The following is a 55,790-nucleotide window of genomic DNA, read 5'->3' as shown; positions in this document are numbered from 1 at the left end:
AGCCAGGGGTGCAGCGTCGCCCACTCCCGCCGTAGGTCCCTGATCCGCGCTCGCGGCGTGCCGGTCATGACCGACATAGTGTCAGCCGGCTACCGTCGGATCTGTCCCGACGTCGAAGGACGCGAATCAATCTGATCAAGTCCCACGAGGCGATGACCGGAGCAGCTACTTCTTGAGGCCGCCCAGGATAGTGCGGCCGAACGAGGCTGAACGCGTCAAACGCTGCATCGAGTGCCGAACGCGCAGTCCAGACAGAAGCTAGGCGGCGTACTCACGTGCCGCCGAGCGCGCGCGGCAGCCTGGCGGCCGTCGTCAGGGCCCGTTGGCCGCCGGCCGCCGGCCGCTTGACGCGCGGCCGAGATGAGGATGACGCCGTCAAAGCGCCGGATGCCGCTTGCTGGTCACGGCGATAATAGTCGCCATGACCCATTCGGCATGGCCACTGTTCCACCTGCGCATCCGGTGCGGCCCGGCCGAACTCCGGTCGGTCAAGGAGAGCGACCTACCACTGCTCGCGTCGATCCAGCCCGACGACTACGAACACAATCCACGCGCGGAGATGCTGCCCGGCCTGGACCTCGCACAGAATCGCGACCGTCTCGTTTATCAGGACTACTGGCGTGCCATGGGCACGTGGTCCCCCTCGTCGTGGACGCTGCAACTAGCAGTCGAGCACAGCGGCGCCATCGTGGGAGTGCAGTCCTTGGAAGCCGAGGACTTCCCCACGCTACGCACAGTTGACTCCGGCTCCTGGCTCATCGCCTCCGCGCGCGGGCGAGGCGTGGGAGTTGCCATGCGGAAAGCAGTGTTGGGACTGGCGTTCGACCATCTGGAAGCCGTCGCCGCGATCAGCTCAGCGCGTCGCGACAACGCCGCATCACTCGGCGTTTCACGCAGTATCGGCTACACAGACAACGGACTCAGCCTCAATGACTCGGGTAGCGGCGTCGTCGAACTGCAGCACATGAGACTGACGAACCAGCAATGGCGCGCTGCAGGCCACAGCAGCGAGGTGATCGTGAACGGACTTACCCCATGCCTGCCCTGGTTCGGCCGGTAAGTAGTTGCCTGTGGCGCGTCCTCTTCTGCCGCCGAGAACGCGCGCTCGGTCTCGACTTCTAGCCGCACCGAGCCCACCGCCCGTCACTCGTCACCCAGCGCAGTCACTTTCGGTCACATGGCGAGCCGGTCTGCGTGGAGACCGGCCCGTCCCCGGCGACTCGGCCACCTGGGGCGCCGAACACGCGGTCACGGTCACCGACACCCGCCTCTACGGCCAAGCGCAAGCCCAGGCGTGGGACCGGCTGCACCCGCGGCTGACCCACTGCGCCGCGTGGGTCAACCACGGGGGTTTCGGAACGTGTACCCAAACCCAGCAGCTCCGGCCCTGGACGCCCATCGGGCTCCCGCTCCCGCCACGCCCCCCACGACGTGGGACTCATCCTGGTCACCGGCCACGCACACCAGCGACCGGCCCACCACAAGAAAAGGCACCAAGCCCCGCCGGACTGGTCAGACGTCAAGCTCAGTCCCGGCCGGCGGGCTGGCCGCTGCGCCGGCGTGCCTCGGTGACGTCGGCCATCAGGCTGTCCCAGGCCGGGTCGGGGCGGAACGGCCCCAGCGGCAGCCGGCCGCCGACCCGGGCCCAGCAGTACTCCCACCAGGCCGCCACCCGCACCGGCCACAGGCCGACCCGGACCGCCCCGGCCAGGAAGCAGCGGTGCGCGAGCAGGGTAGCGGCGAGCATGTCGTCGTCGAACTCGGCGCCCTCGATGTCGACGGCGCGCCCGAGGGCCCGTACGTCGCGGTGCATCTCCGAGTAGGCGATCAGGTCCGGCACGGCCGGCACCCGTACCTCGGCGCCGGGCACCAGCATGTCTGCGGCGTACGCCGGCATGAAGACCACGTCGTCGACGGTGACGATCAGCGGAAGCTCCTCGTGGCCGCGCCGGATGCCGAGCTGGACGCCCGGGTCGCCGGTGGGCACGACGACCTGCTCGAAGCCGAGCACGTCGCGGACCGCCACGCGGACCGAGTCCCCGATCGCCGGCACGTGGACCGTCACTACGCCGGCATCGGCCGACACCTCCGTGCCCGGCACCTCGCCGAGCAGACCCACGAGCGCTTCACTGTGCATGCGCCCGGTTATACCCGATGGCCGCGACCCGGCTCAGAACTGCTCGAACTTGCTCTCCAGATCCGGGACGGCCACCTCGCCGCGGTGAGTCACCACGGGGGTCATGCTGGGCGTCTTGTTCTCGTTGTAGACCCCGCCGCGCTGGTAGCTGTCGTTCGTCCAGGTCTGGCGGCCCGCCGGCTCCACCGTACCGGACATGATCGGCCGCCCGGGCGACGATCCGGTGACGAAGAAGTCCATCATCTGCCCGAGCTGGGCGGTCTGGGCGGACATCTCCTCCGCGGTGGCGGCCAGCTCCTCGCTCGACGAGGCAGTCTGCTCGGTGACCTTGCCGATCTGGGTCATCGCGACGTTGATCTGGCGTACCCCGGTGGACTGTTCCCCGCTGGCCGCGGCGATCTCCTGGACCGGGTCGGAGGTGCGGATGATGCTGGGGATGATGGTCTCGAGCAGGCCTCCGGCGCGCTCGGCGGTCTGCCTGGTCGTGGATTCGCTGCTCGGCGAGCTGCAAACCGTGATCAAACCGCTGGGCGTGCTGTTCAGCAGGCTCTAGTGCATCAGCGGGTCGACGATCCTCGGCAGTGGCGAGATTGCGCTGATCCTCGACGTCGGCCCGCTGGTCACCGACCATTCGGAACGGGAACATATCCGGCAGGCCCAGCCGGCGGCGTGACCATTTCGGTGCGTTGTAGATCGGCTACCCAAAGTCATATTTTTCGATATTGACAAGTGTACGAGGCCTAGCCTCCGAGTACTACGCACCCGCGCACTTGTCCCGGCCGGGAATCGGACAAAGAATCGCGGTATGACGCTCGGCAAGAAGGATCTGCCTTTCCCGTATAACCAGGACTTTTCCGGCATCGTCACGCGTGTCAAGGGAGTCCGGGAGGCGACCCGCGCCGCGCTGGTCAACTCGCCGAAGGTGGCGTCGTACCTGAAGGCCGGCGCCAATCTTGTCGAGCAGAACCTCGGCGCCTGCGCGGAGCCGCCGGCCGCCGACGGCCGCAAGCAGTACTGGTCGGGCCTGCGGTTTCTCACCGAACGCGCATTGTCGCGCGAGATGGAGAATCTCGAACCGCCGTTCCTGCGCCAGAAGGGCGACGGGCCCTATCGCGCCACCTGGGCCACCCACGACGACTACCTCAACGACCTGCTGACCTTCCTTTTCCACGCCATGAATTACGACCCGCAGTACAACGCGGAGGTCGAGACCCGGGGTTGGCTGGACGACGAGGAGAGCTTCGTCGACGCCATCGACCGGGCCACCTTCCACGAACTGCAGGCGATCTGCCGGATGCCGCTGTTCCGGCTGCAACTGATCATGGTCGCCACCGCCGACCGCAACGACGGCATCCACGAGGCGATCTCCAACAACTACGCCGGTGCCCTCGAGCCGTGGAAGAAGATCTACGAGTCCACGTTCGCCTCCCGCGGCTTCCAGTTGCGCCCCGGGGTGACCCTCGACCAGCTCGCGTACATGCTGGCCGCGGTCACCGAGGGCTTCGCCCTGCACCACCTGGGCGATCCCGGCGCCGGCATCGTCGGCGACGACCCCGACGACAACCTGGTCGGCATGGCCGTCCTCGCCATCCTCGCCGGCTATCTCGAACCGGTCGCTGAACCCACCGGCTCGACGCTTCGTGAACAGTTCCGAAGCGTCTCGAACCGAGCGCGTCCCGCCGACCGCACCATCGAGCACCGCGGGGAATGACATGACGAGCACGACGCAGCAACCGGCCGTCCAGGCCGGCGACCCTCCCTCGTGGTGGGACCGCCGGAGCGACCTGGTCATGCGCCGCCCGTTCAACGAGTTCACCTTCACCCACATGAACTGGCTGATGCCGACCGAACGGGTCGCCCGCGGCCCGGCCGTCCGGCCACTGATCGCCGCGCCCGAGCCCCTCGACCTCACCTACCGCTTCGACGACCGCGACCTGAGTCTCGCCGATCTGCACCGGCGCACCTTCACCACGGCGTTCGTCGTGCTGCACCGCGGCGCGATCGTGCACGAGTGCTATCCGGGGATGTTCGCCGGGCCGCACACCCGGATGCAACTCTTCTCCCTGTCCAAGTCGGTCACCTCCGTCCTCATCGGCATCGCGCTGGCCGAGGGCGCGATCGGCAGCGTCAAGGACCAGGTCACCGACTACCGCCGCGACTTCGCGGGCACGGCCTACGACGGCACCACCCTGGCCGACCTGCTGGACATGACCAGCGGCGTCGGCGACCTGGAAACCTGGGACGGGACGGACAGCGCCATCCGGCGCTTCGAGCGGGCCGTGCTCAGCGGCGGCGACGTCGCGGCCATCATCCGCTCGGTGCCGCGGACCGGCCCGATCGGGGAGCGCTTCAACTACTCCACCTTCGACGCCCAGGTGCTGGGCTGGGTGTTGGAGGCGGCCACCGGACGGTCGCTGGCGGCGTACGCGTCCGAGCGTCTGTGGTCGCGCATCGGCGCCGAGCGCGACGCGTACTACGGGCTGACCCGCTCCCACCCACGGACCGCCATCGGCGCGGGCGCCTTCAACGCCACCGCTCGCGACCTCGCCCGGGTCGGCCGGCTCATGGCCGACGACGGCGTCGCCGGCGGCCACCGGCTACTGAGCGCCGAGTGGGTACGCCGCAGCCGCGGCACCGACCTGCCCCACCTCGCGGTCGGCGCGCTCGGCGCCAGCGGCTACGACCACTACGGGTACGCCAACCAGTGGTGGACCCTCGGCGAGAGCTGCTTCCACGCCTTCACCGGCCTCGGCGTCCACGGCCAGTACCTCTTCGTCGACCCCGCCGCCGACGTCGTCATCGTCAAGTGCAGCGCCTGGGCATGCGAGGACGACGAGGCCCGCGACCGCGAGACCATCACCGCGCTGCGCCGGATCGCCGACCACTTCGCCTGACCCCCGCCGGAAATCCCCTCGCCCCCACCGCACTGTGCCCCCGCCGCGCCGTGCCCGCACCATCCCGTGCCCGCACCGCCCCACGCCCGCGAGAGGAAGAACCCATGAGAACAGCGCTCCGGCGACGACTCGCCGTCCTCGCCGCCGCCGTCCTCGCCGCGGCCGGCGTCCTCGTCGGCACCGGCGGCCCCGCGCACGCCCTGATCTCCCCCGGCACCGTACTCTCCGCCACCACCGCGACCCTGCCGGGCGAGCTGAGCCCGCTGGCCACCGGCAAACGCATCCAGTACGTCACCACCACCGTCGCCGGGCTCACCACCATCGCCACCGGCCTGATCCTCACGCCGAAGAGCGGCAAGAAGAACCGGACGGTCGCGTGGAGCCACGGCACGACCGGCCTCGCCGACAGATGCGCGCCGTCGGCCAGCCAGGCCGTGTTCTGGCCCGAGGCCCGCGCGGCGATCGCCGGGCTGCTCAGGAAGGGCTGGACGGTCGCCGCCCCGGACTACCCCGGCCTGGGCACCCCGGAGGCACACCCGTACCTGGTGGGCAACAGCGAGGGCCGCGCCGTCATCGACAGCGTCAAGGCGGCCCGCCACCTCGACGGCGCGCTGTCCACCCAGTACGCCGTCGACGGCCACTCCCAGGGCGGCCAGGGCGCACTGTTCGCCGGGCAGCTCGCACCCACCTACGACGGCGCGCTGGTGCTCAAGGGCGTGGCCACCATCGCACCGGTGTCGAACCTCGACCAGATCGCCCCGTACATCCCCGGCACGCCCGGCCAGGGCTACCTGGTGATGGCGCTCTACGGCATCAACGCGGTCGAGCCGACCTTCAACCCGGCCACCTACCTGGCACCGCCGGCCCGGCAGCTCACGTCGGTGCTGCAGACCGGCTGCCTCGAGGAGATCCTCGCCGCGTACGCACCCCTCACCCCGGAACAGTTGGTTCCCGGCGGCGTGGTGTCCCCGGCCGTGCTGACCCGGCTCGCCCGGTACGGCAACCCGGCCACCGTGGCTCCGAGCGCGCCGATCCTCATCGTGCAGGGCACCGACGACGACGCGGTCCCGTACGACATCACGGCCGGTTCCCTGCTCGCCCAGCTGTCGGATTACGGCCAGCCGGTCGAGTTCGTACCGCTGCCCGGCGAGACTCACGACGGCGCCGTCCTCGCCTCGGTGGAGACCGTCGCCACCTGGATAGCCACCCGCTTCACCTGAGACGTCCCGATCCGCCCCCTCGGGACGACGGCACCCCACGCGACCACCCCCGCGTGGGGTGCCGTCCCGGACGGACGTTCGCCCGATCGAGTTCGCCGTCCGTGCGTGGCGGCGACCGTCCTGCGAGGATGACCATCGCATCGACGAGCGCGGACGGCGGTGATACGACGTGGTGGAGCGTGGACCGGCCGCACGGGTGGTCGTCATCGTCACCGCCCTGGAGGAGGAGGCGAGCGCCGTCGTCGGGCACCTCGACGGCGTACGGTGGCAGCGCCACCCCACCGGCCAGCGGGTTCGCGTCGGGTCGTTCGGCGGCGCCGTCCTCGAATGGCAGGTGATCGTCACGGAGGTGGGGCGGGGCAACGAGCAAGCCGCCATCGCCACCGAGCGAGCCGTCGAGCAGTTCCAGGCCCAGGTGGCCCTCATTGTGGGCGTCGCCGGTGGACTCAAGGACGTCCGGGTCGGCGACGTGGTGGTCGCCACCGATGTCTTCGGCTACGAGTACGGCCGCGACGAGGACCTGGAGTTCCGCCCGCGCAGCAAGGTCGCCTCGGCGTCCTTCCCCCTGGTGGAGCTCGCCCGCCAGGTGCGGGCCGACCGGACCTGGTGGCGGCGCCTGCCGCGGGAGCTGACGGCCGGCCTCGCCGGGCCACCGGACGTCCGGGTCCTGATCGAGCCGGTCGCCTCCGGCGGCAAGGTCATCGCCGGCTCCGGCGCCCCGTCCGCGGCACTGATCCGCCGGCACTACTCCCAGGCCGTGGCCGTCAACCAGGAGGACCTCGGCGTGGTCCTGGTCGGACTGACCCGGCCCGACCTGCGGGTCGCCATGGTGCGCGGCATCTCCGACCTGCTCGACGGCAAGGCCGCGGCCGACGCCGGCGGAAGCCAACGGATGGCGGCGGAACGCGCCGCCGCCTTCGCGTTCGAGCTGCTCCACCTCGCCGAGCCGGAGGACGTGTCCTCGGGCGACGCCGCCGAGAGCTGGACCGCGGCCGGGCGACGGCGGTTCGAGGCGAGCCTGACCTTCCCGCTGGTACGGGCGCTGCTGGCCGTGCGCAGCCCCGGTTCCTCCGCGATCGCCACCGCCCTCAACTGGGACCAGCTCCTCGTGGCCCACGCGGACCGCGGCGCCCGGCGACGCGCCCGGCATTTCCTCGTCGAGGTGGGCGAGACGGTGATCGCCTACGTGGTGGAGAACCAGCGGCACCTCATCCAGGCCATGCCTCCGGCGCTGCTCGCGAGCGTGGTCGACGGCCTGGCCGGGACGTTGCACCGCGCCGCGCTGACGGCGCTCGGCATCGGCCACCGCGCCGGCGTCCGCGCCGATGCCCTGGCGGTCCACTTCGCCGAGGCGGGTGCCGCCTGGTCGGACCTCGACGAGGGGCCGGCGTACCCGCTGCGCACCCTCGCCGCCGAGCTGGGGGCATACGGCAGCGAAGCGCTGCTCGCGCTCCCTCAGCTCACGATGGAGAACCTGCCGCGGCTGTGGGACGAGGTGCCCCGGCCCGGCGCGGTCCTCGGCGCGGCCCTCGGCCGGTTCCCCGGCCACGGCCGGCCCGGGCGCAGTCCGGCGGACGCCTACACCACCGACTACCTGCGCAACGTCGCGCAGGCGCTCGACGAGATCTCGATGTTCGGCATCGACCTGGCGCCCGAGGTGCGGCGCTACTCGCTCACCACCGGATACGTCTCGTTGCGCGCCCGCGACGGCGCCCCGGGCGACGGCCGGTCCGCGGCGGTCGGGGCCCCGCCCGGCGGCACACCCGTCGAGGTGGCGCTCGCCTCGGCCAACCGGATCCTGCTCACCGGCGAGGCGGGATTCGGCAAGACGACCCTGCTGCAGTGGATCGCGGTGTCGCTGGCTCGCAACAGCATGCCGCCGCCGTTGCAGAAGTGGCACGGCCGGGTCCCGTTCCTCATCCGGCTGCGCGCGTACCGCGAGGTGGCGCTGCCGACGGTGGACGAACTGGCCGCCGAGATCGCCGGGCAGGCGCGGCAGCCGCCGTCGTGGTGCCGCGCCCGGCTCGGCTCCGGCGCCGTCGCCGTGCTCGTCGACGGCCTGGACGAGATGCCCGCCGAGAAGCGCCCCGAGGTACGCCGCTGGCTGGCGGACCTGATCGCGCAGAGCGGGACGTCGGCGGTCTTCGTGGTGGCGTCCCGCCCGATCGCGCTGCGGGACGAGGCGTACCACCTCGCCGGCCTGGAGTTCCACCGCGTCGAGGTCGCCCCGATGGGGGACGCCGAGATGTCCCGGCTGGTGACCGACTGGCACACGGCCACCGCCGAGCGGCTGCCTCCGGCCGAGCGGAGCGCCCACGTCGCCCGAGGCGAGCTGCTGTTCCGGACGCTGACGAACTCCTGGCAGTTGCGGGATCTGGCCAGCAGTCCGCTGCTCTGCGCGGTGCTCTGCGCCCTCAACTACGCCAGCCCGGGCGGGCTGCCGCACCGCCGGGTCGACGTCTACGAGCGGGCGCTGGCGATGATGCTCGGGCGGCGCGACCGTGACCGGGGCGTCGCGCCGCTGCTGACCGACGACGAACAGTGGACGCTGTTGCAGTACATCGCCCAGCGCTTTCTCCACGCGGGCCTGTCGGAGGCGTCCCGGCAGAGCACCGAGCGGATGATCGCCACCGTCGCGCGCTCCCTGCCGAACCTGGCCGGCGATCCCGCGTCCATCCTGGTCGAGCTGCTCGAACGCTCGGGCGTCATCCGGGCTCCCGCCGCGGACACGATCGACTTCGTTCACCGCTCGTTCCTGGAGTACCTGGCCGCCCGGTCGCTGCTGGACGAGGGCCGGATCGAGGACCTTCTCACCCACGTGTGGTCGGTGGACTGGGCGGATGTCATCACCCTCGCGGTCGGCAGCGCGCGCAGCAGCGACGCGCTGCGGCTCATGCGCGGCATCCTGGACCAGGTGGACCGGGAACCGCCCGGCAGCGCCCGCCACCGGCAGGGACGCGACCTGCTCGCCCGGTGCGTCAGCGCCTCCACCCGCGTCGACATCGACGTGCACGAAAAGGTCATGGACCTGCTCGCCGCCCTGATCCCCCCGGCCGACCGGGCCGAGGCCGACGCCGTCGTGGCGCTGGGTCAGGCGGCCCTTCCCCTGCTCAACCGGCACTTGAGTGCGGCGGGAACCTATCCGGCAACGTTCATCGACATCATCGCGAGGATCGGGGGCGACCGTGCCATGGGCATGCTGCGAGAGCACGCCGCGAGGTGCACCGCCGAATCCCATGACGCACTCAGCGACGCCTGGAGTCACTTCGACCCGGCCCGGTACGCCACTCAGGTCCTCGCCGCGATCCCGCAGCAGACAGTGTGGTTCCCCCTCTTCGACGTCAGCAGGCTTCCCTTCACGCCGCTGCTGCCCGAGCGCTTCGAGGTCGACGTCTTCGTCGCCGTGCCGGGCCACACCTTCCCCGCCCTGGCCGCCGGCGCCCGGATCCAGACGATCGAGTTGGTGGCTCGCGATGCCATGGCGATGGACTGGCTGGTGCAGATCCGAGGCCTCACCGAGGCGACGTTCCACCGCCTGAACAGACTCGAGCTGGACCCGAGGACCGGCCGGAACGAGGACTTGCGCGGCCTGATGCTGGTCGACTGCTTCACCGGCGAGGCCTTCCTGGACTGCCGCTCGCTGCTCTGCTTTCCTGCCCTCGAGGAGCTGATCGTCCAGGGACCGGCCCGGATCAGGAACCTGCACTTCCTCGGCCGCCTGCCCGCGCTGCGCGTGCTCCTCATGGACGACGCGTCGGCGGTCGAGATCGGAACGTCCGTGATCGAGAGCGCCAGCCTCAGGGACGTCGCGCTACCACGCCTTCCGGCGCAGGATCTCACGCTGGTGAGCGGCTGCGACAACCTCGCGCTGCTCGACGTCCGGGAGTCCGCGATCACGTCGATGGACGGTGCGGCCGACCTCCCGGAGCTCTATCACCTCCGGGCGACGGACTGCACCTCCCTGGAGGATCTGACCGCCATCGCGGACCTGGGCACGCTGACCGAGCTGGACCTGCGCGGCTGCGGCGCGCTGCCGATCGAGGCACGCGCCCACCTGTACGGCTGGCTGCCCGGCCTCGACCTGGACGAGCGCCTGTCGCTCGCCCCCGACGACGACGTCCTCGGGCTGCGCCCGGCCACCATGGACGACATCGCCGAGGCGGCCGGCGACGCCGTGGACGGCGACATGCGCGATGCACTGTTCGAGGTGTTCGTTCCCGTCGAGGATCAGGACGTGTCTCCGGTGAAACCCCGCGACGGCTGGATAGTGGGCAGTCTGGAGCAGATTCACCTCCCTTCCGAGGAATCGCCGGACGACGAGGACGACTGAGCCGCCGCGTCCCGGATCGCCGCCGCGACCGTCTCGGCCGCCGCCGCCCGTACCAGCTCGAGGTCGAAGCCCTGCGTGACCTCGCCGGTCGCGAGGGCGACCACCGCGTCGCCGTCGAAGTGCGAGTGCGCGGGGTGCAGCGCCCTCGCGAAGCCGGCATGGCCGCTCTGGGCGAGCAGGTAACAGTCGTTCTTGGACAGCCGGGCGTCGGTCAGCACGACCGCCACGGTGGTGTTGGCGAGCCCGACCGGCGCCGCCGTCGCCTCCGGGGCCGTGGCGGCGGCGAAGGCCGGCGAGCCGTCGGCGGCCGAGAGCCCGAACGCGGAACCGTCCGACAGCACCACGGCGTCGACCCGGTCGACCAGGCGGGTCGGCTCGAGCAGCGCGAACTCCCGCGTCGCCGGCGCGCCCCCGCGCACCTCGCCGGAGGCCACCGTGCCCGGCGGCGGGAGGATCACGGTCACCCCGGTGCCGGCACCGGTCCAGTGTCCCGCGTACGCCGACAGCAACTGCGGCCCTGTCATGTCCCGATCACGGGGTGGGGACCCTGTCATGCCCCGATCATGCCGCGGGCTTGCGCGCCACCGCGCCGTACTCGTCGACCTCGCGCAGTTCCTCCGCGGTCGCGCCCGGGGCGGGCCGCCAGCGCGAGCACGGCACCAGGCCCGGCTCGACGACCTCCAGCCCGGCGAGGAAGAGAGAGAGCTGCTCCGGCGTCCGCAGGTGGTACGACAACGGCGCGTTGGCGTTCCACACCGCGATGGCCTCCTCGAAGGCCGGGCCGTCGATCACGTTGGTCCCGTCCGCGGTGACCAGGTAACTGCCCGGCGCGAGGCCCGCGAGCAGCCGCCGGACGATCGCGACCGCCTCGTCGAGGTCGGCCACGTGGCCCAGGATGTTCATGAGGATCAGGCCGACCGGCTGATCGAGGTCGAGGGTGGTCCGACCGGCGAGGTCGAGGACCTCTTCCGGCTCCCGCAGGTCGGCGTCGACGTATTCGGTCGCGCCCTGCGGGGTGCCGGTGAGCAGAGCCCGGGCGTACGCGAGCACCATCGGATCGTTGTCGACGTAGACGATCCGGGCGTCGGGCGCCGCCGCCTGCGCCACCTGGTGGGTGTTGTCGACGGTCGGCAGTCCCGTACCGATGTCGAGCAGCTGCCGGATGCCCCGATCGGCGACCAGGTGGGTCACCGCCCGGGTGAGGAAGGCGCGCGAGCTGCGCGCGACCGCCTCGATGTCCGGGTAGAAGCCGGCGAACTCGTCGCCGACCTGCCGGTCGACCTCGAAGTTGTCCTTGCCGCCGAGCCAGTAGTTCCACACCCGCGCGGAATGGGGCACGGTCTCGTCGATCGGCGTCCGCTCGCTGGCCACGCGCCCACCCTAGGCCATGTCCACGGTCGTCGATACCTGTCGAGGGCGGATTTACTCCTCACGGGACGCGTGCGCGCCACGCCGTCGCGAGGCCTCCTGCTGCTTGGCGGCCTCGTCCTCCGGCCGCCCGGCGTCCTCGCCCGCTTCCTCGGCCGCGTCGCGCGGCTCGGCGTCCGCCAGCGCCACCGCCTCGGCCTCCGCCTCGACCTCCGGCTCGCCGTCCGGCAGCTCGCCGGTCACCTGCGGCTGATCCATCCAGAGGGCGCGGAGCTGGCCCTGCATGAAGGCCGTGAGGCGGGCGCGGTACTCCCGGTCGAAGCGCTCCAGGGCCTCGATCTGCTCCTGCAGGGCCTCGCGCCGGGCGCCGAGGCTGCCCACGACGTCGTCGTAGCGCTGCTGGGCGGCCAGCCGGAGTTGGTCGGCGCCGGCCTGCGCGTCGGCGGTGATGCGTCCGGCCTCGCTGCGGGCCTCGAGAATCACCTTCGCGGCGTTGCGCTGGGCCTCCTCGGCGCGCATCTGCGCCTCGCGGGCGGTCTGCTCCGCAGAGGCGCGCGCGTCGAACAGCACCTGCTCGGCCTCGCGACGCACGGCGTGGGCGTGCATCCCGGCCTCACGGCCGATCTCCTCGGCGGCCGCCAGCGCATCCGTGCGGATCTTGTCCGCGTGCTGCTGGGCCTTGGCGAGGTGCTCCTCGGCGGTGCGTTGCGCCATGGTGAGCACCTGCAGCGCCTGGTTGCCGGTGGCCGGCGGGATCAGCGCCTGCTCAGAGGTGGCAGCTTGCGGGGAAGTCCCGTTGAACATCACTTTCCACGTTCCTTCGTCCGATGGTCCGCCCGAGAACGGCGGGATGCTACCAACGGGAACGGGAGGCCCGCGAGGATCACTGAGTCATGATGTGATGACCGTAAGTAATGATCCACCGATTCACATTGGTTCGGTTGAATGTGAATGGCGCACCGGTTTCGCTCAGCTCCCCGCGGAGCGCCGGGGGTCCGGAGGCGCGCCGCGGCGGACGCGGAACACCGCCGTCTGCGAATTCTGATGATCCTCGGCGGGGCCCAGGGCCGGCTGCTCATACACGGCCACGCGCTCGAGCAGCCCGCTGCCCGAGTGCCCGCGGCCCGGGTCCCCCGCCAGCACGAGCGCACCGCGAGCCGCCTGCCGGGCCAGGAAGTCGAGGACCCGCGCGGCCAGGGCCGGCTCGTACAGCCCGTCGCCGGCGAGGACGACCTCCGCGTCCTCCCCGGCGCCGTCGAGCAGGTCGTGGGACAGGCATGTCATGGCTACGCCGTTGGCCCGGGCGTTCGCCTCGATGGCCACGGCCGCGTACGGGTCGATGTCGTTGGCCAGCACAGACGCGGCACCGGCGTGCGCCGCCGCGATCGCGACGAGGCCGGAGCCGGAGGCGATGTCGAGGACCCGGCGCCCGGCGACGAGGGCGGGATGGTCCAGCACGTAGCGCGCCAACGCCTGACCCCCGGGCCAGGCGGATGCCCAGAACGGGGCCTGCAGCCGGCGCCCCGCGGCCGCCTCCAGCCGGGCCCACAGCAGGGTGGGGTCCTCGGCCAGATAGAGCCGGACCTCGGGCACGAAGGCGACGGGACGCAGATGCAGCGCGTCGACGGCGGGAGGCCCGCTTGTGTCGGTGCCGTCGGTCAGCCAGGGCGTCAACGAGTCGGGTGGCAACTGAGATTGCGCGCGAATATCGATGTCATATCACCGCGAGAAATCTAGCACGGCGGCGAAATGGGAACCGCCACCGAATCGCCGGCGGAATTTCCGGCGGCGGATCAGCGGTACACGGTTCGACGATCAACCGCCGGACGATCCGCTGCAGGCGGCGAGGATGAAACCGCCGCAGAGGCACAGCAGCATGACCAGCGTGACGATGGCCAGCACGATCGTGGCCACCATGCCCGGGTACTTCTGCGGGGGCGGGCCCAGCGCTCCCCCGATGAACACGATCATGGGCGCGCGGTAATCCAGCTCCACGGTCTGCCCCGGATGCACCGTGACGCCCAGGTCCGCGGCGCCGATGCAGGTCGGAAGCAGGTACGGCACGTGCACGTGCACGTGGTGCTGGCCGGGCGCGAGCGGCACGACGATGCGGCCCCAGGCGTTGCCGACCCGGTGGCCGTCGACCTCCACCACGGGCTTGAAGAGCGCGAGCAGGAAGGCGAGCGGGTGATGCCGGAGGGTCAGCGCGAGGGCACCGCCGCCGGAAGGCGGGTAGGCGGGTTGCTGCGGACCCCACGGTGGCTGCTGGTACACGACGTTCCCTCCCGCGGCGATCCGGCCGGCGCAGGATACTGCCTCGGCCGGCGGGACCGGCATCCGGGGCATCACCCGGAGTAGCCACGCCGGATCAGACGTCCAGGACTTCCACGCTCAGCGACGCCACGTCGCCCGCCTCGAGGTGCTCGGCGCGGCGGACGTCGCGCTTGACCGGCAGCACGTAGGCCCCGCGCCCCTTGTCCGGAAAGATCGACGTCGTCCACGTGGTGGCGCCGACCGTCGCCCGGACCCGCAGCGAGCCGAAGCCGCGCCGCCGGCCGGCGGTCAGCTCGCGCAGGACCTCGGACTCCTCGGTGGGCAGGCTGACGAAGGTCCAGGCGTCGGCGCGCCGAGCGTCCCACAGCCACAGCTCGGCCTCGAAGGTCACGATCACCGCCGAAGCATGCCACGAAAGGCGCCGCTGCGAATTCCACGGGGGAAGAACTCGCAACGGCGTACGGCCAATTTATCCGACGGAGACCGTTCTCGTCCAATCGCGAGTGTCCTCCCGTCCTGCCGCGACCGGCGTGGGCCGGGCGCGGGCCGCGACTCAGGGGTGCAGGACGGACAGGACCCGCGCCACGGCGCCGACGCTGTCGCCGTGCGACGTGCGGACGTGGTCCACCCAGGCGCCGAGGTCGAAGCCCGGATAGCCGGCTCGGAACCGGTCGGCGAGCTCGGCCAGGTCGCGCGCGTCGAGATTCAGGTCCGCGGTGAGCAGCGAGTAGGGCCGCACGTTGCCCGCAGCCAGCGCGGGCTTGACGGCCACCAGCTCGTCCACCACCACTCGCATCTGCTCGTCCTCACCCATCTCCGGAGTGTGCGCCCGGTGGGTGGAGACCAGCTCGGGGCCGGCTCGACCCGGTCCCGAACCCCGGTGCCGCCGAGGCGTCAGGCGAGCGCGGCCTCGCAGCGGGTGAGAAGGGACTGCGGGGTTCCGTCGTCGCCGAGCTGGCTCACGGCGGCCGCGTACGGGCGGGGCACCCGGTAGACGAAGCCGTCCGGGATCGCGGTCGGCTCCACCTCCACCAGGCCGAAGGTGGCGAGCTCCTCGGCCAGCTCCTCCGCCCGGTGCTCCTCGACGGCCAGCGCGCCCGCGAGCGCACCCAGCGGCGCCGGGTCCTCCATCCGGGCCAGGCCGCAGAAGGCCGCCCGCAGCTCCTCGCCGAGCAGCCGTAACGTCCGGCGCAGGCTGCGGTGCACGCCCTCCGGGGTCGCGGGCCGGCCGCCGCGGTCCTCGCCGGAGCGGGCCCGCCGGACCTGGCGGGCGATCGGCCAGTGCGGCTTCAGCTCGAGGTGCGCCGCCGCCTCACGCAACGCCATCGGCAGGCCCTCGCAGAGCTCCACGAGGTCGTGCGCCGCCGCCATCTGCCGGTTGACCCGCTCCTCGCCGAGGATGTGGGCGAGCAGCCGGTACGCGTCGGCGCACGCCAGCGGTCCGAGGTGGACGGTCACCGCGACGGCGGGATCGGAGAAGCGGCGCCGGGCGGCGATGAGGGTGCCGCAGGACAGCCCGGTGGGCAGCAGCGCACCGATCTGCTCGGCGCCGGCCACGTCGTCCAGCACGACGAGCACCCGGCGGCCGGCCGACCACCTGCGGAAAAGGCTGGACCGCTCGTCGAGCGGCCCGGGGATCGCGGCGGCCGCGTACCCGGCGGCGCGCAGGAAGCTGCCGAGGACGTCGGCCGGCTCGAGCGGCCGCCCCTCGTCATCGATCATCCGGGCGTACAGCAGGCCGTCGGGATAGCGGCCCCGCAGCTTGTGGGCGACGTGGACGCAGAGGGCGGTCTTGCCCGACCCCGGCGGGCCGGCGACCACCACCACGGGCGCCGCGCCGCGGTCCGCGGCGGCGAGCGGTGCCGACACCTCGGTCACCTGCTGGCGCCGGCCGACGAGCCTGGCCACATCCGGCGGGAGCTGATCCGGCGGCTCGGCGGCACCGCGCACCGTGGTGCCGGCCCGGCAGGCGGGGAAGTCCTCGTCGATGGCAGGGTCGGCGACGAGCACCGCCTGGTGGACCCGCTGCAGCTCCGGCATCGGCTCCAGGCCCAGCTCGTCGGCCAGCACCTCGCGGGCCTGCTGATAGACGCGCAGGGCGTCGAGGCGGCGCCCGGCGCGGTAGAGCGCGAGCATCAGCCGGCTCTGCAGGCTCTCGTCGGTGGGCTGCTGGGCCACCATCGCGGTCAGCTCGCCGATCAGCTCGTGGTGCCGGCGCAGCGCCAGGTCGGCGTCGATGCGCTGCAGAGTGAGCCCGCGCCGCTGCTCCTCCAGCCAGACCGTGGCCGCCCGCAGCAGCGGGCCGGTCGCGACCTCGGCCAGCGCCGGGCCGCGCCACAGGCGCAGGGCCGCCCGCAGGGTGTCCACCGCCGGCTCCAGCGAGCCGGCGTCCAGCTCGGCGCGGGCGCGGTCGGCGAGGCGTACGAAACTCGTCGCGTCCACCGCGTCGGAGGCCAGCATGAGCACGTAGCCGGTGGGCGAGGTGGAGAGCGCGGGCGCGTCGCCGCCCGACCGTGCGGCACGCGTGCCGGAGCCGAGCCGGTAGAGCTTGCGCAACTGGTAGACGTAGGTCTGCAGGGTGGTCGTGGCGCTCGACGGCGGCCGCTCGCCCCAGAGCTCCTCGATGAGCTGCTCCGAGCTGACCACCCGGTCGACGTTGATGGCGAGTAGGGACAGGACCTGGCGCAGCTTGGGAGCGGTGGGTACGACCTCGCGGCCCTCGAGCTCCACATGGAACGGACCGAGCAGGCTCACCCGCACGTCGGCCGCCGTCCCCGGCTCGGCGGGCCCGGCCGCCCGGCCGGCCGCCCGATGGCGAGCTCGACATCCACTTGACACACCAACACCGTTCATCCCCCCGTTGTCGGCACTTCGCGTTTCACCAAAGCGATGATTGCGCCCGCAAATATCGAGGCGGGGTCGCACCATGGCCAATATAGGCTTCCGGAGAGCCGACTGACAGCCCTGAAGCCCGGAGTCGAGAAATCGACAGCACGGCGCGCGGGCTGCCGCCCGGGCAGGGGCCGGCGCTGCATCCAGCAGGCAGGATGCAGTGATCGTCTTCGCTCATACAAAAACTCCGGTCTATTTGCGACCGTCCTGTGCCGGGGTGAAAAAGAATTGTCCACACCCTGAACGAAGCGCGCGCCAACGGCTCATGAATGGCGACCTGAATGGCGAGGCGAGGATCGCGTCAATGACGCCGCCGCGGTTGCGGACACGGCGGCCGCGGACAAAGGCGCAGCCCGGAGCCCTGTACCACAGTTTCTCCGTAGGCGAAAGCGCATCCGGATGATCGATGACGCGGCATACATCCGTGGTCGTACACACCGAACCAGAGTGATGACGTTGTGTACATCTGTAGACGGTTGTGCGGGCACCGGTACGGCAATAGGTTTCGACCGGGGCCCGTCCGGGGCGAATGCCGAAAACGGTGGAAGGCGGGTTGTGCCATGGCAAGGACAGTCGCGGCCGCGGTGCTGGGCATCGTCGCCGGCGTGATCGTGAGCCTGATCGTCTTCGGCGACGACGGGCCGGGCTTCGAGATCAGGCACGTGATCATGGCGCTGGTGGGTCTCGTCGTCGCGGTCGTGGCGCAGCGCGTGCTGCAGACGCGCGGCCCCCGCCGCTGACCCTCCCCTGCGCTCCTTCCTCTCGACTCTCGCCGGCCGGCGTCACCGCGGCGCCGGCCGTCTCTGCGCGAGCGGCGAGTCCGCCGGCTCATGGCCGGTCGACCTCGCCTCGACGGGACTTCGAGCGACCCCGCCCACCATCGGGTACGTCCCCGGACGCCGCCTCCGGCGCCGGTTCCCCGGCCCACCCCGGCCGACCACCGCCGGCGGTGGCCCACCGGCCCCGGCCGGACGGCCCAGCGGCGACGCCGATCAGATCGATCCGGCGGCCGGGACCGGAGAGGGGTGCCGAACGATGGATGCGACAGAGCCACTGCGGCGATGCGGACGCCTGGCCGTCGCCGTGCTCCGGTGGGCGTGGCGGGGCTTCGGGATGTACGGCATGGCCGTCACCGGAGTGCAGCCGTCCTCCGTGGACCGGGCCCGACGGCCCCCCGCGCCCGAACGGCCGCCCGCGGACACGCCCACCGACCGGCCGCAGCAGCCGCTCGCCGGCCCGCCTCCGGGCCACCCGGAGAGGCTGCTCCCCGGCGTGCCCCTGGACCCGATCGAGATCGGCCTCTGGCGGCAACTGCACTGAGGCGTCGAGCCCGGATGGACTCCCCCTCCAGCGGCGGTCCGCACGATGTCCCCGTCGCCGGCGCTCGGGGCGCCCGCACGGACGGAGGCCACCGGATGAAACTGTTCCTGCTCGAGCTCGGCATGATCCGCTACTACAAGGACCGCCCGGTGTGCGGCTACCTCATCCGGTGCGACGACGGCACCGACGTGCTCGTGGACACCGGGCCCCACCGTGACGCCACCCCGGACTCGCCGATCATTGCGCGCACCGACCCCGGCCTGCTGGAGCAACTCGCCGCGGTCGGCGTCCGGCCCGACGACGTCGACATCGTGGTCTGTTCCCACCTCGATCCCGACCACGCCGGCAACCACGACCTGTTTCCGGGCGCCGAGTTCGTCGTGCAGCAGAGCCACCTCGAGCTGGCCCGTTCCGGCACCGAAGCGCGGCTCGAGGCCACCCGGGCACAGTGGGACCTGCCGCACCTCAAGTACCGCACCGTCGACGGCGACACCACGCTGCTGCCCGGTATCGAGCTCATCGAGTCGGGCGGCCACATCACCGGCCACCAGTCGGTGCTCGTGCGGCTGCCGCGGACCGGCGCGGTGCTGCTGGCCGTGGACGCGATCACGCAGGAAGCCGCGATGGACCCGGACAACCGGCCGATGACGCGCTTCGACCTCGACGCCGACGCCGCCCGGGCCAGCACCCGCAAGCTCGTCGACCTCGCCCGGCGGGAGAACGCCATGGTCGTGCGCAACCACGACCCGAAGCAGTGGCCGACGCTGACCCAGTGGCCGGCCTGCTACGAGTGACCGAACGGTGACGGCGGGCACCCGCCGGAAAGCCGATGTGCCTACAGTGGTCGCCATGTGGCCGGCATCATCGCGACAACCCGCTCAAAGCCCCGGTACCCGATGGGTGAAGTGGCGTGCAGCGTCCCTACCGGCCCTCATCCTGATCTTCGACGTGGTCGTCGTCGAGACCAGCGGTGACCGCGGCGGCCGCCCGCTGATGCCGCTGGGCTGGACGCTCATGGTGCTCAGCGCGGTCGCGCTGTACTGGCGTCAGCGGTACCCGGTGGCAGTGCTGATGGTGACGAGCGTGACCGGGCTGCTCTACTACCCTCTGAGCTTCCCCGACTCGCCGATCGCGCTAGCGTTCGTCATCGCCCTCTACACGGTCGCCCGGGACCGCGGGCGCTGGCTGTCGATCAGTGCGGCGCTGTTCCTGGCGATCGCCTTCCCGGTGCTGACCTCACTCAATCTGGACGGTTACGGGCGGCAGCGGTCGGTGCAGACCCAGGTGCAGACGGCGGTCGGCGTGGCCGCCATCCTGATGCTGGCCATCGTCCTGGGCGAGGTCGCCCGCAGCCGGGTGCGGCACGTGGCCCAGGCGGAGCAGCGGGCCGCCCTGGCCGAGGCGACGCGGGAGAGCGAGGCGTTGCGGCGCGCCATGGAGGAGCGCCTGCGGATCGCCCGGGACCTGCACGACGTGGTCGCCCACCAGATCTCGCTGATCAACGTGCAGGCGAACGCGGCCCTGCACACCCGTTCCCCGGACGGGGCGTTCGAGGCGCTGGAAGCGATCCGTACGGCCAGCAAGGAGGCCCTGCGCGAGGTGCGGGCGGTGCTCGGCGTGCTGCGCCAGGCCGACGGCGCCGATCCCGTACGGCCCAGCCCGTCGCTGGCCCGGCTGCCCGAGCTGATCACCCGTACCGAGGCCGCCGGCCTGCCGGTACGATCCCACGTGGACGTACCGGCCACGCCGCTGCCCACCTCCGTCGAGCTGGCCGCCTACCGGATCGTGCAGGAGGCGCTGACCAACGCCGTACGGCACGCGGCGGCGAGCACCGCGGGCGTGGACATCCGGTGCACCGGCGGAGACGTCGTGGTCACCGTCGAGGACGACGGCACCAAACCGGTCGATCCGCAGGCCGTGCGCGACGGCAACGGCCTGCTCGGCATGGCGGAACGGGCCGCCGCGGTGGGCGGCAAGCTGACGGCCGGCCCCCGGCCCGACGGTGGTTTCCGGGTCGAGGCCCGGCTGCCCGTCACTTCCCCCTCGGAAAGATCACGACCTCCCACAGCATCGAACGAAGAGAACGGAACTCGATGATCTCCCTTGTCCTGGCCGACGACCAGACGCTCGTCCGGGCGGGCTTCCGCTCGATCCTCGCCGGCGAGCCCGACCTGCGCGTGGCCGGCGAGGCCGCCGACGGCGACGAGGCGGTCCGGCTGGCCCGCGAGCTGCGTCCCGACGTCATGCTGATGGACATCCGCATGCCGGGACTCGACGGCCTCGCCGCCACCCGGCAGATCTGCGCGGACAAAAGCCTCGACGGCGTGAAGGTGGTCATTCTGACCACCTTCGAGTCCGACGAGTACGTCTACGGCGCGATCCGCGCGGGAGCCAGCGGTTTCCTGCTCAAGGACACCGAGCCGGTCGAGCTGATCCGCTGCGTGCGGGTGGTGGCCCGGGGCGACGCCCTGCTCGCGCCGTCGGTCACCCGGCGGCTGATCGCCGAGGTCGCGGCGCGCCTGACCCCGCCGCCGCCCGCGCCCGAGCTGGCCACGCTGACCGCGCGCGAGGCCGAGATCATGGACCTGGTGGCCCAGGGACTGTCGAACGAGGAGATCGCCGGCCGGCTGGTGATCAGCCACGCGACGACCAAGACGCACGTCAGCCGGATCCTCACCAAGTTGGGCCTGCGCGACCGGGCCCAGCTTGTGGTGTGGGCGTACGAGTCCGGCCGGGCGCTGCCCGGCTGGCTGCCCTGACAGCCGGGCGGCGCCCGCGGCGGCGGGTCAGCCGAGAACGCCGAGCCCGCGGTCCAGCGTGGTGAGGAGCCGGTTGCCCTCGGGCTCCACGACGAACGGGTCCTCCACGTGCACCGCGCCGAAGCCGAACTCGTAGTACGGCGTCTCGATGTTGACCACGGTGCCGATCTCGATCACGTCCTCGCTGTTCGGCGTGATCAGGACGGGTTCGTAGATCTCCACGCCGATGCCGTGCCCGACGTGGTGGCGGCGGTAGTGCGCGATGCCGGCCCGGCGGACGCCGTCGACGGTGATGTCGAACAGCTCCTTGCCCCGCAGCCCCGGCCGCGCCTCGGCGATCCCGCGCTCCTCGCCGGCGAGCACAGCGTCGTAGTAGCGGGCCAGCTTGGCGTCGGGCTCGCCGAGGGCGAACGTCCGCGCCAGGTCCGACCAGTAGCCGTTCAGCACGCATCCGACGTCGAACCAGATGCCGTCGCCGCGGCGCAGCGGCACGTCGGTCGGCCGTTGCTGGCCGCCGACGGCCGAGCGGCCGAACTTGATGAGCGTGAACTTGGGCCGGGCGCCGTGGCGGACGACCTCGAGCTCGAACTCGCGGACGAGCTCGCGTTCGGTGGCACCGGGCCGGGCGGCCGCGACGGCCGCCCGGATGCCCGCCTCGGCAGCCGCGGCCGAGGCGGTGATCCGCTCCACCTCGGCCGGCGTCTTGACCTTGCGGACCCAGCGCAGGTCCTCGGCGGCGGGCACCACCCGCGTCCCGGGCAGCGCATCGCCCAGGGCGTCGAGGAAGCCGAACGGTGCTCCCTTCTCGTCGATCCCGACCGTGCCGCCCGCCACCCCGGCCTCGCGCAGCACGTTCGCCAGCGCGTCCAGCGCCGTCGCCGGCGTCGGCCCGAGGACCGACACGTCGTAGAGGCGCTGTTCGCCGGGGGTCAGCACGGCGTCGTCGGCCAGCTCCCGGTGGAACGTGCCGAAGCCGACCGCGCCGGCCAGCGGCACGGCTGCGTCGAGGAACTGGTCGACGTCGCACCGTGAGGTGAGGAAGTACGGCGTCGCGAGCCGGTCGCGGACGACCACGGCCAGGCAGCGGCCGCCGTGCGGGTGGGTCTGCGCGGGCTGGCTCGCCACCCCGGTCAGGTAGTAGACGTTCTCGAACGTGGTGGCGACGAACGCGTCGAGGCCGGCCTCGTCCATCCGGCGCGCGAGCCGGTCGAGGTGTGCCAGCATGAGATCCTCCTTGGCGGGAGCCGGCTCAGGTCAGGGCCAGCAGGTCGGCGACGGCGACCGAGGGGTGGCTGGGATCGCGGGCCGCCGCCAGCAACCCGTCGAGGTCGCCGAGCCCGGCCGCGGCGATCCGGCCGGCGAGGCCCTTGGCCTGCAACCAGCCATCGTCGAACGACTCGCCGAGGTAGTTGACCGCGCCGTCCGCCGCCACGACGACGATCCGGGAGCCGGGGTGGTGCTGCGCGTGGTGCAGCGCGGCGAAGATCGCCGCGCCCGCCGACTCACCCACCATCAGTCCTTCGGTACGGGCGAGCAGCCGGCTCGTCGCGATCCCCTCGGAGTCGTCGACCAGGTGCACCCGGTCGACGAGCGACATCTCCAGGTTGCCGGGGCGCCAGGCGAGTCCGAGCCCGCGCATGACGTACCCGTGGAACCGATGGCCGAACGCCGCCGAACCCACCGCGTCCACCGCGACCGTGGTGACCTCGGGCAGCTTCTCCTTGACCGTGCGGGCCAGGCCGCTGATGTGTCCGCCCGTGCTCGCCGTGGCCATCAGCACGTCGAACTGCGGCACGTCGTCGAGCAGTTCGCGGGCGGTGTTCTCGGCGTGGGCCCGGGGGTTGTCGGGATTGTGCATCTGGTTGGGCCAGAAGGCACCGGGGATGGAGGCGACGAGCTGCTCCACCCGCTCGCGACGCGGGCGCTGGTATCCGCCGTTCTCGTCGGGCTGCCGGACCACCTCGACCTCGGCGCCGAGCGCGGCGACGAACTTCAGCATGGACTCCGGCGCCTTCGGGTCGACCACGATGATGACGCGGTAGCCGCTGACCGCCCCGATCAGCGCGAGCGCCTTGCCCATGTTGCCCGAGGACGACTCGACGATCGTGCCACCGGGGCGGAGCCGGCCGTCGCGCTCCGCCGCGGTGATCATCTGCAGGGCCGGCCGGTCCTTGATGCTGCCGGCCGGGTTGAAGGACTCGAGCTTGATGAGAATCTCGGAGCCGTACGAGCGGTCGAGGCACCGCAGCCGCACGACCGGGGTACGCCCGATCGTCTCGAGGACGTTGTCGAAGATCATGAATCTCCCTCCCAGGGGACCGGCGGACCTCAGAGCGCGAGCCGCACCCGGTAGTGGTCGAGCCATAGGTTGAGCTGGATGGCGAGCTCGACGTCCGCCCGGGCCATCCGGTCCTTGGCGAGCCGCGGCAGGTCCCCGGCGAGGTCGGCGGCGCGGTCGAGGTCGATGATCTCGCGGACCGGAGCCTTGGGATCCGCGACGATGGCCGCGATCTCGCGTTGCAGGCCGGCCGGGTAGTCGGGGTTGTTGCTGACCGGCGAGGCGCTGCGGTGCCGTTGCAGGACCGAGGACGGCAGCAGGTCGGCGACCGCCTGACGCAGGACCGCCTTCTCGATGTCGCCGGTGTTGTGCATGGCGTTCGGGATGTTGTACGCGTACTGCACCAGCCGGTGGTAGTTGATCGGCGAGCGCAACTGCAGCCCGGCGGCGGCGTACGAGCCGGCGTCGATGCTGAACCGCGTGTTCATCAGGTACGCGATCGTGCGCATCTTCCGCTGCCAGTCGTCCTCTCCCGGCAGGAACTCGACCTCGCCGACGGCGGTCGCGTACTCGTCGGCGTAGTAGGTGGGCAGGTCGAGCGCGGCGAGCGTGTCCGCGTTGAGCAGGCCGGTGCCGAAGCCGTGCCGGGAGCCGTACTTCTGGGCCAGCGCGATCCACGGGAACGTGCCCGACTCGACCAGGTCCCGGTGGGTGTACCAGGTGGCGCCCTGGAAGTACTTGTCGCCGCCGTAGCCGGCGAAGACCACCTTGCAGCCCTGCTCGGCGGCGCGGTGCACGGTCAGGTACTGCGCCGTGTCCATGTCGTACTGCCGGGTCGGGAAGTCCTTGGAACGCAGCATGCCGAGCCGCACGACGGGGTCGAGGATGTCGTTGGTCTCCAGCTCGACCAGGGTGTGCTTGGCGCCGATCCGCTCGGCGACCTGCTGGGCGAAGGGCGTGTCGTTGGTGCTGCGCATGACGTCCGCCTGGAACTCGCTGCGGGCGAAGTCGATGGTGAACGTCTGCAGCGGGCCGGTGCCGCGCCGGCGCAGCTCCTCCGCGGCCAGGGCGGCCACCGAGGACGAGTCGATGCCGCCGGAGAGCATGACGAGCATCCGCGACGGGTCGTCCCCCATGTTCTGCCGCACGCTGGTGGCGAGCATGTCGCGCACGGTGGCCACGGTGGTCTCGTAGTCGTCGGTGTGCGGCTCGGTGGTGAACTTCCAGTACCGTTCGCGGCGCCAGCCCGAACGGTCGTAGCGCGCGATCTCGGCGCCACCCACCCGGCCGAAGCCGCCGAAGATGCCGCCGTGCGGCAGCGCCTGGGAGATGGCCTCGCGCAGGCCCGCGGCGTCCACCCGGGGGTGCACCTCGGGATGCGCGAGCAGGGCCTTGCGCTCGGAGCCGAACACCAGGCCGGTGGGGGTCTCGACGTAGTAGAGGGGCTGGCCGCCGAGGTGGTCGCGGACCAGCACCAGCTCGTCGGTGCGCCCGTCCCAGATCGCGATCGCGAAGGTGCCGGTCAGCTCCGGCACGAAGGTCGTGCCCCAGCGCAGGTACGCCCGCACGAACAGCTCGGCCGTGCCGGCGGTGTCGATCCCGGTGCCCTCCACCGGGCGCAGCTTGGCCCGCAGGGTGTCCAGGCCGGTGGGCCATCCGGAGACCACACCGGCGACGGCCCGGTCGCCGAGGTTGACGACGAAGGGCTGTGCCTCGGTGGGTTCGTCGATGGCGAGCGTGCGATAGCCGAGCGCGGCGTGCCGGGACACCCACACCGCCTCGGCGTCCGGGCCGCGCTGCGCGAGCGTGGCGGTCATGGTGATGACCGTCGGCTTCTGCCGCTCCAGGTCGCGCGCGAAGTCGATCCAGCCTACGAGTCCTGACATGGGCGTTACCTCTCCTCGATGCGTACGAGTGCCACCGTCGCCGGTGGCACTCGAATCCGGATACAGGGCGGTTCGAGACCGCCGTTTCAGGCGCGCGCCGGCAGGGTGTCGACGGAAAGCTGCGAGATGCAGCGCATGGTGGCGTTGCGGAAGTACGCACCGAAGCCCTCGGCGGTGACGGTCTCGCGCTGCTCGGCGAGGAACGGCGCGAGCTTGTCCTCGATGTCGTGCACGCCCTTCTGCGCGGCCATCGTGCGGGCGATGTGCGCGAAGTCGCCCTCGTAGTGGATGACCCGCACCATCACCGTGTCCTTGATGAACACGGCGGTGCCGAGCAGCTTGCCGACGGCGGCGCCGTCCTGGTCGCGGACGGCGGGCGAGCTGACCCGCTGGAAGTTGGCGAAGATCTCGGCGATCTCCTCCTCGTGCCCGGGCTTGACGTTGTAGGTGATTGCGGCGTACGGCATGGTTCCTCCTGTGTGGGTGTGACCTTGGTCGGGAGATGTCAGAGCGCGACCCGCACGCCGTAGCGACGCAGCCAGGCGTCCAGGGCGAGCACCATCTCGGCGCTGGCCCGGGCGACCCAGGCTCCGGGCCCCGCGACGAGCACGCGCTGGTCGGCCTGCAGGGCGCGGATGCCACCGGCGTCCACCAGTGCGGCGGCGGGCGAGCTGGGATCGGCGAGCAGGGCGGCGAGCTCGTCGACCAGCCAGCGCCCGTACGCGGGATCCGGGGCGGCGGGATACGGACTCGCCGGCCGGTGCCGTACCGAGGGCGGCAGCAGATCCCCGACGGCGGCCCGCAACAGGCTCTTCTCCTTGCCGTCGAAGTTCTTCATCGCCCACGGCACGTTGTAGACGTACTGGACCAGCCGGTGGTCGCCGAACGGCATGCGCGCCTGCACCCCTGCCGCCATGGCCAGCGACTCCCGGTGCAACAGCCGGGTCTGGTCCCAGCGGGTCAGCCGCAGGTACGCGGTACGGCGCATCCGGCGGTCCCGCTCGTCCTCGCCGGGCAGATGCTCCGCGTCGGCGACGGACCGGGCCCACTCGTCGTGGCAGTATCCGTTGAGGTCGAGCTTGGCGCGCAGGTTCGGGTCGAGCAGGTCGCCGCCGAAGCCGTACCGGCCGCCCCGCTGCCGCGCGAGCGCGATCCAGGGCAGGGTCTGCCAGTCGGTCGCCGGCGCGTCGCACGCCCCGGCATGGCAGCCGAAGATCGCGTCGGCGAGCTCGTCGGAGAGCGCGCCACGCACATGCTGGCCGGCCTCGCAGCAGAGCAGATACGTCGAGATGTTCGCGCTGCCGAGCGGGTCGGGCACGTCGCGGGCCCGCAGCGCCGCGGCGCGGGCCAGCGGGTCCAGGATGTCCGCGGTGTCGAGCACGACGTCGGTGTGCTCGGCGCCCACCCGGCGCACCACGTCCGCGACGAAGCGGGCGTCCGGGCTCGACCTCACGTCCTCCGGCGGCACGCACTCCGACTGCCGGGCGACGGTGACGGTGAAGGTCCGCAGCCGCTCGCCGGCACCACGAGCCAGCTTCCGGGCGGCCAGGGCGGTCATCGCCGAGGATTCGAGGGTGCCGTCGAGCAGGATGCCGATGTCGTCGCCGCCGGCGAAGTGGCTGGCGACGCTCTCCTCGAGCAGCTCTCGCACGGTGCCGACGGTGGTGGCCAGGTCGTCGGTGTGCGCCTCGGTGGTCAGCCTCCAGTAGCGCCGGTGCGTCAGCCCGGCCCTGCCGTAGCGGACCATCTCCCCGGCGCGGACCTGGTGCACGCCGGCGAAGACGCCGTGCCCGGCCGCGCCCGCGCAGGTGAACAGCTCGCGCAGGCCGTTGAGGTCGATCTGCGCCTCGACCGCCGGATGCGCCAGCAGCCCCTTGCGTTCCGAGGCGAAGACGATCCCGCTGTCGGTCAGGTGGTAGTAGATCGGCTGGGTGCCGAGCCGGTCGCGGACCAGCAGCAGTTCCTCGGCGCGCCCGTCCCAGACCGCCACGGCGAACGCCCCGGTCAGCCCGGTCACCCCCGAGGGGCCCTCGGCCAGGTAGGCGTGCGCGACGAGGCCCGCGACGCCGGTCTCCGGCGCGGGCGCCATGCCGCGCCCGGCGAGCCGGCCGCGCAGCTCGGCCAGCCCCGTCGGCGCGCCGGTCACGCAGACCGTGACGGGTCCCTCCGCGGTGCGCGCCGTGTACGGCTGGGGCGAGAAATCCCCGTGGACGGCGAGGTGCCGGAAGCCGAGCGCGGCGCACGGAGCCACCCACAGCGCCTCGTCGTCGGGGCCGCGGGCCGCGAGGGCACCCACCATCGCCCGCAGCACCGGCCGTTCCCGACGCTGGTCGCGGGCGTAGTCCACCCAGCCGACCAGAGCTGACATCAGGCCGTCTCGTTCCGGACGCCACCATCGGTGAACTGCTGTAGCAAGATGGCCGCCGCGTCCAGTCCGCCGCGCCCGGAATCGACCAGCGCCCGGTAGCGCTCGTCGGCCGTGGCGATCACCGGCAGGGTCACGCCGTGCTCGGCCGCGTCGCCGATCGCGAATCGCAGGTCCTTCTCCATCAGCTCGGCGCGGAACGTGGGCCGGTCGTAGCGCTCCTCGCGCATCACGGCGCACCGGTACGACATGACCGGGGAGCTGAACGCACTGTCGGAGATGGTCTGCAGCAACAGATCCCGGTCCAGTCCGGCCTTCTCGCCGTAGCTGACCGCCTCGGCCAGGGACACGAGCTGGGCGCCGAGCAGCGAGTTGAGGACGAGCTTCATCGTGCTCGCGTTCCCGGTCGCGCCGAGCTCGACGAGCTGCCGGCCGAGCGCCACCAGCAGGTCGCGGACGTGTGCGACGGTCTCCGGCGCGCCGGCCGCGAACACTCGGGCCTCGCCGTGGCGGGCCTGCGCCGGGTTGCCGATCAGGGTGGCCTCGACGCGGCCCACCCCGGCCTCGGCGAGCCGGCGGGTCACGTCGCGGGAGAACGCCGGCGTCACCGTCGACGCGTCGATCACCACCGCGCCCGGCTTGAGCGCCCCGGCCAGTCCGTCCGGGCCGAAGAGCACCGCCTCCACCGCGCTCTCGTCGGCGAGGCTGATCAGGGCCACGTCCGTGCCGTCGGCCGCGTCGGCCGGGGTGGCGGCGATCCGGGCCGCCACGCCCGCGAAGCCCGCGGCCCGCTCGGCCGAGCGGTTCCACACCACGGGAGACCAGCCCAGGTCGCAGAGCCGGTGGGCGAGGCCGCCGCCCATGCCGCCCAGGCCGAGCACCGCTACGGTCATCTTCTTTGCCATGGCTGACAACTCCTTAGGTCAGGCGGTGGGTGCCGCGGGTGCGTCGCCGACGTGGCCGCGCAGCCACCGCACGGCACCGAACAGGACGACGCCCACGGCGGTGGCGAGCGCGCCGAAGAGCAGGAAGTAGGCGGACAGGGACAGCGTCTCGGCGAGCGCGGCGAGCTGGCCGCCGATACCGGCGCCCACGGCCGCGAAGAGCCAGAAGAGGCCCAGGTACTGGTTGGTGTAGCCGGCGGGCGCGACCTTGACGGCCAGGCTCAGCCCGACCGGTGCCAGCGCCAGCTCGCCGCAGACCTGCAGCAGGAACGCGGTCAGCAGCCAGAGCGGCGACACCGGGTCACCCCCGGAGGCGAGGTGGGCCGCGACGGCCAGCAGCAGCCAGCTCGCGCCGGCGCACACCAGGGCGCCGGCGAACTTGACCGGCACGTCGACCCGGCGGCCCAGCCGCAGCCAGAGCGCGGCGAAGAGCGGCGCCAGCACCAGGATGAAGAGCGGGTGGGCCGACTGGAACCAGCTCACCGGCACCGTCCAGCCGGCGACGTCGCGGTCGGTGTGCCGCTGGGCGAACATCGCGAGCACCGAGCCGCCCTGGGCGTAGAGCAGCCAGAAGATCGACGAGCCGGCGAGCAGCACCACGTACGCGCCGAGCCGGCCGCGGTCCGCGCTCGTCAGCGCCGGGATGCGGCGCAGCGCCACGACGTAGCCGACCGGCAGGGCGAGCAGCAGCAGGCCGGAGGCGATCAGCACGTGTTCGATGTGGACGACGCCGGTCGTTGCACCCACGACCAGGGCGAGGCCCACCGCGCCCAGGACGGTGCCGGCGCGGCGACCCAGCACGCGGCGGCGCTCGGGCGGCAGCGGTGCCGCCGGCCGCAGGCCGAGGTCGCCGAAGCGGCGCGCCCCCGCCGCGTACACGATCAGCCCGGCGGTCATGCCGATCGCCGCCGCGCCGAAGCCGAGGTGCCAGGCGACCTTCTCGGCGAGCAGGCCGACCACGACCGGGGCCAGCAGCGCGCTGAGCTGGATGCTCATGTAGAAGATCGACATCGCGGCCTCGCGGCGCCGGTCGTCGTCGCGGTGCGGGCTGGTCACGAGCGCGGCCATGGCGGGCTTGAGCAGCCCGGTGCCGGCGATCACGAGCAGCAGTCCCACGTAGAGCGACCAGCGCACCGGCAGGCTCAACACCGCGTGGCCGGCGGCGATGCCGGCGCCGCCGAGCACGACCGCGCGCCGGGTGCCGAGCACCCGGTCGGCCAGCCAGCCGCCGGGCAGGGCGGCGAGGAAGACCAGGGACATGTAGGTGCCGAACAGGGCCGCGGCACCCGCGGCCGGCAGCCCGAAGCCGCCGTCGGAGACGGGCGCACTGGCGTACAGGTAGAGGATGGCGGTCATGCCGTAGAAGCTGAAGCGCTCCCACATGTCCATCCAGAACAGCGTGCCGAACCAGGCCGGCTGGCCCTGGAAGAGCCGTCCGGCCATGCCCGGGCGCACCGGACGGTCGAGTATCGACGCCATGCCGCACTCCCTGTCGAGGTGATGTCGGCGAAAGTCTCGGCGTGGCCGGTACAAAACCACTCGAGGGGCGGTCGACGGGCCTAATCGAGGAAGGCTTGAGCAGCCCTCCACCCCGGCCCGGCACCGTCACGCCCATGAGCGACACATCGAGCAGCACGCCGACCGCTTCGGTGCTGGTGGTGGGTGGTGGGGTCGTGGGACTCTCCGCCGCTCTCTTCCTGGCCCGGCATCAGATCCCGACGGTCCTCGTCGAGCGGCACCCCGGCACCTCCATCCATCCACGGGCGTGGGGCTGGTACCCCCGCACCCTCGAACTCTTCCGCTCCGCCGGCCTCGAACAGGAGGTCCTGCACGCGGCGGCCGGCTTCGCCGACCACCGCCTGAACGCCAAGGTCGAGTCGCTGACCGGCCGCGAGCTGCGCAGCACCGTCCTGCCGGCCGCCGAGGACCTGGGGGACCTGACGCCCAGCCGGCAGATCTCGCTCGGCCAGGACCGGCTGGAGCCGCTCGTCCGGGCGGCGGCCGAGCGCAGCGGCGCCCGGCTGCTGTTCCACACCGAGGCGGTCGACCTGGTCCAGGACGACGACGGCGTCACCGTCACGGTGCGCGACCGCGACACCGGCGAGCGCCGCACCCTCCGCGCCCGCTACGTCATCGCCGCCGACGGCGCGCGCAGCCCGTTGCGGGAGAAGCTCGGGGTGAGCGCGCACGGTCGCGGCGTCTTCCGGCACCAGGTCAGCATCCTGTTCCGGGCGCCGCTGACCGAGGCGTTGGCCGGACGCCGATTCTCCATCTGCCAGATCGAGAACCCGCAGGTGAGCGCCATCCTCGGCCACGACGACTCGCTGACCGAGGGCACGCTGATCGTCACCTACAAGCCCGAGGCGGGCGAGGCGGCGAGCGACTTCACCGCCGAGCGCTGCGTGCAGCTCGTCCGCGCCGCGGTCGGTACGCCGGAACTGCCGGTGATAATCCGCGACGTCCTGCCGTGGGACATGGCGGCCCTGGTCGCCGAGCGCTACCGCGCCGGCCGCGTGTTCTTCGCCGGCGACTCGGCCCACGTGGTCCCGCCGATCGGCGGCTACGGCGCCAACACCGGCGTCCAGGACGCGCACAACCTGGCGTGGAAGCTGGCCGCGGTGCTCCACGAGCAGGCCGGTCCGGGCCTGCTCGACAGCTACGAGCGGGAACGGCTGCCGATCGCCCGCGGCACGGTGGAGCAGGCTCAGTTGCGCCTCGCGATGCGGGCCGGTTTCGCCACCCCGGAGCAGCGCGAGCAGACCCTCGACACGCTGGAGGTGAGCCTCGGCTACCGGTATCCGGGTGTCGACGGGCCGCTGTTCGCCGACCCCGCCTCGCGGACCGGCGAGGTGGGCACCCGGGCCCCGCATGTGTGGCTCGACGAGGCGCGCACCCGGTCCGTCCTGGACCTGTTCGGCCCGGGTTGGACCGTGCTGGCGGGGACCTGCGGCGGCGGCTGGACCGATGCGGCACAGGCCGCCGCCGCGGAGCTGTCGGTTCCCGTCACCGCGCACCTGCTGCCGGATGCGCCGTGGCAGCGGCGCTACGGCGCGAGTCCCCAGGGGGCCGTGCTGGTGCGTCCCGACGGGTTCGTCGCGTACCGGTGGGACCAGGACGTCGCGGAGCCGGCCAAGGAGCTGACCGCGGCGCTGCGAACGGCCCTGCACCGCTGATTTCCTCCGCACAGGCGAAGGTGCCGCTGCCCGTCGGGCAGCGGCACCTTTCGCGTCGCGCTCAAGACACCGGCGCGAGCCACTGCTCCAGGAAGCCGGTGGTGTGCTCGGCGTTGCGGAAACCGGGCGCGTCGATCACCCGGGCGAGCAGCTCCGAGGTGGTCCGCACGCCACCGCCGGCGATCTCGAACTCGGCGAGGGCCCGCCGCATCCGGTCCAGCGCCTGCTCCCGGTCCGGGCCCCACACCACGAGCTTGGCCAGCAGCGAGTCGTAGTACGGCGTGATCCGGTACCCGGGCGCCGCGTGGGTGTCGACCCGCACGAACGGGCCCGCCGGCGGCGCGAACCGGGTCAACAGGCCCGGCGTCGGCGCAAAGTCGCGCTCCGGGTCCTCGGCGTTGATGCGGCACTCCACCGAGACGCCGCGCGGCTCGACGTCGCCCTGGCTCACCGACAGCGGCCGGCCGGCGGCGACCAGCAACTGCTCGCGGACGATGTCGACACCGGTCACCATCTCCGTCACCGGGTGCTCGACCTGGATCCGGCAGTTGATCTCCATGAAGTAGAAGCCCTGGTCGTCGACGAGGAACTCGAAGGTGCCCGCGCCGACGTAGCCGATCGCCCGGGCGCCGCGCACGGCGGCGTCGGCCACGTCGGCCATCATCGCCCGCGACAGCCCGGGCGCCGGGGTCTCCTCGATGAGCTTCTGGTGGCGGCGCTGCACCGAGCAGTCCCGCTCGCCGAGGTGCACGACGTTGCCGTACGTGTCGGCGAGAATCTGCACCTCGACGTGGCGGGCCCGGTCGCAGTAGCGCTCGACGTAGACCCGGCTGTCACCGAAGACGGCCTGCGCGGTGGCACGCGTGCGCTGGTACGCCGGCAGCAGGTCGGCCCGCTCGCGGACCACCGCCATGCCGCGCCCCCCGCCGCCCGCGGCCGCCTTGATGATCACCGGGAAGCCGAGCCGGTCCGCCAGCTCCAGCGCCTCATTGGCGCTGTCGATGGTGCGGGTGCTGCCGGGCAGCAGCGGTAGGCCCGCCGCCGTCATCAGCTCGCGGGCCACCGCCTTGTCGCCGAGCTTGGCGATGACGTCCGGCGGCGGCCCGATGAAGACGAGGTCGTTGGCGGCGCAGATCTCGGCGAAGTCGGGATCCTCGGACAGGAAGCCGTAACCGGGGTGGATGGCCCGCGCGCCGGTCATCAGGGCCGCCTCGACGATGGCCGCCGCCGACAGATAGCTCTGCCGCGGCGCCGGCGGCCCGATCTGGACCGCCTCGTCGGCCAGCCGCACGACCGCCGAGTCGCGGTCCGCGGTCGAGTGGACGGCCACCGTACGGATGCCCATCTCCTGGCAGGTACGCACCACGCGCAGCGCGATCTCGCCCCGGTTGGCGATGAGGACCTTGTCGAACATGGCGCTCATTCCTCGTCCGTGGCGGCGATGACGATCAGCGCCTGCTCGTACTCCACCGCATCGCCGGAGCCGGCGAGCAGCCGCAGCACCGTGCCGGAGCGGTCGGCCTCCACCGGGTTCATCAGCTTCATCGCCTCCACGATGCCGATCTGCTGGCCGGCGACGACCGTGTCACCGACCTTCACGAACGGGGGCGCGCCCGGCTCGGGGGTGGTGTAGAACGTGCCGACCAGCGGGCTGGTCACCACGTGTTCGCCCGGAGCCTCGCCGGGCGGGGGCGCCGCGACGGCGGGTGCGACCGCGGCGGGCGCCGCGGCGATGGCTGCCGGCGCGGTCATGACCGGCAGGTGGACCGGCTCGGCGGGAATGCGGCTCTCCCACTCCACCTCCACGGTCGCCGCGCCGAGGCTCAGCCGGACCCGCCGCAGCGGCGTCGCGGCGTCGCCCGCCATGGCGGCCACACTGCGCCGCATCTGCTCCAGCAGCAGCGCGTGGTACCCGCCGTCGTCGCCGGTCTCGAGGTCGAGTTGGGGATCATCCATGATGGTCATACCGAGGTCTCCGTTCCTCCCGTTGGGGCCACACCGAACTGCCGGAACCGCTCGAACCGGTGCCGCAGGAGCTCTTCCGGCTTGCGGTCGGCGAGCTCCGCCACGGCGGCGGCGACCGCGCGGTGCACCAGCTCCGCGGCCGCGGCGGGGTCGGTGTGCGCCCCGCCCGGCGGCTCCGGGACGACACCGTCGACCACGCCGAGCCGCAGCAGGTCGGCGGCCGCGATACGCAGGGCCCGCGCGGCGTCGGCGGCCGCGTCGGGCCGCTTCCACAGAATGGCGGCGCAGCCCTCCGGGCTGATCACCGAATAGATCGAGTTCGCACACATCAGCACCCGGTCGGCGACCCCGAGAGCGAGAGCGCCCCCGCTGCCGCCCTCGCCCGTCACGACCGCGACCACCGGGACGGGAAGCCGGCCCATCAGCCGCAGCGACTCCGCCACGGCGATCGCCTGACCCTGCTCCTCGGCCTGCAGACCGGGGTCCGCGCCGGGGGTGTCGATCAGCGTGACGACGGGCAGCCCGAGCTTGGCGGCGAGGCGGAACAGCCGGCCCGCCTTGCGGAACCCGGCCGGCGAGGGCATGCCGAACTTGCGGCGTACCAGCTCGGCGGTGGTGTGCCCCTTCTGGTGCCCGACCAGCACGACCGGGCGTCCGCCCAGCCAGCCCAACCCGCCGACGACGGCCGGGCAGTCGGCACCGGCGCGGTCGCCGTGCAGCTCGATGAAGCCGTCCAGCCAGTGCCCGGCGTGGTCGAGCGTGGTCGGGCGCTGCGGCATCCGGGCCAAGCCGACGACCTCGCGCGGCTCGCGCGCGGCGATCTCCGCGGGCATCCGGTCCGGATCGGTCCAGACCACGCCCTGCGGCGCCTCCGCCGAGGGCGCGCCGTCGTCGTCGCGGCTCATCGCGACCAGCCGGCCCAGCGTCTGGCGCAGCTCGCTGCGGCGCACGACCCGGTCGACGAGGCCGTGGGCGAGCAGGAACTCGGCGGTCTGGAAGCCCTCGGGCAGCTCCTGGCGGATGGTCTGGCGGATGACGCGCGGACCGGCGAAGCCCATCCGCGCCCCGGGCTCGGCGATGACCACGTCGGACAGGGTGGCGAAGGACGCCGCCACCCCGCCGTAGGTCGGGTCCGTCACCACCGTGATGGTGAGCAGCCCCGCCTCGTCGAGCGCCGCGAATGCGTTACTGGTCTTGGCCATCTGCATCAGCGACAGGGCGCCCTCCTGCATGCGGGCACCGCCGGACGCGGCGACCACGATCAGCGGCGTGCGCCCCGCCAGCGCCGCCTCGGCGGCCGCCGTGACGGCCTCGCCCTCGGCGGTGCCGAGGCTGCCGCCGAGGAAGGCGAAGTCCATCACGGCCAGCACCACCGGGTGGCCGTCGATGCGGCCGCGCACGGCCAGCACCCCGGTGTCGCGGCCGCTGCGGGCGACCGCCTCGGCATGGCGGTCCGGGTACGGCCGCAGATCCGCGAAGCCCAGCGGGTCGGCGACGGTCCCGGCCACCTCCACCTCGGTCGCCGAACCCGGGTCCAGCAACTGCCGGACCCGCAGCTCGGGACCGACCCGGCCGTGGTGGCCGCAGGACGGGCACACCCGCAGCTCCCGCTCGAAACGCTTGCCGTAGGTCAGGGCCCGGCACGGACCGCAGCGGATCCATTCGGGTTCGGTCCCCTCGGACCGCCCGGGTCTCGCCTGATCTGTCATGTCGATCAACGCGGCTCTCCTTCAGATGCGTTGCGTGTCACGGGTCTCAAGCGTCGGGAACCGCGCTGGAAGACGGATCGAGGCGCGATCAGCCCGGCTTGACCGCGGTGAAGACGCCGTACCGCATGACGTCGCGGTCGTAGGCCTGCTTCATCAGCGGCACGGAGTTGAGGAAGCGGAAGATGTCGGCGCCCTTGGCGCGCACGAGCTTCCATACGTACGAGGGGTCGCGCATCAGCGGCTTGACGATGTCGGCCGACAGGGCCCAGGTGCCGCGCACGTGGTCGGTCCAGTCGGCGGTGGTGACGCCGGTGTACCCCAGCTCGGCGCAGGCCTGTGCGTAGTGGTCCAGCGGCAGCACGTGCGACACCGCGAAGTCGCGGTAGAGCCGGCGCAGCAGCTTGACCTCCGACGGGTCGAGCCGGTCGTCGCGGCTGACCCAGGTGGCCACGACGAGCCGGCCACCGGGCTTGAGGATGCGCAGGTTCTCGGCGAGATACGCCCGCTTGTCGGGCATCAGCTCGCAGCTCTCCAGCGACCACACCACGTCGAAGGTGTCGTCCGGGTAGTCGGTGTGCATGGCGTCCATGACCCGGAACGAGGTGCGGTCGGCGACGCCGGCCTCGGCGGCCTTCTCCGTCGCCCGCCGGACCTGCTCGTGGCTCAGCGTGATGCCCTCCACGGTGCAGCCCGTCTCGGCGGCCAGCATGACGGCCGACGCGCCGATGCCGCAGCCGCTGTCCAGCACCCGCGCGCCGTGCGGCACTCCTCCGAAGGCCGTCAGCTCGCGGGTGGTGCGCTGCTGGGCGGCGTGGCGGGGCGTCTGCGGGGCGTGGAGATCCCAGTAGCCGTGGTGGATGTGCTCGCCCCACAGGTCCTCGTACAGGTCGACGAGCTTGTCGTAGTGGTCCCGGACGGCCCGGTGCAGGTCCTCGATCGAACCTTCCTGGGTCATGCCGGTGTCGGTGACGGGAACGGTCATGGTCTCTCTCCTGAAGATGGACGGTGCGGGTCAGGCGGCGAGCCGGGCGCGGGCGTACCGGTCGGCGAAGTCGGTGACCTGGCCGAGCAGGATGTCCAGTCGCCGCATGAGGCGGGCGTCGCCGCGCAGAGCGGCACGGGCCTCGGCGACGTCGAGAGCGGCGACGCCGGTGGCGTCGAAGGTGACGGCCATCGGCGCCACCCAGCCGCGCAGCGACTGCACGGTGGTGCGCAGCGACGTCACGGCGGTGGCCGCGCCGTGCTCGCTCCAGCCGACCGCCGCCACGCCCACGACCTTGCCGTCGAGGTACGCGGGACGGTCGTGCGCGAGCTCCTCGGCGTGGTCCAGGGCGTTCTTGATCAGGCCCGACACGCCGCCGTGATAGGTGGGCGTGACGATGACCAGACCGTCGGCGCGGCGCAGCGTCTCGACCAGCCGCCGGGCGCCCGGCGCGCGGTGCAGGGCGCCGGGCCGATAGAGCGGCAGGTCGAGGGTGGCCGCCGTGCAGATGGTGGTCCGGGCGCCGTACCCGGCGGCGAGGCCGGCGCAGAGGTGCAGCACCGCCTCGCTCGCCGAGCCCGGGCGCAGCGATCCGCCCAGCAGTGCCAGCTCCACGTCCGTCAGCCGATCGTGCCGGCGGCCACCCGCGCCGCGACGCGGGAACGCTGCAGCTTGCCGCTCGACGTCTTGGGCAGGGTGCGCGGCGGCACCATGACGACCCGGGCCGGCCGGACGCCGGTGCGGCGGGCCACCACGGCGCCGACCTCGTCGGCGGTCGCCGCGGACAGTCCCGGGTCGCGGTGGTGGACGGTCTCGACGACCATCACGAGCCTTTCCGTGCCGCTGGCGGGATCCGGCACGCCCACCGCGGCGGCGCCGCCGGGACGGACGCCGGCGACCTTCTCGGCGGCCAGCTCGAACGACTGCGGCTGGTAGTTGCGGCCCGCCAGGATCACCAGATCCTTGTGGCGGCCGGTGACGAAGAGCTCGCCGCCGAGCTGGAAACCGAGGTCGCCGGTGTCCAGCCAGCCGTCGCGCAGGTCGAGCACCGGCCCGGCCTCCGGGTTCTCAATGTAGCCGGTCATCATCGACTCGGCCGCGACCAGGATCCGGCCGACCCGGCCGTCGCCGACGTCCAGCCCGGTGTCGTCGACCACCCGGATCTTGATGCCGGGCACGGGCACGCCGCAGGAGACGTACGGATGGGCGTCCTCGTCCGACGCCGACGGCTCGGCGCGGCCCTCGGTGATCGCGGACCGGGACAACAGCTCCACCCGCGGCGCCGTGCCGGCCGGCGAGAAGGTGGCGGCCAGCCCCACTTCGGCCATGCCGTAGCAGGGGCGCAGGTGCTCCGGCCGGAAGCCGTAACGGGCGGTGAGGTCGATGAAGTCGTGCAGCGTCGCCGCGTCGACCACCTCGGCGCCGTTGAAGGCCGTCCGCCAGCAGCTGAGGTCGAGCCCGCTCAGGTCGGTGCGCCGGGCGACGGCGGTGACCAGCCGGTACGCGAAGTTCGGCGCCGGCGACAACGTGCCGCGGTACTCGTGGATGAGCCGCAGCCAGCGGTCCGGCTTGCTGCCGAATGCCATCGGCCGGATAAGCACCGACGGCAGCGACAGCAGGAAGGGCGACAGGGTCCCGCCGATCATGCCCATGTCATGGTGCAGCGGCAGCCAGCTCACCATGACGTCGTCGGCGAGGAACGGGCCGCCCGCACCGATCGCGGCCGCGGAGGCGAACACCGCGCGGTGGCTGAGCACGATGCCCTTCGCGGCGCCGGTCGTGCCGGAGGTGAACTGCATGAACGCGGCTTCGTCCGGCGGCGCGGAGAGCACGGGCTCGGCGACGGCCCCCGGGGCGAACGGAGGGCTGATCACGGTGACGTCGGTGCCTTCGAGCGCCGCCTCGACGGTGGCGCGCAGAGGCTCCTCGCAGACCAGCACGGCGGGCCGGGCGACGGCGACGATGTGCCGGACCCGCTCGAGCCAGATCTCGCGGCGACCGGCGGTCAGCGGCGGTTCGAGCACGGACGGCACGGCGCCGGCGAGGGCCGCGCCGAAGAGCCCGGCCAGCAGCGGCGCGGAGGTCTCCAGGCACAGACAGACCCGGGCGCCCGGGGTCACACCGGCCGCCACCAGCGCCGCGCCCGCGGCGTGGGCGCGGGCGAGCAGGTCCGCGACGGTGATGCGCCGGTCCGGCTCCGGCTCGTCCGGCAGGTAGAACGCCACCGCGGCGGGTTCGCGGCGGGCGCGCTCCACGAGCGCCTCCGCCACCGTGCCGGCGTCGAGGAGCAGGGCGTGGTCCGAGGTGGCGCCGGGCCGGTACCCGCGCCGATCGGGATGGATGTCGGGAATCGACATGGTGACTCCAAGGGTCAGCGGAGCACGAACGGGAAGCCGTGGCGGCCCATCTCCCGTGCCGCGTCGGTCACGGCGTCGCAGACGACGTCGATGTCGGCCTCGGTGTGGGCGTCGCCGGTGTAGAACATCGGCATGCTGAGCGTGTAGACGCCGCGGCGGCGCAGCATCAGGGTGAGCATCGCGGGACCGATCGGGTTCACCGCGGCGCCGAACTCGCGGTAGGTGTCGTACGACTCCTGCGCCACGAAGCCGAAGGTGCCGGCGAAGGCTCCGAAGCCGAGCAGGCGCAGCGGGATGCCGGTCTCGGCACGGAACGCGGCCAGCCGGTCCCGCACGCGGTCCACCTTGGCCTCGGTACGCCGGTAGAAGTCCGGCCCCGCCTCCCGCAACAGGTTCAGCGAGGCGTACGAGGCGGCGAGCGACAGGTGGTTGCCGGAGTGCGTGTTGACCACGAACGTACGGGTGCCGATGTCGGTCAACGGCGTACCGGAGGTGTGGATCACCTCCAGCATGTCGGCGCGCCCGCCGACCGCGGCGAGCGGCAGGCCCAGCCCCGACACCACCTTGCCGTAGCAGTAGAGGTCGGCGGGGATGTCGTACCGGCCTGCGGCCCCCGCGGTGCCGAACCGGAAGCCGGTCAGCACCTCGTCCAGGATGAACGGCACGCCGAGCGCCCGGCACCGGTGCGCCACCTCGGTGACCTCCGGGATCGTCCGCTCGACGTACGGCCACGACTGGCAGGCGGGGTCGGCGATGACGCAGGCCAGGTCGTCGCGGTACCGCTCGATGAGCGCGCCGGCCGCCGCGGCGTCGTGCGGCAGGATCAGCAGGTCCGGCCTGGTCACGCCGCTGAAGGCGCTCAGCGGCGCGATGCCGTCCGGCCCCTGCTCCGGGAACGGGGTGATCCGGGGGTGGCCGTGCGCGAAGAACGACGTGTTGTGCGCCGCCACGTCGTGGGTGCCGTGCCAGCACCCCTCGAACTTGGCGACCATGCGGCGCCCGGTGAAGGCGCGGGCCACCCGGATCGCCACGTTGGTGGCGTCCGTGCCGGAGTTCAGCAGCGCGAACCGCTCGCAGTGCGGGATCAGCTCGGACAGCAGCTCGCCGAGCTGCAGCTCGATCGGGTTGAGGTAGCCGTTGCCGGTGCCGCGGCCGGCGTGCTCGCGGACGAAGTCGACGACCGCGGGCGGGTTGTGCCCCCACAGCGACTGCCCACCGAAGCCGAGGTGCGCGTCGACGTACGTGTTGCCGTCGAGGTCGGTGAGCCGCCCACCCTGCGCCTCGCCGACGGCGAGCGGGAACATCGGGGCGTGGAACGGCAGGAAGACGTGGTTGGTGACGACGTGCCGCAGCACCCGCTCGGCCAGCTCGAGCGACGTCTGCTGGCGCTCCTCCAGCTCGGTGAACAGGTCGATGACCCAGGGCTGGCCGAGCAGCTCGGCGACGATCTCGTCGGTGCTGCGGGTGTCACGGGTGTCGTGGGTGTCACGGCCCGGTGCGGTGATGGTCATGGCGGTGTCTCCTCGGCGGGGCTTTCAGGAGGGCAGCACGAACGGGAAGCCGTGCTTGTCGAGCTCGCGCGAGGCGTCGAGGACGGCGTCGAGCACTTCGTCCACGTCCGCGTCGCTGTGCGCGTCGCCGGTGAAGAACATCGGCAGGCTGAGCGTGTAGACACCGCGTTGGCGCAGCATCAGCGTGAGCAGGAACAGGCCGAGCGGATTCACCGCGGCGGCGAACTCGCGGTAGTCGCGGTAGGACTCCCCCGCCACGTATCCGAACGAGCCGATGAAGTCGCCGAAGCCCAGCAGGCGCAGGGGAATCCCGGTCTCGGTGCGGAAGGCCGCGAGCCGGTCCTGCACCCGGGTCACCTTGGCGCGGGTCCGCTCGTAGTAGGCGTCGCCCGCGTCGTGCAGCAGGCTCAGCGAGGCGTAGGAGGCGGCCAGCGACAGGTGGTTGCCGGCGTGCGTGGTCTGCACACAGGTCTTGCTGCCGAGGTCGGTCAGCGACAGCCCGGAGGTCTGCGCGTGGTCGATGATGTCGGCGCGGCCGGCCAGGATGGACAGCGGCAGGCCCAGACCGGTCACCACCTTGCCGTAGCAGTACAGATCGGCGGGGATGTCGAAGTGGGCGGCGGCACCCGAGGGACCGTAGCGGAAGCCGGTCAGCACCTCGTCGAGGACGAACGGCACCCGCAGGTCCCGGCAGCGCTGCGCGACCGCGCGGATCATCGGCACGGTGTGCTCGGCGTACGGGAAGGACGACGACACCGCCTCGCCGAGCACGCACGCCAGCTCGTGCCGGTGCGCCTCGATGAGCGCCAGCGCCGCGTCGGTGTCGTTGGGCAGGATGAGCAGCTCGGTCGCCGGTGCGGGGGCGACGCCGGTGAGCGCCGGCAGCGGCGCGATGCCGCCCGGGCCGGACTCGGGGAACGGCGCAGCCGGATGGCCGTGGTACCAGAAGGCGGTGTTGTGCGCGGCGATGTCGTGCACGCCGTGCAGCGCGCCCTCGAACTTCGCGACGAGCCGCCGCCCGGTGTGCGCCCGGGCGAGCCGGATCGCCGCGGCGGTCGCGTCGGTGCCGGAGTTGAGGAACGCGAACTTCTCGCAGTGCGGCAGGAACTGCTCGAGCAGGTCGACGAGCTGCAGCTCGGTGAGGTTGAGGTAGCCGTTGCCGGTGGAGCGGCCGAGCAGCTCGCGGACGTGCTCGGTGACCGCCGGCGGGTTGTGCCCGAACAGCGCCTGGGCGCCGAAGCCCAGATGCGTGTCCAGGTAGGTGTTGCCGTCGATGTCGGTGATCCGGCCGCCGGCCGCGTCGGCGACGACGAGCGGGAACTGCGGCGCGTGGAACGGCCAGAAGACGTGGTTGGTGGCGGCGCGCTCGCGTACCTGGGCGGCCACCTCGGCGGACTGGCGCTGCCGGTCGCCGAGCTCGGTGAACAGGTCGATCACCCACTGCTGCCCGAGCAGGTCGGCGACCAGGGTCTCGATCGTGGTCATGGGGACCCAGCTCCGTTTCTGTGCGTACGTGGTCGTGGGCGGGATCAGAAGCGGACCAGGGCGGATTCCATGGTGAGTCCGGGTCCGAAGGCCATCAGGACGCCGTGCTCGCCGGGCGCCGGGCGGGATTGCCGCATGATGCGGTCGAGGATCAGCAGCACCGTCGGGGAGCTGCAGTTGCCCCACGACGAGAGGATGTCCAGGGACGGTTGCAGGGCGGCGTCGGGCAGGTCGAGCCGTTCGCCGACGAACTCGATGATCTTCGGTCCGCCCGGGTGGATGGCCCAGTGCTGCACGTCCGAGACGTCGAGCCCGTGCGGGGCCAGCAGCCGCTCGACGAACGGCTTGACGGCCTCGGCCAGGTAGAGCGGCACGTACGGCGACAGCGTCATCCGGAACGCGTCGTCCATGACCTTCCACGTCATGGCCGACGACGTCTCGGGGTGCGCCTCGGTGTGCGTGCCCAGCAGCAGCGGCCCCGAGCCGTCCCCCGGGTCCAGAGGCCCATCGGCGGCGGCCAGCAGCGCGGTGGCGCCGGCGTCGCCGAACAGCCCGGTGATGACCACCTGCTCCTTGGTGGCCTCCGGGCGCAGATGCACCGAACAGACCTCGGCGCAGGTGACCATCGCCAGCTCGTCGGGGCGCCCGGCCAGCGCGTCCAGGCCGATCTTGACCCCGTTGAAGGCGGCATAGCAGCCCATGTGGCCCACGAACGCTCGGCGCAGGTTCTGCCGCAGGCCGAACTCCTTGGCGAGCAGCATCTCCGGGGTCGGCCCGGCGTACCCGGTGCAGCTCACGAACGTGTAGCTGCCGACCTGCTGGGCGTCGACGCCCTCGAGGACGCCGGCGACGGTTTCCCGGCCCATGGCCAGCACACCGCGCTCCCACGCCTCGATGCGCTCCCGCATGCCGGGCCAGCCGTCGCCGTAGTACTCCGACGGCGGCCAGGCCAGTCGGCGCTGGTCGACGCGGGTGCTCATGAACAGCTTCTCCGCGTCGGGCACCTCGGCGAACAGGTCGCGGTAGAAGGAGTCGAACAGCTCCTGCTGGGCGATGGCCGGGCCGGCCGGCGCGACCCGCAGGCCGAGGAGCCGGGCCGGGCGCGGCAGGGAGGCACCCCACGTCATCTCGGCACACCCGCAGTCTCGAGCCGGTCCTTGATCGCCGCGAGGAAGCCGGTGGTGACCTCGGCGGTCTCCTTCTGCGCGAACGGCTCGATGAGCACGACCACGACGCGCGCCACGTCGACGTTCGCCTCGGAGCGCATGTCGATGCGCAGCACGACCTCCTCCGGCGACGGACCGTCGAGGACGTGGAAGGTGCCCCAGGAGCGGAAGTTGTGCTCGCCGTGCGGCTCCCACGTGATGGCGTCCGGGTCGGAGACGTCGTACCTCGCGACGTAGTCCGGCCGGAACTTCACGACGCCGTTGGAGACCTCGGCCAGCCGGAAGTGGTACAGGCCGTCGCCGATCTGCTCCATCTCCTCGACGCCGGGCATCATCCGGCCGCAGCCGGTGACGTCGAGCAGCAGTGCCCGCAGCGCCTCCCGACTGGTCCGGATGGTGATCTCCTTCGCGGTCTTCGTCCTGATCCAAACCATGTCTCAGCCCTCCTGGGACTTGACCGCCCGGCCGATGTAGCTCACGGCGGTGGAATCGGTGAGATGGAACGGGCCCACAGCGTCGCCGCGGAGCACGGAGGCGAAGATCCGGTGCGGCGGCGCCACGGGCTCCAGGCCCCGGACGTCCGTCATGACGAGGCCGTGCCTGGCGAACGCGCCACGCAGCTCGTCCGGCCGGATGAACATGGACCAGCTGTGGGTGCCGGGGTAGACGATCCGCAGCACCCGCTCGGAGAGCACGATCGCCTTCAGCCAGGCGGCCACCGTACGGTTGATCGTGTCGAAGACGACCAGGCCGCCGGGGCGCAGCACGCGGGCGATCTCCGCCGTGGCGGCGCCGAGGTCGTCGAGGTGCTCGAGGACGTCCGAGACGACCACGAGGTCCACCGAGGCGTCCTCGCGGGGCAACTCGAACGCCGAGCCGACGACGTACTCCACGTCGACGCCGCTCGCCGCGGCGTGCCTGCGGGCGATCTCGATCGAGCCGGCGGAGAGGTCGAGGCCGGTGACGCGGTAGCCGAGGGCGGCCAGCCGCTCGGACACCAGGCCACCGCCGCAACCGACGTCGAGGACCCGGATCGCCGCCCGGTCGGGCCCGAGCGCCTCGCGGGCGGCCTTGTCGAAGTAGGACACCCGGGCGGGGTTCATGTCGTGCAAGGTGCGCAGCGGTCCCCGCTCGTCCCACCACCCCTCGCCGACCTCGTGGTAGTAATCGTTGTCGATCGTGGCATCGCCGCGGCGGGCCATCACAACCACCTCGGCGTGGCCTCGGGGTCGATGCCGAGGGCGGCCTTGCCGACCAGCTCCCGGCAGCGGTCGTCCGGCACGGGAGGCGGCGTCGCGCGCAGGTCGCGGCGCAGCTCCGCGAGCCGGGCCGCGCCCTCGGCATCGTCGGCGAGCAGGCGTTCCGCCGCCACCACGACGCGTTCGGCGGCCTCGCCGACGAAGAGCGCGGCGGTGCAGGCGGCGGTCAGGGCGTCCGGCGTACGGTCGAGCAGCGCGCTCATGGTGTCGCACGCGGCGCGCATGCCGGCGACGGCGAACTGCGGGCCGGGCAGCCGGGCCGCGGACTCGCCCGATATCCGCCGCACGGCGGCGGCGTAGGCCTCCCGGGCCACCCGGGCCTGGGCCGCGGCGTGGTCGAGCACGGATCCTGACAGGGACACGGAGATCACCCTTCCCAGCGGGGTTCGGCGAAGATGGGCACGCCCAGCGCCTGCTTGCCGGACCACTCCAGGACCACGTCCGTGGCGGGCGGCACGAGCAGACCGGCGACGACGTCGCGGTACATGCGCTGCAGCGGGTCGCCGGACGCCAGCCCGGAGCCGCCCTGCACCTGCATGCCGAGCGTGACGACCTCGTGGGCCAGCTTGGTGACGCTGGTCTTCATGACGCTCATGTCGACGTAGTGGGTGAGCGGGTCCACGTCCTCGTGCTCGGCGTGGATCGCGGCGTCCAGATGCGCCTCGGCGGCGGCCACCTTGGCGGCCATCTCGGCGATGCGGAACTGGATGCCCGGCAACTGCGCGTTCGGCTTACCGATGACGCTGATGACCCGCCGGCGCTGGGTTTCGACGACGTGGTCGAGGGCGGCGCGCGCGATGCCGACGAAGCAACTGGCGAAGCTGCACCAGGCCCAGTGCACGCCGAGCATGAAGAGCATCGGCAGGGCTCCGCGCTCCCCCACGGCCCAGCGGGAGTCGACGTACAGATCCTCCAGGGCCAGCGAGTGGCTTCCGGTGGCGCGCATGCCCGCGGCGTCCCACTCGGCGGTGACCCGGACGCCCCGCTGCGGCTTCGGGATGAGGAAGGCGACCGGCTCGGGCAGGCCGCGGTCGTCGGTCACGGCCGCGGACAGGAACAGGTGGGTGGCGCCCGGGTATCCGGTGAAGAAGCCCTTGCGGCCGTTGAGGACGAACCCGCCGTCGACCTCGTCGGCCCGGGTCGTGGGGTGCCACCAGTTGCCGCCGACGCCGGGCTCGCTGAACCCGCCCGCGATGACCGCGCCGTCGAGGACCGCACGGCAGGCCCGGCCGGCGCTCTCGCCGCCCACCCGGGCGATCATCGCGAGGCCGTGGACGTGCATGTTCACCGCGAAGGCCGTGGACGCGCAGGCACCGGCCAGGATCTGCTGTGCCGCGCAGAGGTCGGCCAGGCTGACGGCGGGGCCGCCGTACTCGGCCGGCACCGTCATCGCCGTGTATCCGCCGGCGACCAGCTCGGCCAGATTCTCGTGCGGGAAGGTCGCGTCCCGGTCGTGCGCCGTGGCCCGCTCGGCGAAGGCCGGGGCCAGTTCGCGAGCAAGAGCGACGACATCCGTACGCGGCGGCGCGGCTACGGCGGTCAACGGACCGGCTCCAGCATGCGGGCCATGGAGTGGACGCTGTCCACCTCGGATGACATCGCCTCGGTCAGCCACAGGCGCAGCTCGAAGTCCGGGTACGCGGCGGTGATCCGGGTGGCGAGCTGGACGAGGTCCAGGGAGTCTAGGCCGAGGTCGCGGGTCAGCGACGCGTCGAGGTGGACGTCGCCGGGGCTCAGCGCCGGCTTCACGGCCACGATCGCGTCGATCACCGCCTGGGTGGGCGGGATGCCGGTCATGGGATCACCTCCAGGGGTTTGGGTCACAGCGAGGAATGGTTCGTGGCGCCGCTGGGAGCCGCGTCGGAGGCGGCTCGAGAACCGGTAGGGCCCCGGCGAGCCCGCGATTCGAGCGGGACTCCAGCGAAATTCGAGCGAGACTCGAGCCGGCTCCGGCCGGGGCGTGCAAGCATGCTGCGACCGCACTCCGACCGGTGTCCCGGCCGTGGCCGGGCCGCCTCGACCGACCGGGAGCGCACGACGTGAAGCCCCTCGTCAGGTTCTCCATCGCCCGCCCGAAGACCGTCGTCGCGATCTGGATCGTGATCGTGGCCGTCTGCGTACCGCTGATGGGTGCGCTGACCGGCGCCCTCAAGGCCGGCGGCTTCGACAATCCGCGCGGTGAGGCCGCCGCCGCCCAGCGGACCCTCGATCGCACCTTCGCCGAGCTGCCCGACACCCTGCAGGTGGTGCTCACCCGCCCCGATGGCGACGTCACCACCTCTGTGGACACCGCGATCGCCGTGGCCAGGGACACCCCGCACGTCGCGCAGGTAGAAGACCATCGGCGGAACCCGGGCTGGCTGTCACCCGACCGGCACACCACCTTCCTGCAGCTCGGCTTCCGAGCCGACAAGTCGGCGATTCAGCACGAGGTGCCGGGCCTGCGCGACCGACTGGACGCCGCGCTGGCCGCGGCCGGCGTCACCACCCACGTGACCGGCGCGCAGGCGCTCGACCACGACCTGAGCGTGCAGGCCGAGAACGATGCGGTGACCGCCGAGATGATCGCGTTCCCGCTGCTCGTCGTCGTGCTGCTGGTGGTCTTCCGGTCGGTCGCGGCGATGCTGCTGCCCGTCGTGCTGGCGGGCGTGGCGCTGGTGGTGGCCTCCGCGATCGGCTACCTGCTGACGTTCGCCACCGACCTGTCCACCCTGTTCACCAACGCGGTGTCCATCATCGGACTCGCGGTGGCCGTGGACTATTCGTTGTTCGTCATCAAGCGCTACCGCGACGAGTTGGCCGCCGGCGACCCGTACGTGCCGGCGCTGCGCACCGCGATGCGCACGGCCGGGCACGCCGTGGTCTTCAGCGGCCTGGCCGTGGTGGTGGCGCTGCTCGCCCTCTTCATCCCGCGCATCATGGTGTTCAGCAGCATGGCGATCGCGGGCGTGGTGGTCACGCTGGTGGCACTGGCCATGTCGCTGACGCTGCTGCCCGCCGTGCTGCGCCTGCTCGGCCGGCGTATCGACTGGCTGTCGCTGAAGCGGCGCCCCGCCGCCGGCCGGCCGGTCCGGGCGCCGCGCCGCCCCGCCGCCCTGGCCTTGATCCTCGCGGCCCTGGTCGCCGCGTTCGGTGTGCTCGCCTGGCCGGTCACCGACATCCGGCTGCAGTCGCCGGTGGCCAGCGCGACGATCCTGCCCGAGGACGCCGACTCCCGGCAGGGCATCGAGCGGATGCAGGCGGCGCTGGAGTTCCGCACCCTGTTCCCGGTCCAGGTCGTCCTCACCGCACCCGCATCCGCGCCGGCCGCCGACCTGCTGACCGCGCTGCAGGCCGCATCCGGCGTGGTCCGCACCGCGCCGCACGTCGACCAGGTCACCGACGTGACGACGCTGGGCCTGCCCCCGGGCGAGCTCGCCGAGGCCGTGGCTGCGCCGGAAGGCCTGCCCCCCGAGGCACGGGCCGCCGCCGCCCAGCTCTGGGCGACGACCGGCGACACCCGGGTCACCCGCGTCGTCGCGATTCCCGCGGCGGACCCGGACTCGGACGCGGCGCACGACCTGGTGCACGCACTGCGCGACCGGCTGCCCGGCGCCGTGCCGGCCGGCGTCACCGTCCAGGTCACCGGCGCCACCGCCACCGGCGTGGACTTCGACGAGGTGCTGACCGACACGCTGCCCGCGGTGCTCGGCACGGTCGTCCTGATCACCGTCCTTCTGCTGGCCCGAGCGTTCCGCTCCTGGCTGCTCCCCCTGCTCGCCCTGGCGCTCAACGCCCTGGTGGTCGCGGCCAGCCTGGGCCTGCTCACCCTGATCAGCCAGCACGGCCTCGGACAGCGCATCGACAGCACCACGCCCGCCCTGGTCTTCGCCATCATGTTCGGGCTGAGCATGGATTACATGGTCATCATGATCTCCCGAATGCGGGAGCACTACACCCTCCACGGCGACCACCACCGCGCCGTCTCCGAGGGCCTGCGCGAGACGGCGGGCCTGGTCAACGGCGCGGCGCTCATCATGGTCGCCGTCTTCGCCTCGTTCCTCATCGCGAAGGTCAGCGTCGTGCAGCAGCTCGGCCTGAGCCTGGCGATCGCCGTGGTGCTCGACGCCGTGGTGATCCGCCTGGTCGTCATGCCGGCGGCACTGCACCTCATCGGCCCCCGCGTCTGGGGCCGGGCGGCCGCCCGGCAGCGGCAGGGCACGCCGGACCTGCAACTGGTCTGAGGCTCCACCGCAAGGGCCCGGACCACAGGTCCGGGCCCTTGCGGTGACGGTCGGGGAGAAGGAGCTCAGCGATGCCGACCGACGGCGAGTGATGAGTTGTCGCGCCCGCACCCGTCACACCTACGACGGGATACGACAAAGACGGAAGGATGACGTGATGGGTGCGGACACGCGACCGGAGGAGCTGGACGTGAGCGGTCTGGGTGGGAGCGGTCTGGGTGGGAGCGGTCTGGGTGGGAGCGGTCTGGGTGGGAGCGGTCTGGGTGGGAGCGGTCTGGGTGGGAGCGGTCTGGGTGAGGCCGACGAGCCGGCGTTCTCGGGGCTGGCGGAGCGGCACCGGCGGGAGCTGCACGTGCACTGCTACCGGATGCTCGGGTCGTTCGAGGACGCCGAGGACACCGTGCAGGAGACGTTCCTGCGTGCCTGGCGGCGGCGGGAGACCTTCGAGGGGCGGTCGACGTTCCGGGCCTGGCTGTACCGGATCGCCACCAACGCCTGCCTGGACCTGCTCGCCAAGTGCCGCCCGGAGCCCGCGACCGGCGGCGAGGTGCCGTGGCTGCAGCCCTACCCGGACCGGCTGCTCGACGAGCTGCCCGCGGGCGACGCGGACGAGCCGGAGACCGTCGCCATCGCGCGGGAGACGATCGAGCTGGCGTACCTGATCGCGGTCCAGCACCTCGCACCGCGCCCGCGAGCCGTGCTGATCCTTCGGGACGTGCTCGGCTGGCCGGCGAAGGACGTCGCGGAGCTGCTCGGGGACTCCGTCAACTCCGTGAACAGCGCGCTGCAGCGGGCCCGCGCCGGCATGCGGGAGCATCTACCCGCCGAGCGGCAGGACTGGACCGGCGGCGAGGAGGACGCCGGGACGCGCGAGCTGGTACGCCGCTACACCGACGCCAGCGTGGCCAAGAACATCCCGGCGCTGGCCTCGATGCTGCGGGACGACGTCCGCTGCTCGATGCCGCCCACGCCGGGCCTGGACGTCGGCCGCGACACGGTCGTGAACAGCTGGATCGAGGCCGGCTTCGAGGGCATGGGGCACCTGCGCGCCGTCCCCACCGCCGTGAACCGGCAGCCCGCCGTCGCCTTCTACCTCTGGCGGAAACGCGAGGGCGCGTACCTGCCGCTGACGATCGACGTCCTGCGCGTCACCGGCGGGGCGATCACCGAGATCGTCACGTTCCACGACGACCGGTTCCCGCGGCTCGGGCTGCCGGAGCGCCTGCCGGCGGACGGCACGGAGTAGTCCCGGTGCGGACGCTCACGCTGCCCGGGGACGCGCGTGCCGCTCTATTGTCTCGATGTCGTCCACGTCGAAAGAGCGATACCGCTAGGAGCGGCCGTCCGCACACGGTGCGGGAACGCCGCCGGCCGCGAAGGTCCGCAACGCCCTCAGGGCCTCGGCGACCGTGGCGACCTTGGCCATGGGCAGCCCCGGGACGGCGTTGCGGACCGCCTCGGCACAGTTGCCTTCGGGGACCAGGAACAGCTTCGCGCCGGCCGCCTTGGCGCCGATGAGCTTCTGGGGGATGCCACCGATCGGCGCGACGGCGCCGGAGTCGTCGATCGCGCCGGTGCCGGCGATGATCCGCCCGCCGGTGAGGTCGGCCGGGGTCAGCTTGTCGATGATGCCGAGCGTGAACATCAGGCCCGCGCTGGGCCCGCCGATCTCGTCGAGGTCGATCGCGACGGTGAAGGGCGCCTGCGCCTGCTGCTCGACCCGCGCTCCGATGCCCACGGAACCGCCCTCGGAGGTGACCGTCACGCTGCCACCCCGACCCGCCCGGGTGTACGCGATGGTCAGCTCGGTGCCGGCGGCGACGCGACCGGCCAGGTCGGCGAACCTCTCCGCGGTGTCCACTCCCTTGTCGTCGACTTCCGTGATCACGTCACCCACGTGCAGTGCGCCGGCGGACGGACCGCCGGCGGTCACGGCGGTCACCTGCGGCCGCGGCGGATAGCCCAGCTCCCGCAGGGCGACCGTCACGGCGCTGTGCTGCGAGGATGCAAACAGCTCGGTGTTCTCCCGGTCGACCTGCTCGGTGCTCTGCCCGGGCGGGTAGACCGCGCTGCGCGGTACCAGCGCCCGGTCGCCGTCGAACCAGCTCGCGACCGCCTCCGGCAGCCCGACCTCCGTCTCCACCTGGACGGTGGTCAGCCGCAACTGTCCCGCGGAAGCGGACACCTCCCCGCCGGTCACGTTGATCACCGGCGCGGCCTCGTGGCGGCCGAGGGTGTCGACCGTGGGGCCCGGCTCCAGCACCACGTACGGCAGCGGGCACAACCCGGCCCCGCCGCCGAGCAGGGCCGTGACCAGGACGCCCGCGATGAGCGTGACACCTCGACGTTTCATGACCGGGAGCGTACCCATCTCCAGGCGAGCGCCCCGACGGCGGATCCGCGACGAAGTGCCTCGGCAACCGCGTCGGGGCGCCGCGCCTCATCGACCGCCGTGCGCCTGCAGAACGTGGAGAAGATCACCCAGGCCGGCGCCGGTGAATGCGCTGTGGACGTCGGTGATGTCCTCGGTGAAGTGGGCCCCGGCATCGACATGGACGGGCATCACGGTCGAGGCGCCGAGGATGCGGGTCGCCTCGACCATGCCGGCGGCGTCGAGGGTGAGGTTCGCGTCGCCGAGCAAGGGGGTGCGTGCCCTGCTACGCGCTCGACCGCCTGGACGACCCGGCGCTGGACGTCGCCGGTCTGGCCGGCGCCGCACGCCTGAGCCGGCGCACCTTCGACCGGCGCTTCCGCGAGACGACCGGCTGCTCACCCCTGCAGTGGCTGCTCCACCAACGGGTGTTGCACGCCCAGCACGTCCTGTCGACGACCGATCTCGACATCGACGCCGTCGCGCGGGCCGGTGGCTTCACCGACGGAGTGACGATGCGCCCGCACTTCCGCCGGATCGTGGGTGTGCCGCCCCAGTCGTACCGGGCCACCTTCCGTACGACCTGAAAGGCTCCGGTCCGATGGCGACCGGAGCCTCCCAGTCCTAGTAGGACGCTTCCAGCTCGTAGACGCCGAACGGCATGGCCATCCGGGTGTCCCGAAAAGGCCGCAGCGGCGCGGTGCTCGCCCGGTGCGCGGGTCCCTGTTCCCACTCGCGGAAGGCCGCCAGGTCCGCCCAGCGGCTGACCACCACGAACCCGGTCGGGTCCGGCACCGACCGCAGCAGCTCGTTGCCGAGCATGCCGGGCACCTCGCCGAGGACCCCGCTCACGTCGTGGTAGGCCTTGTGCACGCCGGCCACATCCTCGGTGGCGTGGTAGACGAGCACCCGCAGCTCGGCTCCCATCAGGCCGCCGCCAGCCACTCGGCGTGGGTGCCCACCGTGGCGGACGGTGCCACGAAGGCGACCACCTCCATGGTGCTCATCGCGCCGCCCGACCGGTACGGGTGCAGCTTCTGCCGGTGCTCCAGATGCCGGTCGCTGGTCTCGAACTCGCGGAAGCGCGCCTCGTCCACCCAGTCGCTGACGATGTAGTAGACGCCTTCCTCGTCGGTGCTGCGCGACAGCCACTGGCCGAGGTTCGCCGGGTGGGAGGTCACCGAGTCGCCGACGGCGATCCAGGTCTTCTCGAACTCCTCCGCCAGGCCGGGCTTGATGTGCATCTTGAGCATGACGCGGAACGTGGTCTCGGTGGTCATGAGATTCCTCCGTCGACGTGGATGGTGGCACCGGTGACGTAGCGCGACAGGTCGCTGGCGAGCCAGAGCACCGCGCCCGCGACCTCGTCCGGCGTGCCCAGCCGGCCCAGGGCGGTCTTCTCGCTGTACCGCTTGCGCATCATCGCGGCCTGCTCCGCCGGCATGGCGTCCATCGCCTCGGTCTCGATCACGCCGAGGGCCAGGACGTTGAACCGCAGTCCGCGCCCGCCGAACTCCTTGGCCAGCGACCGGGTGAGCCCCCGCAGCGCGGCCTTGGTCGCGGTGTAGTGGGCCCGCAGCGGGATGCCGACCTCGGACGACTTGGAGCCGATGCTGATGACCGAGGCACCCTCGGACAGCAGCGGCAGCGCGCCCTGGATGATGAGGTACGGCGCCGTGAGGTTGGTGTCGATGACCCGCCGCCACTCCTGCTCCGGGAGTTCGGCGTACGGGATGTGGCTGATCGCACCGGCGTTGTTGACCACCAGGTCGAGGCTGCCGAAGGTCTCGCGGATCTTGTCCAGCAGGATCGTCACCTGGGCCGGTTCCGCGATGTCGGCCTGCACCACCAGGTGGTTGCCGCCGATCTCCTTGAGTTCGCGTTCCAGCGACGCGACCAGCTCGCTGTCCTGCCGGTAGCACGTCACGACGTCCACACCGGCGCGGGCCAGGGCCAGCACGATGCCGCGTCCGACGCCACGCACCCCGCCGGTGACCAGCGCTTTTTTACCGTTCAGTCCGAGGTTCACCCGAGTCTCCTTAAAAGTCGATCAGCCGGTCAGAGCGCCAGCGCCACCGCGGCGCAGTTGACCACCAGCGCCGCCACGGTCAGCCAGCTTCGTATTGAGTTCCAGCGCCCCCACGCCCGCCGCCGTCCCGCGTAGTCCAGGCCGGACGGCAGACGGTCGGGGTCCAGCTCCCGTACCCATCGGTTGATGGGCACGTTCTTGGTCAGTGAGATGACGACGGTGCCGCCGGCCAGAGCCGTCCCGATCAGGTGCAGCGCCCAGGCGCCCGGGGTGGGCGCCACCACGGCCAGCACCGCGTCGCCGAGCGCCGTCGTCACCAGGCAGATCGGCATGAACGGGTCGTACCTGGTGGCGAAGAACGCGTGGGCGTGCACGTACCGGTCCACCGGCAGCGCCGCCATCAGGGGGAATCCGCCGAGCTGGGTGCCCAGCAGGACCCCGGCGGCGAGACCGTTGGCCAACAGCACCAGCGGCATCAGTACGGCGAAGAACGCGGACATCGCTCAGACCCGGGCCTTGGCGGCCGCCTCGACCTTGTCCTTGATGAGACTCATCTGCGTGGCCGTGTTGCGGTTGAGCCGCTCGGTCATGGCGGCGTCGTCGATCGGCGCCACCGGCTTCATCTCGAAGTCCTGGACCCAGCGCATCCGCACGCCCTCGGGCGTCTCGGTGTACTCCCAGAACAACGACATGTACTTGAACACGCCGGTCTCGACCCGCTGCGCGCGCACCGTACGGGAGGCACGGTCGAGCGTCCGCTCGGAGACCCAGTCCCAGACCTTGCCGTTCTCGTCGGGGTGCAGGGCCAGCCGGAACCGGAAGGTGTCGCCCTCGCGGTGCAGCACCTCGGCCACCGAGTACTCGCTGAAGAGCTCGGTCCACCGCGAGATGTCGTTGGTCATGTCCCAGACCAGGTCCAGGGGCGCGTCGATGACGACGGAGTTGTCGGTGTGCCCGGACATCTCACGCCACCGCCGCGACGAGCCGGGAGTTGACGTAGTCCACGGCGGCGCGCGGGCTGGTCATGTCCTCGGTCACGGCCTCGTCGGGGATCTGCACCCCGTAGCGGCGCTGGATCTGGCTGGCCAGCTCCAGGATGGCGAGCGAGTCGTACCCGAGGTCGGCGAAGGGCACGTCGAGGTGGTCGCCGTCGAAGTAGACGTCGTCCTCGACACCGACGCTGGCGCTCATGATCTCGCGCAGCTCGGCGACGTCGAACTTGGACATGAGAAGGTTCCTTTCGGTCGAATCCATCAAAGGGCGGGAGCCGGACGGTCGCCGCGGCCGAGGACCATGGCCGAGGTGAAGCCGCCGTAGCCGCGGGCGACCACGAGGGCGGTCCGCAGCGCGCGCTCCCGGGGGACGTCCAGCACGAGGTCGAGCGGGCAGTCGGCGCGCACGCGGGTGGTGCCGACGGTGTGCGGGATGACGCCGTCGCGCAGCGCCAGCAGGGCGGTGGCGACGTCCAGGGCGGCGCCTCCGCCGTACAGCCGGCCGGTGAGGGTCTTCGGCGCGGTGACCGGCACCGCGTGGGTGCCGAAGACCTCGGCCAGGGCCTCGGCCTCGACCAGGTCGAGGTCCGGGTCGGCGGCGGCGTCGGCGAAGACGACGTCGATGTCGTCGGGGGCGCACCGCGCGTCGTCGAGCGCCCGGCGGATCGTGCCGGCCAGCACCGGGCGCCGGCCGGTCCGCGCGGACTGGTCGAACCCGGCGGCGTAGCCCAGCACCCGGCCATACCCGCGGCCCTCGGTCGCCGGGCCGCTCCGCTCGGCGACCAGGATGGCGCCACCTTCGCCGGGCACGTACCCGCCGGCCTCGACGTCGAACGGCAGGTACGCCCGGCCGGCCTCCTCGGCGGTCGACAGGTGGCCGTTGGCCATCTGGGCGACGAGCCCGTACGGGCAGAGCGAACTGTCCGTCCCGCCGGTCACGACGAGCCGGCTCTGGTCGCGCAGCAGCCGCCGGGCCTGGCCGATGGCGTCGAGCCCACCGGCCTGTTCGGTGCAGACCACCCCGCACGGCCCCCGCATACCGTGCCGGATGGAGACCTGCCCGGTCGTCGCCGCGTAGAACCAGGCGATCGACTGGTAGGCGCCCACCCAGGAGGGCCCGTTCTGGTACAGGCGCTCCATCTCGTGCTGGCCGAAGTCGGTGCCGCCGGACGAGCTGGCCGTCACCACGGCCATCTCGTACTCGGGCAGCGACGCGGGGTCGACGGCCGAGTCCGCCACGGCGGCGTCGGCGGCCGCGAGCGCGAGGTGCGTCCAGCGGTCCGTCTGCGGCACCAGCCGGGCGGGCACCCGGCCCTTGGCGGTGAAGTCGGCCACCTCGCCCGCCAGGCGTACGGGATAGCCCGACGGGTCGAACCGGGTGATCGGGCCGATGCCGGTCTTGCCGTTCAGCACAGCCTGCCAGTGCTCCTCGCTCCCGATGCCCGTGGGGGCGATGACGCCCATGCCGGTGATCACGGCTGCGGCGCCGGCAGTAGAGGTATTCATGCGCTTCACCTTCCTGGCTCGGGATCGGACGCCTCTCGAACGCCACTCGACGCGGTCACGGCCGGGTCAGGACCATCGCGCTCTGGAAGCCGCCGAACCCGCTGCCGACGCTGAGCACGGCGTCCATGCGGTGTTCGCGCGCCACCAGCGGCACGTAGTCCAGGTCGCATTCGGGGTCGGGGTGGTGCAGGTTCGCCGTCGGCGGCACGACCTGGCGGTCGAGGGCGAGGGCACAGGCCGCGACCTCGATCGCCCCGATGGCGCCGAGCGAGTGCCCGACCATGCTCTTGATCGAGCTGACCGGCACCTCGTACGCCCGCTGCTTGAGCGCCCGCTTGAAGGCCGCGGTCTCGTGCCGGTCGTTCTGCTTGGTCCCCGAGCCGTGCGCGTTGATG

Annotated in this window: 56 protein-coding genes (2 of these 56 only partly in view); 14 read left to right on the top strand and 42 right to left on the bottom strand. The window is 72.3% G+C overall.

Annotation, left to right across the window (positions count from 1 at the left end; translation table 11 throughout):
- A protein-coding gene (locus tag EDD30_RS35280; protein ID WP_143162742.1) for a hypothetical protein crosses the window boundary here: on the bottom strand, window positions 1-68 show its 5' portion. Its footprint begins 919 nt before the window's first position; the window shows 68 of its 987 coding nt (coding positions 1-68); its start codon is at window positions 66-68; its stop codon lies beyond the left edge, outside the window.
- Between the two features lie 353 nt (window positions 69-421).
- On the opposite strand from EDD30_RS35280, the gene EDD30_RS35275 reads away from it, so the two are divergent.
- Entirely contained in the window at window positions 422-1,060 is a 639-nt protein-coding gene (locus EDD30_RS35275; protein ID WP_071806397.1) for a GNAT family N-acetyltransferase, read from the top strand.
- A 465-nt stretch (window positions 1,061-1,525) separates the two neighbouring features.
- On the opposite strand, the gene EDD30_RS35265 is transcribed toward EDD30_RS35275, so the two are convergent.
- A complete protein-coding gene (locus EDD30_RS35265; RefSeq protein ID WP_071806389.1) occupies window positions 1,526-2,137 on the bottom strand; it encodes a hypothetical protein in 612 nt (203 codons plus the stop codon).
- A gap of 33 nt (window positions 2,138-2,170) precedes the next feature.
- On the bottom strand, window positions 2,171-2,659 hold the full coding sequence (locus tag EDD30_RS35260; RefSeq protein ID WP_071806388.1) for a hypothetical protein: 489 nt from the start codon (window positions 2,657-2,659) through the stop codon (window positions 2,171-2,173).
- 283 nt (window positions 2,660-2,942) lie between these two features.
- On the opposite strand from EDD30_RS35260, the gene EDD30_RS35250 reads away from it, so the two are divergent.
- From EDD30_RS35250 to EDD30_RS35235, 4 genes are all read left to right on the top strand, one after another.
- Complete coding sequence (locus tag EDD30_RS35250; RefSeq protein WP_071806387.1) at window positions 2,943-3,848, top strand: hypothetical protein; 906 nt, start codon at window positions 2,943-2,945, stop codon at window positions 3,846-3,848.
- 1 nt (window position 3,849) lies between these two features.
- Window positions 3,850-5,031, top strand: coding sequence for a serine hydrolase domain-containing protein (locus EDD30_RS35245; RefSeq protein WP_071806386.1), 1,182 nt, complete (start codon window positions 3,850-3,852; stop codon window positions 5,029-5,031).
- A gap of 104 nt (window positions 5,032-5,135) precedes the next feature.
- Window positions 5,136-6,251 (top strand): alpha/beta fold hydrolase, encoded by a 1,116-nt coding sequence (locus tag EDD30_RS35240; RefSeq protein ID WP_071806385.1) that lies wholly within the window; start codon window positions 5,136-5,138, stop codon window positions 6,249-6,251.
- Between the two features lie 169 nt (window positions 6,252-6,420).
- Complete coding sequence (locus tag EDD30_RS35235) at window positions 6,421-10,581, top strand: phosphorylase family protein (protein WP_123678686.1); 4,161 nt, start codon at window positions 6,421-6,423, stop codon at window positions 10,579-10,581.
- Here the strand turns inward: EDD30_RS35235 and EDD30_RS35230 are convergent.
- From EDD30_RS35230 to EDD30_RS35195, 8 genes are all read right to left on the bottom strand, one after another.
- Window positions 10,539-11,105 (bottom strand): P1 family peptidase, encoded by a 567-nt coding sequence (locus EDD30_RS35230; RefSeq protein ID WP_071808151.1) that lies wholly within the window; start codon window positions 11,103-11,105, stop codon window positions 10,539-10,541. The genes EDD30_RS35235 and EDD30_RS35230 overlap by 43 nt on opposite strands.
- Window positions 11,106-11,142: 37 nt before the next feature.
- Window positions 11,143-11,952, bottom strand: a complete 810-nt coding sequence (locus EDD30_RS35225; protein WP_071808150.1) for an SAM-dependent methyltransferase — start codon at window positions 11,950-11,952, stop codon at window positions 11,143-11,145.
- A gap of 51 nt (window positions 11,953-12,003) precedes the next feature.
- A complete protein-coding gene (locus EDD30_RS35220; protein WP_084557034.1) occupies window positions 12,004-12,753 on the bottom strand; it encodes a hypothetical protein in 750 nt (249 codons plus the stop codon).
- Window positions 12,754-12,918: 165 nt separating this feature from the next.
- Window positions 12,919-13,623, bottom strand: a complete 705-nt coding sequence (locus EDD30_RS35215; RefSeq protein WP_084557032.1) for a class I SAM-dependent methyltransferase — start codon at window positions 13,621-13,623, stop codon at window positions 12,919-12,921.
- Between the two features lie 141 nt (window positions 13,624-13,764).
- Window positions 13,765-14,223 (bottom strand): hypothetical protein, encoded by a 459-nt coding sequence (locus EDD30_RS35210; RefSeq protein ID WP_211277938.1) that lies wholly within the window; start codon window positions 14,221-14,223, stop codon window positions 13,765-13,767.
- Window positions 14,224-14,317: 94 nt separating this feature from the next.
- Window positions 14,318-14,620, bottom strand: coding sequence for a DUF1905 domain-containing protein (locus tag EDD30_RS35205; RefSeq protein ID WP_071808148.1), 303 nt, complete (start codon window positions 14,618-14,620; stop codon window positions 14,318-14,320).
- Window positions 14,621-14,776: 156 nt separating this feature from the next.
- Window positions 14,777-15,037: a hypothetical protein gene (locus EDD30_RS35200; RefSeq protein WP_071808147.1), complete on the bottom strand. Its 261-nt coding sequence runs from the start codon at window positions 15,035-15,037 to the stop codon at window positions 14,777-14,779.
- An 80-nt stretch (window positions 15,038-15,117) separates the two neighbouring features.
- The gene (locus EDD30_RS35195; protein WP_211353767.1) at window positions 15,118-16,983 is read right to left on the bottom strand and encodes an AfsR/SARP family transcriptional regulator; all 1,866 of its coding nucleotides are present in this window, start codon (window positions 16,981-16,983) and stop codon (window positions 15,118-15,120) included.
- A gap of 692 nt (window positions 16,984-17,675) precedes the next feature.
- On the opposite strand from EDD30_RS35195, the gene EDD30_RS38565 reads away from it, so the two are divergent.
- From EDD30_RS38565 to EDD30_RS35175, 5 genes are all read left to right on the top strand, one after another.
- Window positions 17,676-17,855 carry a hypothetical protein gene (locus EDD30_RS38565; protein ID WP_143162518.1) on the top strand — a complete coding sequence of 60 codons (180 nt, stop codon included), beginning with the start codon at window positions 17,676-17,678 and terminating at the stop codon, window positions 17,853-17,855.
- 295 nt (window positions 17,856-18,150) lie between these two features.
- Window positions 18,151-18,435, top strand: coding sequence for a DUF6059 family protein (locus EDD30_RS35190; protein ID WP_071802734.1), 285 nt, complete (start codon window positions 18,151-18,153; stop codon window positions 18,433-18,435).
- Window positions 18,436-18,530: 95 nt separating this feature from the next.
- The gene (locus EDD30_RS35185) at window positions 18,531-19,229 is read left to right on the top strand and encodes an N-acyl homoserine lactonase family protein (protein ID WP_071802733.1); all 699 of its coding nucleotides are present in this window, start codon (window positions 18,531-18,533) and stop codon (window positions 19,227-19,229) included.
- Window positions 19,230-19,335: 106 nt separating this feature from the next.
- Window positions 19,336-20,532, top strand: a complete 1,197-nt coding sequence (locus EDD30_RS35180; RefSeq protein WP_071802732.1) for a sensor histidine kinase — start codon at window positions 19,336-19,338, stop codon at window positions 20,530-20,532.
- Entirely contained in the window at window positions 20,529-21,194 is a 666-nt protein-coding gene (locus EDD30_RS35175; protein ID WP_071802731.1) for a response regulator, read from the top strand. Before EDD30_RS35180 ends, EDD30_RS35175 begins: the two co-directional genes overlap by 4 nt.
- Before the next feature lie 27 nt (window positions 21,195-21,221).
- Here the strand turns inward: EDD30_RS35175 and EDD30_RS35170 are convergent, their stop codons facing one another.
- The 7 genes from EDD30_RS35170 to EDD30_RS35140 form a co-directional block, all read right to left on the bottom strand.
- A complete protein-coding gene (locus EDD30_RS35170) occupies window positions 21,222-22,418 on the bottom strand; it encodes a M24 family metallopeptidase (protein WP_071802730.1) in 1,197 nt (398 codons plus the stop codon).
- Window positions 22,419-22,443: 25 nt separating this feature from the next.
- Window positions 22,444-23,493: a PLP-dependent cysteine synthase family protein gene (locus EDD30_RS35165; protein WP_071802729.1), complete on the bottom strand. Its 1,050-nt coding sequence runs from the start codon at window positions 23,491-23,493 to the stop codon at window positions 22,444-22,446.
- A gap of 29 nt (window positions 23,494-23,522) precedes the next feature.
- A complete protein-coding gene (asnB, locus tag EDD30_RS35160) occupies window positions 23,523-25,358 on the bottom strand; it encodes an asparagine synthase (glutamine-hydrolyzing) (RefSeq protein ID WP_071802728.1) in 1,836 nt (611 codons plus the stop codon).
- Window positions 25,359-25,444: 86 nt separating this feature from the next.
- A complete protein-coding gene (locus EDD30_RS35155; RefSeq protein ID WP_071802727.1) occupies window positions 25,445-25,825 on the bottom strand; it encodes a SchA/CurD-like domain-containing protein in 381 nt (126 codons plus the stop codon).
- A gap of 38 nt (window positions 25,826-25,863) precedes the next feature.
- A complete protein-coding gene (locus EDD30_RS35150) occupies window positions 25,864-27,726 on the bottom strand; it encodes an asparagine synthetase B family protein (protein ID WP_071802726.1) in 1,863 nt (620 codons plus the stop codon).
- A complete protein-coding gene (locus EDD30_RS35145) occupies window positions 27,726-28,628 on the bottom strand; it encodes an NAD(P)-dependent oxidoreductase (RefSeq protein WP_071802725.1) in 903 nt (300 codons plus the stop codon). Before EDD30_RS35145 ends, EDD30_RS35150 begins: the two co-directional genes overlap by 1 nt.
- A gap of 18 nt (window positions 28,629-28,646) precedes the next feature.
- Complete coding sequence (locus EDD30_RS35140; RefSeq protein WP_071802724.1) at window positions 28,647-30,146, bottom strand: peptide MFS transporter; 1,500 nt, start codon at window positions 30,144-30,146, stop codon at window positions 28,647-28,649.
- Between the two features lie 134 nt (window positions 30,147-30,280).
- On the opposite strand from EDD30_RS35140, the gene EDD30_RS35135 reads away from it, so the two are divergent.
- Complete coding sequence (locus EDD30_RS35135; protein WP_071802723.1) at window positions 30,281-31,840, top strand: FAD-dependent oxidoreductase; 1,560 nt, start codon at window positions 30,281-30,283, stop codon at window positions 31,838-31,840.
- Between the two features lie 61 nt (window positions 31,841-31,901).
- On the opposite strand, the gene accC is transcribed toward EDD30_RS35135, so the two are convergent.
- The 14 genes from accC to EDD30_RS35065 form a co-directional block, all read right to left on the bottom strand.
- The gene (gene accC / locus EDD30_RS35130) at window positions 31,902-33,254 is read right to left on the bottom strand and encodes an acetyl-CoA carboxylase biotin carboxylase subunit (protein WP_071802722.1); all 1,353 of its coding nucleotides are present in this window, start codon (window positions 33,252-33,254) and stop codon (window positions 31,902-31,904) included.
- A 5-nt stretch (window positions 33,255-33,259) separates the two neighbouring features.
- Window positions 33,260-33,805: an acetyl-CoA carboxylase biotin carboxyl carrier protein gene (gene accB / locus EDD30_RS35125; RefSeq protein ID WP_071802721.1), complete on the bottom strand. Its 546-nt coding sequence runs from the start codon at window positions 33,803-33,805 to the stop codon at window positions 33,260-33,262.
- Window positions 33,802-35,514, bottom strand: coding sequence for an acetyl-CoA carboxylase, carboxyltransferase subunit beta (gene accD, locus EDD30_RS35120; protein ID WP_071802744.1), 1,713 nt, complete (start codon window positions 35,512-35,514; stop codon window positions 33,802-33,804). The genes accB and accD overlap by 4 nt, the downstream gene beginning before the upstream one ends.
- A gap of 88 nt (window positions 35,515-35,602) precedes the next feature.
- Window positions 35,603-36,496 (bottom strand): methyltransferase domain-containing protein, encoded by an 894-nt coding sequence (locus EDD30_RS35115; protein WP_084556028.1) that lies wholly within the window; start codon window positions 36,494-36,496, stop codon window positions 35,603-35,605.
- A 30-nt stretch (window positions 36,497-36,526) separates the two neighbouring features.
- Entirely contained in the window at window positions 36,527-37,111 is a 585-nt protein-coding gene (locus EDD30_RS35110; RefSeq protein WP_170047055.1) for an NADPH-dependent FMN reductase, read from the bottom strand.
- Between the two features lie 5 nt (window positions 37,112-37,116).
- Complete coding sequence (locus EDD30_RS35105; protein WP_084556026.1) at window positions 37,117-38,853, bottom strand: AMP-binding protein; 1,737 nt, start codon at window positions 38,851-38,853, stop codon at window positions 37,117-37,119.
- Window positions 38,854-38,867: 14 nt separating this feature from the next.
- Window positions 38,868-40,364: an aminotransferase class III-fold pyridoxal phosphate-dependent enzyme gene (locus EDD30_RS35100; RefSeq protein ID WP_071802720.1), complete on the bottom strand. Its 1,497-nt coding sequence runs from the start codon at window positions 40,362-40,364 to the stop codon at window positions 38,868-38,870.
- 24 nt (window positions 40,365-40,388) lie between these two features.
- A complete protein-coding gene (locus EDD30_RS35095; protein WP_071802719.1) occupies window positions 40,389-41,849 on the bottom strand; it encodes an aminotransferase class III-fold pyridoxal phosphate-dependent enzyme in 1,461 nt (486 codons plus the stop codon).
- A gap of 44 nt (window positions 41,850-41,893) precedes the next feature.
- Window positions 41,894-42,976 (bottom strand): type III polyketide synthase, encoded by a 1,083-nt coding sequence (locus EDD30_RS35090; RefSeq protein ID WP_071802718.1) that lies wholly within the window; start codon window positions 42,974-42,976, stop codon window positions 41,894-41,896.
- Window positions 42,973-43,449 carry a hypothetical protein gene (locus tag EDD30_RS35085; protein WP_071802717.1) on the bottom strand — a complete coding sequence of 159 codons (477 nt, stop codon included), beginning with the start codon at window positions 43,447-43,449 and terminating at the stop codon, window positions 42,973-42,975. Before EDD30_RS35085 ends, EDD30_RS35090 begins: the two co-directional genes overlap by 4 nt.
- A gap of 3 nt (window positions 43,450-43,452) precedes the next feature.
- The gene (gene ubiG / locus EDD30_RS35080; RefSeq protein WP_071802716.1) at window positions 43,453-44,217 is read right to left on the bottom strand and encodes a bifunctional 2-polyprenyl-6-hydroxyphenol methylase/3-demethylubiquinol 3-O-methyltransferase UbiG; all 765 of its coding nucleotides are present in this window, start codon (window positions 44,215-44,217) and stop codon (window positions 43,453-43,455) included.
- Window positions 44,217-44,636: a hypothetical protein gene (locus tag EDD30_RS35075; protein WP_143162516.1), complete on the bottom strand. Its 420-nt coding sequence runs from the start codon at window positions 44,634-44,636 to the stop codon at window positions 44,217-44,219. Before EDD30_RS35075 ends, ubiG begins: the two co-directional genes overlap by 1 nt.
- 5 nt (window positions 44,637-44,641) lie before the next feature.
- Window positions 44,642-45,817: an acyl-CoA dehydrogenase family protein gene (locus EDD30_RS35070; protein WP_071802714.1), complete on the bottom strand. Its 1,176-nt coding sequence runs from the start codon at window positions 45,815-45,817 to the stop codon at window positions 44,642-44,644.
- Entirely contained in the window at window positions 45,814-46,071 is a 258-nt protein-coding gene (locus tag EDD30_RS35065) for an acyl carrier protein (RefSeq protein ID WP_071802713.1), read from the bottom strand. The genes EDD30_RS35070 and EDD30_RS35065 overlap by 4 nt, the downstream gene beginning before the upstream one ends.
- Window positions 46,072-46,313: 242 nt before the next feature.
- Here EDD30_RS35065 and EDD30_RS35060 point away from each other — a divergent pair, with 242 nt between their 5' ends.
- A complete protein-coding gene (locus EDD30_RS35060) occupies window positions 46,314-48,497 on the top strand; it encodes an MMPL family transporter (protein WP_071802712.1) in 2,184 nt (727 codons plus the stop codon).
- A 157-nt stretch (window positions 48,498-48,654) separates the two neighbouring features.
- Window positions 48,655-49,743: an RNA polymerase subunit sigma-70 gene (locus EDD30_RS35050; protein WP_211353766.1), complete on the top strand. Its 1,089-nt coding sequence runs from the start codon at window positions 48,655-48,657 to the stop codon at window positions 49,741-49,743.
- Window positions 49,744-49,827: 84 nt separating this feature from the next.
- On the opposite strand, the gene EDD30_RS35045 is transcribed toward EDD30_RS35050, so the two are convergent.
- Both EDD30_RS35045 and EDD30_RS35040 read right to left on the bottom strand, forming a co-directional pair.
- A complete protein-coding gene (locus EDD30_RS35045; protein ID WP_071802739.1) occupies window positions 49,828-50,850 on the bottom strand; it encodes a YlbL family protein in 1,023 nt (340 codons plus the stop codon).
- Between the two features lie 87 nt (window positions 50,851-50,937).
- Window positions 50,938-51,138: a hypothetical protein gene (locus EDD30_RS35040; RefSeq protein WP_071802711.1), complete on the bottom strand. Its 201-nt coding sequence runs from the start codon at window positions 51,136-51,138 to the stop codon at window positions 50,938-50,940.
- Between the two features lie 8 nt (window positions 51,139-51,146).
- Here EDD30_RS35040 and EDD30_RS35035 point away from each other — a divergent pair, with 8 nt between their 5' ends.
- Complete coding sequence (locus EDD30_RS35035) at window positions 51,147-51,455, top strand: helix-turn-helix domain-containing protein (RefSeq protein ID WP_071802710.1); 309 nt, start codon at window positions 51,147-51,149, stop codon at window positions 51,453-51,455.
- Between the two features lie 37 nt (window positions 51,456-51,492).
- Here the strand turns inward: EDD30_RS35035 and EDD30_RS35030 are convergent, their stop codons facing one another.
- The 8 genes in view from EDD30_RS35030 to EDD30_RS34995 are tightly spaced (at most 55 nt apart) and all read right to left on the bottom strand, a layout consistent with a single transcriptional unit that may run on beyond the window.
- Window positions 51,493-51,795 (bottom strand): antibiotic biosynthesis monooxygenase family protein, encoded by a 303-nt coding sequence (locus tag EDD30_RS35030; RefSeq protein ID WP_071802738.1) that lies wholly within the window; start codon window positions 51,793-51,795, stop codon window positions 51,493-51,495.
- A complete protein-coding gene (locus tag EDD30_RS35025) occupies window positions 51,795-52,148 on the bottom strand; it encodes an antibiotic biosynthesis monooxygenase family protein (protein WP_071802709.1) in 354 nt (117 codons plus the stop codon). Before EDD30_RS35025 ends, EDD30_RS35030 begins: the two co-directional genes overlap by 1 nt.
- Window positions 52,145-52,897 carry an SDR family NAD(P)-dependent oxidoreductase gene (locus tag EDD30_RS35020; RefSeq protein ID WP_071802708.1) on the bottom strand — a complete coding sequence of 251 codons (753 nt, stop codon included), beginning with the start codon at window positions 52,895-52,897 and terminating at the stop codon, window positions 52,145-52,147. Before EDD30_RS35020 ends, EDD30_RS35025 begins: the two co-directional genes overlap by 4 nt.
- A 29-nt stretch (window positions 52,898-52,926) precedes the next feature.
- Window positions 52,927-53,397 (bottom strand): anthrone oxygenase family protein, encoded by a 471-nt coding sequence (locus EDD30_RS35015; protein ID WP_071802707.1) that lies wholly within the window; start codon window positions 53,395-53,397, stop codon window positions 52,927-52,929.
- A 3-nt stretch (window positions 53,398-53,400) separates the two neighbouring features.
- Window positions 53,401-53,859, bottom strand: coding sequence for an SRPBCC family protein (locus EDD30_RS42220; RefSeq protein ID WP_071802706.1), 459 nt, complete (start codon window positions 53,857-53,859; stop codon window positions 53,401-53,403).
- A gap of 1 nt (window position 53,860) precedes the next feature.
- On the bottom strand, window positions 53,861-54,124 hold the full coding sequence (locus EDD30_RS42215) for an acyl carrier protein (protein ID WP_071802705.1): 264 nt from the start codon (window positions 54,122-54,124) through the stop codon (window positions 53,861-53,863).
- A gap of 26 nt (window positions 54,125-54,150) precedes the next feature.
- Window positions 54,151-55,395: a ketosynthase chain-length factor gene (locus EDD30_RS35000; RefSeq protein WP_071802704.1), complete on the bottom strand. Its 1,245-nt coding sequence runs from the start codon at window positions 55,393-55,395 to the stop codon at window positions 54,151-54,153.
- A 55-nt stretch (window positions 55,396-55,450) separates the two neighbouring features.
- Window positions 55,451-55,790: the end of a beta-ketoacyl-[acyl-carrier-protein] synthase family protein gene (locus EDD30_RS34995; protein ID WP_071802703.1), read on the bottom strand. It continues 914 nt past the right edge of the window; 340 of the gene's 1,254 nt are visible here — the last part of the coding sequence; its start codon lies off the right edge, out of view — the gene reads right to left on this strand; the stop codon is at window positions 55,451-55,453.

This window comes from Couchioplanes caeruleus, from assembly GCF_003751945.1.
In the GTDB taxonomy this organism is placed as follows: domain Bacteria; phylum Actinomycetota; class Actinomycetes; order Mycobacteriales; family Micromonosporaceae; genus Actinoplanes; species Actinoplanes caeruleus.
This window is presented reverse-complemented; position numbering and strand designations above follow the sequence as displayed.

Coding starts and splice junctions, on each gene's coding strand:
- EDD30_RS35000 (WP_071802704.1), bottom strand. CDS start 55,395: ATGAATACCTCTACTGCCGGCGCCGCAGCCGTGATCACCGGCATGGGC.
- EDD30_RS35145 (WP_071802725.1), bottom strand. CDS start 28,628: ATGGCAAAGAAGATGACCGTAGCGGTGCTCGGCCTGGGCGGCATGGGC.
- EDD30_RS35245 (WP_071806386.1), top strand. CDS start 3,850: ATGACGAGCACGACGCAGCAACCGGCCGTCCAGGCCGGCGACCCTCCC.
- EDD30_RS35100 (WP_071802720.1), bottom strand. CDS start 40,364: ATGACCATCACCGCACCGGGCCGTGACACCCACGACACCCGTGACACC.
- accC (WP_071802722.1), bottom strand. CDS start 33,254: ATGTTCGACAAGGTCCTCATCGCCAACCGGGGCGAGATCGCGCTGCGC.
- EDD30_RS35090 (WP_071802718.1), bottom strand. CDS start 42,976: ATGACGTGGGGTGCCTCCCTGCCGCGCCCGGCCCGGCTCCTCGGCCTG.
- EDD30_RS35150 (WP_071802726.1), bottom strand. CDS start 27,726: ATGTCAGCTCTGGTCGGCTGGGTGGACTACGCCCGCGACCAGCGTCGG.
- EDD30_RS35155 (WP_071802727.1), bottom strand. CDS start 25,825: ATGCCGTACGCCGCAATCACCTACAACGTCAAGCCCGGGCACGAGGAG.
- EDD30_RS35185 (WP_071802733.1), top strand. CDS start 18,531: ATGAAACTGTTCCTGCTCGAGCTCGGCATGATCCGCTACTACAAGGAC.
- asnB (WP_071802728.1), bottom strand. CDS start 25,358: ATGTCAGGACTCGTAGGCTGGATCGACTTCGCGCGCGACCTGGAGCGG.
- EDD30_RS35135 (WP_071802723.1), top strand. CDS start 30,281: ATGAGCGACACATCGAGCAGCACGCCGACCGCTTCGGTGCTGGTGGTG.
- EDD30_RS35250 (WP_071806387.1), top strand. CDS start 2,943: ATGACGCTCGGCAAGAAGGATCTGCCTTTCCCGTATAACCAGGACTTT.
- EDD30_RS42220 (WP_071802706.1), bottom strand. CDS start 53,859: ATGTCCGGGCACACCGACAACTCCGTCGTCATCGACGCGCCCCTGGAC.
- EDD30_RS38565 (WP_143162518.1), top strand. CDS start 17,676: ATGGCAAGGACAGTCGCGGCCGCGGTGCTGGGCATCGTCGCCGGCGTG.
- EDD30_RS35165 (WP_071802729.1), bottom strand. CDS start 23,493: ATGATCTTCGACAACGTCCTCGAGACGATCGGGCGTACCCCGGTCGTG.
- EDD30_RS35175 (WP_071802731.1), top strand. CDS start 20,529: ATGATCTCCCTTGTCCTGGCCGACGACCAGACGCTCGTCCGGGCGGGC.
- ubiG (WP_071802716.1), bottom strand. CDS start 44,217: ATGGCCCGCCGCGGCGATGCCACGATCGACAACGATTACTACCACGAG.
- EDD30_RS35140 (WP_071802724.1), bottom strand. CDS start 30,146: ATGGCGTCGATACTCGACCGTCCGGTGCGCCCGGGCATGGCCGGACGG.
- accB (WP_071802721.1), bottom strand. CDS start 33,805: ATGACCATCATGGATGATCCCCAACTCGACCTCGAGACCGGCGACGAC.
- EDD30_RS35045 (WP_071802739.1), bottom strand. CDS start 50,850: ATGAAACGTCGAGGTGTCACGCTCATCGCGGGCGTCCTGGTCACGGCC.
- EDD30_RS35050 (WP_211353766.1), top strand. CDS start 48,655: ATGGGTGCGGACACGCGACCGGAGGAGCTGGACGTGAGCGGTCTGGGT.
- EDD30_RS35230 (WP_071808151.1), bottom strand. CDS start 11,105: ATGACAGGGCCGCAGTTGCTGTCGGCGTACGCGGGACACTGGACCGGT.
- EDD30_RS35085 (WP_071802717.1), bottom strand. CDS start 43,449: ATGGTTTGGATCAGGACGAAGACCGCGAAGGAGATCACCATCCGGACC.
- EDD30_RS35025 (WP_071802709.1), bottom strand. CDS start 52,148: ATGACCACCGAGACCACGTTCCGCGTCATGCTCAAGATGCACATCAAG.
- EDD30_RS35065 (WP_071802713.1), bottom strand. CDS start 46,071: ATGACCGGCATCCCGCCCACCCAGGCGGTGATCGACGCGATCGTGGCC.
- EDD30_RS35170 (WP_071802730.1), bottom strand. CDS start 22,418: ATGCTGGCACACCTCGACCGGCTCGCGCGCCGGATGGACGAGGCCGGC.
- EDD30_RS35030 (WP_071802738.1), bottom strand. CDS start 51,795: ATGGGAGCCGAGCTGCGGGTGCTCGTCTACCACGCCACCGAGGATGTG.
- EDD30_RS35190 (WP_071802734.1), top strand. CDS start 18,151: ATGGATGCGACAGAGCCACTGCGGCGATGCGGACGCCTGGCCGTCGCC.
- EDD30_RS35105 (WP_084556026.1), bottom strand. CDS start 38,853: ATGTCGATTCCCGACATCCATCCCGATCGGCGCGGGTACCGGCCCGGC.
- EDD30_RS35200 (WP_071808147.1), bottom strand. CDS start 15,037: ATGGGTGAGGACGAGCAGATGCGAGTGGTGGTGGACGAGCTGGTGGCC.
- EDD30_RS35015 (WP_071802707.1), bottom strand. CDS start 53,397: ATGTCCGCGTTCTTCGCCGTACTGATGCCGCTGGTGCTGTTGGCCAAC.
- EDD30_RS35265 (WP_071806389.1), bottom strand. CDS start 2,137: ATGCACAGTGAAGCGCTCGTGGGTCTGCTCGGCGAGGTGCCGGGCACG.
- EDD30_RS35115 (WP_084556028.1), bottom strand. CDS start 36,496: ATGACCGTTCCCGTCACCGACACCGGCATGACCCAGGAAGGTTCGATC.
- accD (WP_071802744.1), bottom strand. CDS start 35,514: ATGACAGATCAGGCGAGACCCGGGCGGTCCGAGGGGACCGAACCCGAA.
- EDD30_RS35095 (WP_071802719.1), bottom strand. CDS start 41,849: ATGACCACGATCGAGACCCTGGTCGCCGACCTGCTCGGGCAGCAGTGG.
- EDD30_RS42215 (WP_071802705.1), bottom strand. CDS start 54,124: ATGTCCAAGTTCGACGTCGCCGAGCTGCGCGAGATCATGAGCGCCAGC.
- EDD30_RS35220 (WP_084557034.1), bottom strand. CDS start 12,753: ATGTTCAACGGGACTTCCCCGCAAGCTGCCACCTCTGAGCAGGCGCTG.
- EDD30_RS35240 (WP_071806385.1), top strand. CDS start 5,136: ATGAGAACAGCGCTCCGGCGACGACTCGCCGTCCTCGCCGCCGCCGTC.
- EDD30_RS35275 (WP_071806397.1), top strand. CDS start 422: ATGACCCATTCGGCATGGCCACTGTTCCACCTGCGCATCCGGTGCGGC.